We start from the raw sequence: 57,671 nt of genomic DNA on the forward strand, positions 1-57,671 counted from the left end.
TATGAGTTAAGCGAACGACCTGTTTTTAATCAAGTAACTCAAATGCTTAAAAAGGCATTTAAAATAACGAAAGACACCAAAGATTTGATATTACATTCAGATCAAGGATGGCAATATCAAATGAAACAATATCAGGCTTTATTAAATGAAAAAGGAATCATACAAAGTATGAGTAGAAAAGGAAATTGCTTAGATAATGCTATTATCGAGAATTTCTTCGGAATACTGAAATCGGAACTATTTTATTTACAAAAATTTAATTCTATTGAAGAGCTAAAAAAAGAAATAAAACAATACATTTACTATTACAATAACGATAGAATAAAATCGAACTTAAATAAAATGAGCCCGATACAATATCGAACTCATTTTTATAATTATTAATTTTTAATCTGTCCAAACTTTTGGGTGCAGTCTAAAAACCACTGCATTTTTTTTATTCTTATCCTTCGAAGCTTCTTACAGCGTCTAATGTTTTATTAATTTCAGCATCTTTAATTGCATCAGAAATAAACCAAGTTTCGTATCCAGAAGGAGCAATGTAAACTTCGTTCGTTAATAAATGATGGAAAAATTTGTTGAATCTTTCGTGGTTACATTTGGTCACATCTGTAAAGTTTTTAATTTCCGTTTGCTCTGTAAAGAAAACAGACATCATCGACCCTAAACGATTGATATGATTTGGAATTCCTTTTTCTGCAAAGATTTTAGAAATTTCAACATCTAAAGTTTCTGTAGCGTTATCAATTCTATTGAATAATGCTCTATCATTATTGATAATATTCAATGTTGTGATACCCGCACGCATCGCAATTGGATTTCCTGATAATGTTCCCGCTTGATAAACAGAGCCAAGAGGAGCAAGATGATTCATGATTTCGCGACGAGCAGCAAAAGCACCAACAGGGAAACCACCGCCAATTACTTTACCAAATGTTACAATATCTGCATTGATGTTTAAACGTTCTTGAGAACCTCCCATCGCTTGACGGAAACCTGTCATTACTTCATCAAAAATTAATAATGCGCCATTCTCATCACAAATTTGTCTCAATCCTTCTAAGAAACCTTTTTCTGGAACAATACATCCCATGTTTCCTGCAATTGGTTCTACAATAATAGCCGCAATTTCGCCTTTATTTTGTTCGAATAAAGCTTTTACATCTTCCAAATTATTGTATTCTGCCAACAATGTGTCTTTTGCAGTTCCTTGCGTTACACCCGGAGAATTTGGATTTCCGAAAGTTGCAGCACCAGAACCAGCTTTAATCAAAAATGAATCTGAATGTCCATGGTAACAACCTTCAAATTTTACAATTTTATCACGATTTGTATAACCTCTTGCTAAACGAATTGCAGACATACAAGCTTCTGTACCAGAATTCACCATACGAATCATGTCGATGTTTGGCACAACAGAAGTGATTAATTTTGCAATTTCAGTTTCCAATTCAGTTGGTGTACCAAAAGAAAAACCATTTTTCATTTGCTCAACTGTCGCATTCAAAACTCGTGGATCTGTATGTCCAATAATCATCGGTCCCCAAGAGTTGATATAATCTACGTAAGCACGTCCGTCTTCATCATAAATATAAGCTCCTTCAGCTTTTTTGATGAAAATTGGCGTTCCTCCAACAGATTTAAATGCACGAACAGGAGAATTTACACCTCCCGGAATATATTCTTGCGCATCTTTAAATAATGCGCTACTTCTTTGATACAACATAATATTTTACAAAATAGTTGCACAAATTTACTGAATCTTAAATGAATTAAGAAGTGATTTTAATTAGATTGTCAGTTTATGAGTAGATTTATTTTCTAAATAATCAATTAACGTTTTAATGAGTTGATTTTCTTTCAAAATGGTTTGATTTCCAATCAAAAATAATTGCTCTTTTGCACGAGTTAAGGCAACATTTAGTTTTCGATCTACATTTCCTTGATCATTCATATTCACCAATGCATTCAATTGCGAATGATACGTTACAGCAAAACTATACAAAATAATATCGCGCTGACTTCCTTGATAACGTTCAACAGTATCCACCGTAATTTGCTCGTAATCTGGAATATTTGCCAATTCTAATTTTTGTTTTATTAGCGCAATTTGATTACGGAAAGGCGCAATAATTCCGATTGTTTTCTTTGGATCAAATTCTTTTTGATTGATTTCGTATAAATGAATAATTTCTTGCACAAATTTGACAATCAAATCAGCTTCTTGCACATTTGTTGATGGTAAATATGGATTTTCGTCAACATTGATAAACGCAAAACGGTTATTGATTATAAATTGATGTAAGTTATTTGATTCATCATGGTGTTCGAATTGTAAATCTGCACGTTGACGATTTAAACTTTGCTTAATCTCATCATTCAAATTTGGAATATCAAAAGCAACATTTAGTTTTCCTTCATAAAAATAATTGTTCGGAAAATCAGCAATTTCTGCGTGCATTCGACCTTGAAAGGTTAGTTGATCAAACGCATTTTCGTAATTGTTTCGTTCACAAAACTCATATAATCGTTCAAAAATGGAGTTTTTACGATTGATTAAGCCAATATTTTCCAACAACTCGTTATTCGTCATTGCTAATTCAGGATTTTGTAAAACGATTGCTGGTAATTGTTTGTGATCGCCAATCATAATAAAACGCTCTGTTTTTGGGAGAATTCCAACAATTTGAGGTTCTAAAATCTGTGAAGCTTCATCAATGATAATCGTGTCAAATTTCTTTAACTTCAGTAGTTCGGTTTTACTTGAAATTGAAGCAACAGTCGAAACGAAAATACGTTGTTTTTGAACGATATCTTGAATTGTTTTTCTCGAAAATTTTTCTCCTTTTTGTTCTAATTCAGTATCTTTTTGCTCGATAATTTTATTCAATAAATTTGGATGAAATTCTGGCGAAGTAGATAGTTCATTCCCTATTCGAATAAACTTTTGTTCAATTTGATCAGAAATAGCCGAATTGATCGATTCGCATAATTCATCAACTGCACGATTGGTGTATGCCAAAAGCAAAATATTACAATTTTGGTTGTCATAGATTTCTTTTACCAATTCTTTGATGATAATCGATGTTTTTCCTGTTCCTGGAGGTCCGTTCAACAAGAAATAATCTTTTGCAGAAAGTGCTTTTTTCAGAATTCGATTTTGTTCATCCGAAAGATTTGCATTAAAATAATCATAATCCATATTATTTCTTGGAACAGATTGTGTTAAAATTAAATCTTTTTTAACTTTAGAAGAATGAATTAATCCATATAAATTTCGATACATCGAAACAAAAGAAGAGTCCATAAAATCTCTCTCTAAAGCCCATTTTCCTGAAGAATCAAACGAATCAAAAAAGTGTGTATTGGGTTGCTGATAGCGGAAACGTAACACAATAAATTCGCGCGAAATACTTTTGATTGTACATTTAAAAACCTGATTTGTTAAAACAGAATCTTTCGATTCATTTCTTGGATAAAGAATACAGATATCACCTTCGCGAATCGAAATAAAATCGTTTGCTGGATTTGTTCGTTTTAATTTAATTTCTCGTTTTGGATCAGAAATATAATTCTCAACGATTTCTAAATCATAAATAATTTCAAAATTATTGTTTTTTTCTTCGAAAGAATTTAACCACAAACTCGCCAAACCGTTGTTAGAAGTTGATTGTCCTAAGCCAAGTTTTGCCATGTATTGCTCTTTTGCAATAAAGTTGGTAAACGAATAAAAATACGCTTTTTCTAACGACGAACTATTTTTTATGGAATAGAGAAATTTATCCAATTGTTCTTCTAAAATTTCTTTGAAACGAGGATGAATTTTTCGTTTGATGAAATTAGCAGGTTTAATTGAATAGACAATTGATTCTATTTCTGTTAACGTATGATTTGCTAATCGGTTTTCGTTGATGATGATTCTATTTCGTAAATCAAAAATTCGTTGAACCCGTGCTAAAGTCGGCACATCAAAGCGTAAATTTCCTTGATAAACTTTTGAATAGAATATATAACCTTCAGTATTTTTCGTGACATCTTTAAACTCTAAATCATACAAAACACCAATGATCTGATAATACAAAAACAACTGCGTTGCATGATTTGGTTTGACACTTTTTCCATCATCCGGAAAAGGCGCACCACCAGATTTTAGTTCTATAATCTTATTTTTTCCTTCAGGATTAATATCCAACAAATCCAAACGCCCTTGAATACCATATTGTTCGCACAAAAAAGAAGGTTCTATTAAGGCGCGATCTAATGAAATATCATAAGTAGGAAAATCTTCTGCCAATACTTTTTGAATACGATTAAAATGACCTTTCGCTTCGTCGTAATATTCTTTGAGATGATCAGGATTTGTTAAATCACTACAAGCGGTATATTCCAACGGATAATTCTTAAAATCATTTTTAAAAATCTCATTGAAATCAGTTTTTTCCATATTCTCAGTCGAAAAATGATCGACTACTGCATTGGCAAAATTTCCTAATCGTATATGTTTGCTATTAGGTGCTTCTTCGTATTTCTTCTGAATATAATGCAACTCTGATGTTCCGTAATCTTGAAAACACTCGGCAATTGCGGAAATATCAACCAAATAATCTGGTTCGAGAATGATAAAGCGTGGGTGATAAATTCCTTCTTCATCAATTGTCGAATTCACTAAATTTAATTGTGCACCAACCCAAAAATTTTCAACAGAAGTAAAGTGTTCATTTACGCCATCTTCATCAATTTGAACCGTAATATTTTCTTCAGTTTCATTATCTTCATGATCACAAATCAAACAATCGCGTTTTATTTCTATGATTTGAACACGTAGTTTTTTAATTCTATTTCGTGTCAGAATCTTATTGGTATAAAATTCTTTTTCAGGAAAATAATAGATAATTTCCGAAGGAATCATTACTTCATATATCGCAGAAATGAATTCTGCAACATATTTATAATGTGTGAAATATTCGTGTTCAGTCGGTTCGTATTTCTCGCTCAAAATTCGTTGAGCTGTTTTTCGGAACGAATGAATTTTAGTAGAAACTTGGAATTGATTACAGATAAACGAAAGTTTTGAGAAAAAGTTAGAAAACTGTAAAGCTTCATTTTTAGTTAATTCAAAGGCAAGATTTTCAACCAAACGCTTTAAATCTAAATATTTAGAATTGATTGGTTTATTGGCAAGCTGAATATTTAAAATTTCATTTAAAAGTTGATTTCCTATTTCTTCTCGATTCATGGCGATTAATTTGAAGCAAATTTAAAGATAATTATATCATTTTTTTGATTTGAAATAGTTCTACAAATCTATTATGATTGTAAGTAAAATATCTGTTTAATATCGTGTATTTGAATTATATTTCTATTAATTCTTACATTAACTTAATAAATTAAAATAAACAATATGATATATTTCGCCATAACTATCCAATTTATGCGTTAGGTATTGAGTATATTTGTAGATATTGTTTAAAATTAAATGATGAGTCATCAAGAACATACCAGTAAGATTAGACGAGAAATTACTGCATCTTATCGAGAACTAAAAGAGGATTATCCAATACTTAAAAAACAGAATACCATCGGATTACTAATATTTACATTCGCTGTTGTTGTTAGTCTTTTTATGGGATATTTATGGTATATTAATGTTATTCCAGCATGGGTTTTAATTCTTGTGAATGCATTCGTATTTGGTGTTTTACACGAATTAGAGCATGATTTGATTCATTTTATGTATTTCAAAAACAATAAATTTGTACATAATTTTATGTTAGCATGGATTTGGATTTTGAGACCTTTAACACTTAATCCATGGTTTCGTAGAACCTTACATTTTCATCACCATAGATTTTCAGGAACATTACACGATGTGGAAGAAAGAGGGGTGACGAATGGTGAAAAATGGTCTTTAAAACGTTTATTGTTTACACCTGATTTAGTTTTAGGAAATCTTTTTCGTGTTAAAGTTTTATTTTCTGATATAAAATCTGAAGTTGACAAAGGAAACCTAAAATTTGAAACGGCTAATAAATTAAAATTATATGGAATTTTTGGATTAATTCCGCTGACTATACTATCTCATGTTATTTTATATTTCTTTTCGATTGATTTAGTTTTAGATTTTCTTGCTACTAAGTTTAATACAAATTTTGTATTTCCTGAAGTGATAAAATCAACGTTGAATTGGTTAAATCCATTTATTTATATTGTTTTATTACCTAATTTATTACGCCAATTTTGTTTGCATTTTATAACTTCAAACCTTCATTATTTTGGTGATGTAGAAAAAGGGAATGTAATTGAACAAACACAAATTTTAAATGTTTGGTGGACATATCCTTTCCAAGTGTTTTGTTTTTTCTTTGGCTGGACACATGCTATTCATCATTTTGTTGTGAATGAAACTTTTTATGTTCGACATATTACTCGAAAAAGAGCACATAAAATAATGAAAGAAAATGGTGTTCGTTTCAATGATTTAGGAACGTTTAAAAGAGCGAATCGTTTTCATTATTAAATATTATAACTTACAAAAACTAAAAAAATCCGTCATGTTGACGGATTTTTTTTAGTTTAATAAACTTCTTCTTTTTTGAAGAAAACGGTATCATTTCCTTTCCTAAATTTTAGTTCGGAATAACGAATCGTATAATTATCAATCATTCCGTACGTTTCTAAAATATAATTATCCTTGAAACGATAATTTCTATTTGTTTTATTTCTTGCATTGGCACCTAACTCTTCTTTAAGGCTTAATATTTTTGGAGAAATCTCAAAACGTGGGTCAGTTTCTATTCGATTGATAATGATATTTATATCCGTTGAGTCCATAATTAGAATAGTTTGTTGTTTCATCTTTTTGATTCCAGAAATATCTGTTGAAACAATCTTTGGTTCTCCTTTGAATCCAATTCCAGCCTGATGTAGATCATTTATTAAATCATCATTTGAATACATTTGACTTCTGTAACCATATTTTACCATTGGAATGACAACTGTAAAAAATAGAGCCAACGAAACAATCATTGCTGCTTTATTGTAGCCAGCCATTCTTAGTCCATAGTAAATAAATGGAACCAAAATTAATAATACAATACCAAAAATAATAACAGCAATTAATCCAGATTCCATTAGCTTTTTATCATGGTTAAAAATTCATCTTCTGTCAAGACCACTACAGTTCCAATTTCCTCAGCTTTTTTTAATTTACTACCTGCTTTATCTCCAGCAACTAAGAAATTTAAATTTTTAGAAACAGCCGAAATATTTTTTCCTCCATGGTCTTCTACCATTTTCTGTGCTTCGTTTCGTGTAAATTTGGTTAAACTTCCCGTAAACAAAAATGTTTTCCCTTCTAATGAATTGGATAATGGTTTTGCTTCTTCACCAATTTCAAAATTTAATCCATAATCACGTAAACGTTGAATTAGATTTTGATGTTGTTCTTCTTTAAAATATTCTTTGATTGAAAAAGCAATTTTTTCTCCAACATCTGGTACAGCAACCAATTCTTCCATAGTAGCTTGCATTAGTCGGTCAATATTCTGAAAGTGTTTGACTAATTTCTTCGCAACCGTTTCACCAACATGACGAATTCCGATGGCATATAATACTTTTTCGAAAGGTTGTTCTTTCGATTTTTCAACAGATGTAATAATATTCTGAGCCGATTTTTCGGCCATTCTATCCAAAGGTAAAATAGCTTCTTTTTGTAAGGTATAAAAATCAGCAATATTGTTGAGTAAATTTGCGTTGTGTAATAAAACTGCAGTTTCAGCACCAATGCTTTCAATATCCATTGCTTTTCTCGAAACAAAATGCTCTAATTTTCCAATAATCTGTGGTTCACAACCATTTTCGTTTGGACAATAATGTTGTGCTTCGCCTTCGTTTCGAATTAGTTCTGTTCCACAAGAAGGACATTCTTTAATAAACTCTATTTCTTCCGTTCCAGGTTGACGTACGTCTGTATTGACACCTACTATTTTTGGAATAATTTCTCCACCTTTTTCAACATAAACTATATCGCCAATGCGGATATCCAATTTTTTGATGATGTCTTCATTATGAACAGATGCACGTTTTACAATTGTACCAGCCAACGAAACAGGTGAAAGATTAGCTACTGGCGTAATTGCTCCTGTGCGTCCAACTTGATAATCAATACTTAATAATTCAGTCTCAGCAGCTTCTGCTTTAAATTTATAGGCCATCGCCCAGCGTGGTGATTTTGCAGTATAACCTAATTCATCTTGTTGTGAAAAAGAATTGACTTTAATTACAATTCCATCCGTTTCATAGGGCAAATTTTTACGTTCGATATCCCAATAGTCAACAAAAGCTAAAACTTCTTCCAAGGAAGTACATAATTTAGATGTATGCGGAATTTTAAATCCTAACTCATCCGCGGCTTGTAGCATTTCCCATTGCGTAGAATACGGCAAATTATTTCCAATAAAATAATACGGAAAGCATTGCAAACCACGTTTAGCAACTTCGGTATTATCTTGTAATTTCAATGAACCTGAGGCGGTATTACGAGGATTTGCATACAATTCTAATCCATTTTGAGCGCGTTCTTCGTTAATAGCTGCAAATTTATTTAGCGGTATAGTAATCTCTCCACGCATAAAAAAACGTTCGGGATAATTACCTTTCAATTTTAAAGGAACAGATTGTATGGTACGAATATTATTCGTGATTTCATCACCTTGTGTTCCATCTCCACGTGTTACAGCCTGAGTTAACTCACCATTTTCGTATAAAATAGAAATTGAAGCACCATCGTATTTCAATTCACAAACGAATTCTACAGCTTCGTCAAGCGTCTTTTCAATTCTTTTTTCCCAGTCTTGTAAATCTTCTACTGAGTACGAGTTATCCAACGAATACATTCTAAATTCGTGTGCAATGGTTGGAAAGTTTTTTGTCACCATGCCTCCAACTCGTTGAGTAGGGGAATTAATATCAAAAAACAAAGGATTCTCGTCTTCTAAACGTTTTAATTCTTTTAATTTCAAATCAAATTCGAAATCAGAAATCGTCGGTTTATCTAAAACGTAATAATTATAATTATGCTGAGTAAGCTCTTCTCTTAAAGCTAAAATTTTATCTTGAATTTCCATTCTAAAAATGTTACAGAACAAAGATAAACACTTGAATTTAGACGAACAATTTTTAAAATAATTTGGAATGATTTATATTTAGGAATATTTATTGAAGGGTATATTGAAAATAATTAAGTATGAATAATTTATTAGAAGTTTTAGATACTAAATCAAAGGAATTTGAAAACACAGTTTCTATTGTCACAACTGGAGCTGCAGCAGGAATTGCGATTTCGAAAGCAATTAATAAAGATCAAAAAATTGGTGCAATTGTAGGTATTGGAGTAGGCTTATTGGCTTATGCTATGTTTAGCCCTAAGAATAAATTGAAAAAAGAAAATTTGAAACTTGAAAAACAAATCCATAAAATTGAAAGCAAATTTGAAAAATAATCTATTTTTATACGCAAGTATCTTTTCCTATTTAGGGAGTTTAATCTTGCCTGTACATTTTGTGTTTGAAGATGCAGAAGGTTATTTTGGTTATGTTTATGCTTATTTAGGTTGGATGACATTTCCGTATGTAGATTTTTATTGTTGGTTAGGTAATTTCACCTTATTGTTTTCTTGGATTTTTTATCGAAAAAAAGCAAGTTTATATACAAGTTTTTTAACACCGATATTAATGTCATTTTATGGAATAAATCATTTCACAGAATTGAATATGTTGGAAGTTCACGAGTACAATTATCCACTTTTTGGATATTGGGTTTGGTTACTTTCATCTATTTTTATGGTCATTTATCATTATAAACGAAATGTTTTAAAAAGTCAAACTATTTAAGTTTGACTTTTTCTGTATTATGAATATGATAATTTGTTCTCGATAACGATTAGATACAATTTAAAAATATATTCTTATAATTTATATATAATTAATTTAATTGAGATATTTAGCGTATTTCATTAAAAAAGTCGGTTAAAAGTGCTTTAAAAATACCTATTTTGGAAGGTTTTTACATTTTATTCCGAATATGATAATTATTCCTCGATACACATTAGGTAATATACAATATTTTCTCTATATATTTATTGAATAATCACAGAAATAACTCTATCAAATAAATGGAGTAATATTTTTTTATTTATAAAAATTTATTAAATTTGATAAAATATTAATCTCTATTAAAACTATGGAGATTATAAAAATAGCCACTTAAAATACTATAAAAACGAATCTATTTATATTAGTAGATTTCATGTGTTAATTTAATTTCAATAACTCAACTTAAGATTTAGGTTGAGTTTTTTGTTTATTTTTACCTTTCATTCTTTTATATGGAAATAGAACAAATTCTGACTCAAATTTCACCAATATCATCAATTTCGCTTCATCAACTAATTGATAAAATTGAATTAATAAATTTCCCTAAAAACTATTCTTTTTTAAATGCTGATAAAATAGAAAAGAAAGTTTATTTCATTAAAAAAGGAATTGTTAGAGCCTATACGATTGATGATGGGAAAGAATTGACATTTTGGTTTGGAAAAGAAGGTGATTCTATTTTGTCTATGAGAAGTTATGTGGAAAATAAAACGAGTTACGAGACGATAGAAACGATAGAAGATTGTGAATTGTACGAAATAAAAATTGCAGATTTACAAGAGTTTTATTTAACCAATTTGGAAATAGCTAATTGGGGACGAAAATTAGCCGAAAACGAATTAATCAAAACAGAAGAACGATTTATTTCGAGACAAGTTGGAACAGCTACAGACCGTTACAGAAAGTTATTAATTGAAACTCCAAGTTTAATTAACCGTGTTCAGTTGGGATATATTGCATCGTATTTAGGTATTTCTCAAGTGACTTTAAGCCGTATTCGTGCCGAAATATAACTGAATAATTTTTTAACATTTGTAAAAAAATAGTTTAATTTTCTGATTCATCTTTGCGAAAAATATAAACAAAATGAATTGGATTTTATTGATTTTAGGTGGATTGTTCGAAGTTGGTTTCACTTCATCTTTAGGAAAAGCGAAAGAAACCACTGGTTCTGAAATGTATATGTGGTATGGCATATTTGGAGTCTGTTTAGTTGCTAGTATGTTTTTGCTGATTAAGGCGACACAGACTTTACCTTTAGGTACAGCTTATGCAGTTTGGACTGGAATTGGAGCGGTTGGAACTGTGTTAGTTGGAATATTTGTATTTAAAGAACCCGCAAATTTTTGGCGAATATTTTTTATTTTCACTTTAATTAGTTCAATTGTTGGGCTGAAATTTGTATCAAATTAAAATGTTTTATACGTGTGTTTGTCTGCCAATATGGCTGAATATTACAAGGTTTTTTCATTAAAATGAAGTGGTATTGTTTTTGAATTAATACCTTCAAAATATACATATGAACAATAATAGAGATTATAGTTTCGAAGAAATTCCTGATAGCTTTCACAATGAGCAAGATTTTTATGCAAAATTTAGAGAAAGATTAGATGATGTTCAGAAATTTCCAGCAGATTATTTATTCAAATTCATTTACCCTTCAAACGAAGAAACAATGAAAAAAATAAAAGATGTTTATGCAGGAACAAATGCAGAATACGAATACAAAGCTTCGAAAAACAGAAAATATACGTCAATTTCGATTAAACTTTATGTTATTGATTCAGAAACTGTGATCAATTATTACAAAGAGATTGCTAAAATAGAAGGCGTAATCATGCTATAATAAAAGGTTGCAGATGCAACCTTTTATGTTTTTTGGAAAGAGTAGGGGAGTTACAATAATTTAGAAAAATCTTTTGATTCTAATAATTCTTTGAAAAATTCATTCGTAAAATCTGTCACTTTTTGATGAACTTTATTTCCACTCGAAATGCGATGAACACCTAATTCGCTAATTATCTTATATGAACTTAATTTTGGTGTAATAAAGATATTTAACGGTAATTCAATTTGATTAATTACATTTTCGATATCAGATTTTTCTTCAATCAAAGGAACAAAAATTCCGTCCGCACCAGCTTCTTTGTATAATTTGGCTCTTTTTAAAGTTTCTTCTAAAGGATTTTCAACTTTTGTTGTATAAGTATCAATTCTGGCATTAATGAAAATATCTTTATTTTTTGAATTTAAATATTCCTTAATAGATTTAATCTTTTTTTCGAGCACAATTTGATTGGATAATTTTCGATTATCATCATCTGTATTTCCATCCTCTAAATTGATTCCGACAACACCAGCATCAACTAATTTTTCGATATAATCATTCAACGTTTCTAAATCCTCAGTAAAACCACTTTCGATATCTGCTGAAACTAAAAGTGATGTAGATTTTGAAATCCGTTCGATTATATACAACATTTCATAAAACGAAATATTTTGACCATCTTCATAACCTAACATATTGGCAATGGCATGACTCGAAGTGCCTACAGCTAAAAAACCGGCTTCTTCGGCAGCTTTTGCACTTATAATATCCCACACATTTGCAATAACAAGTGGGTAATTTTGGTTATGCAATTTCTTGAAATTTTCTAAAGACATAATACTATTTTTTGTGTTTCAAAGAATACATCAATAATCGTTCATTTATTCAATTACAAACACTTGTAAATGTTTGCAAATATTTGTAATTGAATAAAGTGTTGAATATCCGTATTATAATATTAATATATTAAACAGTGTAAATGTATTTAAATTGAAAATTACTTTAGTAAATATAATTGTGCGCAAACTTTTGCATCGGATAATGCTTCATGATGATTCAGTTGTAAATTAAATTTTCTAGCACAATCTGATAGTTTAGTTGGTTTGATTCCTTTCAATTTAAAAATTCTATAAGTACATTCCCAACGATCAGAAAGATTAAGTTGTGAATAGTTTAAACCATAGAATTCCATTGTATGTTTTAGAACAGAACGATCAAAAGCTTCATTATGCGCAACTACAATTTGATTTTGTAAACGGTGTTTAATTTCAAAATAGATATCGTCAAATGTTGGTGCATCAATTGTATCTTCTGGGCGAATACCATGTACCAAAATATTGTGGTAATTATATTGATTAAGAGGTGGTTGAATTAGCGTGTAGTACTCGTCTGTAACCACATTATCAGTTACAGTAACGATTCCAACTGCACAAGCTGAATTGCGATAATTATTAGCAGTTTCGAAATCAATTGCAACAAAATTTTCCATAGATTATAAATTTGATGTGATAAAATTGATTATTTTTTCGGTTTCAAAAGGAGAAAACCAATTAACTTTTTCATCTTTTTTAAACCATGTCATTTGACGTTTTGCAAATCGTCTTGTATTCTTTTTGATTTCATCTATTGCAAAATCTAATGTTATTTTTTCATCAAAAGAATCAAATAATTCTCGGTAACCAACAGTTTGTAAAGCATTTAATTCTTTCAAATGAAACAACAATTTAGCTTCATTCAACAAACCTTCGTTCATCATAATGTCAACGCGACGATTAATGCGATCGTACATTTCTTCGCGAGGAAGTTCTAAACCAATTTTTATTATGTTAAATGGACGTTTGCCTAAATTATTATTTCTGAATTGTGAGAAAGGTTGTCCAGAAGATCGGTAAATTTCTAAGGCTCGTGTAACGCGTTGTTTATTGAAAATATCGACTTCGTTAAAGTATTTAGGATCTACCTGTTCTAATTCTTTTTGTAACTTTTCGATTCCAAACTCTTCTAATTCATCATTCAATTTTTCTCGAATAGCAGGATCTACCTCTGGAAAAGTATCAAAACCAACTGTAATGGCTTTTTCATATAAACCAGATCCACCAACCATCACACAAATATCATTTGTTTTGAAGTAGTTATCTAAAAATAACAATCCATCTCGTTCAAAATCACCAACTGAATATTTTTCGTAAATAGAAATATTTTGAATAAAATGATGTTTTACTTGAGCCAATTCTTCGTTTGAGGGAACAGCTGTTCCTATTTTCATTTCTTTGAAAAATTGTCGGCTATCACACGAAATAATTTCGGACTGAAAATGTTTTGCAACCGCTATAGCCAAATTCGTTTTACCAATTGCAGTTGGACCAACAACAGAAATTAACGTTTTATTTTTTTGAATATTTTGCATGCTTTACTATATCAAGCGCAAGATACTTCGATATTTTATGAAAAGAAAAAGCTTCTATTAGAAAATAGAAGCTTTGTGTATGATATAAAAAATTAGTTGTTGAAGTGATATAGAAAAACTACATCTGCTGTATAAGCAGGTTTTGGATTGTCTTTAATTTCGAAGTTAGCTTCAATTACGACTTTTGCAATTCCTCTTAAGTCAGTTATCTTTTTTAATTTAGCTGTTAATCTTACTTCGCTATCTACTAAAACAGCTTGTCCAAATTTTAAATTCTCAATCCCGTAATTGATTAACATTTTGATATTTCGAACTTCTGCAATTTGATCCCATAAATGAGGAATCAAAGAAAGTGTTAAATAACCATGAGCAATTGTTTTTTTGAAAGGACCTTCATTAGCAGCTTTTTCTGGATCTGTATGAATCCATTGATGATCTAAAGTTGCATCAGCAAAGCGATTGATTTGTTCTTGTGTTATAATGTGCCAATCTGATTTTCCGATTTCTTTTCCTTCGAAAGCTTTGTACTCATCGAAATTATTAATAATTACCATTATTCAGGTTTTTTTGTTTTTAGTATTCTAATTGTTCAAATCTAATGAATAATCGGCAGAAAAATAAATATTCATCTAACAATAATTATGCATGAATAATAAGTATAAAAAATCCGATTCTTAAATTTAAGAATCGGATTGATTTTGATTTATTTAATAGTTTTAATCTACAATCTCTGCATCTTCTACATTTGCATAAACTTGCTGTGTTGATTTCCAAGATAAATATTTTAAGACTTCTTTATTGAAATATTTCATTCCAAAAAGTAAAATCCCAAGGTCATCTATTAAACCAAAAGGTCCTAAAAGTGCTTCTGGAATAAAATCAATTGGAGAAATTATATATAAAGTTGCCAATAAACCTAAAACAATATTTTTCATGTCAGGTTTGTAGTTACCTTTTCTGAAATCGCTTAGCATTGCAAAAAATGCTTTCACTTTTTCGAAGAAAGATTTGTCATTTTGAGCTGCCATTGCAGCACCACTAGCGACTTTAAAGAATTTTGATTTTTTCATTTTACAAAATATGTTTTAAAAACGTATTATGTATTACAAAGTACATGCCAATATTTAGTTGTAAACTATTTTTGTAAATCTTGTTCAATTGAAAAAATCCATTCAAATTTCTGGTTTTCAAACTTTTCTTCAGCCAATAAATACAATGTTTTTTCGGTTTCTTCATACTTTACTTTATCCATTGTTGCTGGATTAAATGGAGGTAACTGTTCTATAGCAACCGTAATTTTTTTTGTATTTCCTTTATAATTGATTTCTTTCGAAATTTCTAGTTTATTCATGATCATTTTCTTTGCGGCGTAAATTTACAAAATAAAGGTTTTCTAAGGAGTTCTTAAGAGATAATATTATCTTTGTTTGTATAATACAGAATATAAATGAACGATTTACACGACCAATTAAAAAATTTATTTCCTGATCATATCGCAGAACCAGAAGAAAATCAAGAGGTTGAAAATGAATTATGGATGCAAGATGATCCATTGATATGTAAATACGAAAAACGTAAAGGAAAACCTACCACTGTAATAGAAGGGTACACGGGAGCGGACGAAGATTTTAAACAATTGGCCAAAGAAATAAAGGTCTTTTTGGGGGTTGGAGGCAGTTTCAAAGACGATTCGATCATTATACAAGGAGATTATCGCGATAAAATAATGTCTTACTTGAAGGATAAAGGATTTAAAGTGAAAAGGGTAGGTGGTTAATAAATTCTTTACCATTATTACAGATAAAGATTGTATATTGTATCCTTATTTTTAATTTTAAAATCATGAGTAAAGCAGCATCAGAATTAGTTTTAAATGCAGACGGAAGCATTTACCATTGTAATATAAAACCAGAACATTTAGCTGATACAATTATAACAGTTGGTGATCCAAATCGAGTTGAAAAAGTGTCAAGACATTTTGACACCATAGAGCATATCACTTCTAAAAGGGAGATTGTTACACATACAGGAATGTTGAACGGGAAACGTTTAACGGTTATTTCGACAGGAATGGGAACAGATAATATTGATATTGTTTTCTCTGAATTAGATGCGTTGGCAAATATTGATTTGGAAACTGGAGAGATTAAAAAAGATTTCAGAAAATTATCATTTGTTCGTTTAGGTACTTCAGGAGCTTTGCAAGAAGATATTCCTGTAGATAGTTTTGTAATTGGTTCTCACGGATTAGGTTTAGATGGTCTTTTGCATTATTATGTTGGAAGTGAAGCTGTGATGAATAAAGAGATTGAAGATGCTTTTATCAAACATGTAGATTGGTCACCAAATAAAGCACGACCTTATTTAGTTGGAGGATCTGAAACTTTACTAAATAAATTAGCATCAGAAAAAACAATTCAAGGAATAACAGCTACAGCATGTGGATTTTATGGACCTCAAGGTCGCTTTTTGAGATTGCAACCTAACCCTGCTGATATCAACGAACGTTTGACTTCTTTTAACCTTAATGGATTAAGAATTTCTAATTTTGAAATGGAAACTTCTGCAATTTATGGGTTAGCAGCGATGATGGGACATGAAGCTTTATCGGTGAATGCAATTGTAGCGAACAGAATTTTAGGTGAATTTAGTACAGATTCTTACAAAACGGTCGATGCAATGATCGAGTATTCTTTGGAAAGATTAACAAAGTAATAAATAACAATAATAGAATAGAAAAGCTCGAGAATAGTCTCGAGCTTTTATTGTAGAAGATAATTATATTTTAATTTAAATTCATTAATTCTTTTGCTTGATTGATCGCGGCTTCTGTTAATTCTGATCCAGAAATCATTTGAGCAATTTCTTCTAAGCGCTGTTGCTGAGATAGTTCAATCACATTTGTTTGTGTCGTTTCTTCAACCACTTCTTTGTAAACTTTTAATTGATAATTTCCTTTAGAAGCAACTTGTGGTAAATGTGTAATCACTAAAAGTTGCATATTATCAGCCATCGACTGCATTACTTTTCCTGTTTCGTTTGCAACTTTACCTGAAATTCCAGTATCAATTTCATCTAAAATTAATGTTGGTAAATGTTGATGCGTGGCCAATAATTTTTTGATTGCTAACATCAATCTCGAACGTTCACCACCTGATACAGATTTTTCGAAAATACGTGGTTCCATTCCTTTATTTGCAGAAAATAAAAACAACACTTCATCTTTTCCAGTTACTGTAAAATCTAAAGTTTCGTTGAGTTGAATCGTTAATTGCGAATTTTCCATTCCCAATTGTGATAAAGTATTCAAAATGTTTTTTCGAATAATTTCAATTGATGAGAATCTATTTTTTCTAATTTTTAAAGCTTGTTTATCTAACTTTTCTGAAATCGCATTTAATTCTTTCGTTAAGTGAATAATTAAATCACTTAAATTATCAAAACCAGAAGTTTGACTTTCTAATTCATCTCGTTTAATAATTAATTCTTCAATGGTGATTACATTGTGTTTGCGTAATAATTTATGAATCAAATCGAAACGATCTGTGATTTCTTGTAAACGTTCTGGATTAATTTCTGTAGATTCGATCAAATGACTCATTTCTCCAGAAATATCTTGTAATTCAATTTTAGAAGAAATTAATCGCTCATAAATCGAATTGTATTGAGAATTATAATCCGAAATTTTATTTAACTTATTACTTGCTTCGTTCAATTGAGAAATAATTCCCATTTCGGGATGTTCTAAAAATTGATAAGTTTCATTTAACGTCGAAATGATTTCTTCAACATTTGTTAATGATTTTATTTCGAATTCTAAATGTTCTAACTCATCATGTTTAAGAGATGCATTGTTTAATTCTTCCCATAAATGCAATTTGTATTCTAAATCCTGTGATTGATTTTCGAGTGAATTCTGCGCATCTTTTATTTTTTTCTTGGTCGAAATATATTGATTGAATACTTTTTTATACTCTTTTAACAATTCTTTATTTTCTCCGTAAATATCCAACATCGATAATTGAAAATCAGCTTCGAAAATTTTTGGTGTATTAAATTGAGAATGTATATCGATCAATAATTCAGATAATTCTTGTAAAATAGAGACTTTTACAGGGGTGTCATTGATAAAAGCACGTGATTTTCCTGAAGGTAACAATTCTCTTCGAAGAATAGATTCGTCTTCATAATCTAAATCATATTCTTCAAAAAAATCATTCAATTCAAGATCTTTAATATTAAAAATTGCTTCAATAATACATTTTTCATCCGCATTTTTCAATGCTTTTAAGTCAGCACGTTCACCTAAAACCAATTTCAAAGCACCTAAAAGAATAGATTTACCAGCACCGGTTTCACCAGTGATTGTTGTCATTCCTTGATGAAAATCAATCTCTAATTGATCGATAATTGCAAAATTATTAACGCGAAGTGTTCTTAACATTTACTTTTTCATTTTATTCCAATACGTATCGTTGTACTTTGGAGCGATAGAATTTAAAATTTCTTTTAATTTTTCGATATTCACTGATGACGTTTGTCCACCTGTAAATACCTGACTAATTTCGCTATTTTTTGCTGTTAAGAAAAGTTCTAAAGGATAAAATTGAGAATAATTTCCTCTTTGGTAAAATTCTAATTGTAACAAGGTATTTCCGATCGCGTTTTTACCTCTCAACTCATTTTCTGCCATAATATCCAATCCATTTCTGTGGTATTGATAAGTGATGTTACGTAAAGTTGAGTTGTCGGATTTTAGAATATTGTTAATTAATGATGTACGAGATTTTAAACCGTCCATTTCGCTCCAACCAGAAAAATTATTATTCGTTTGACCAAAGTCAGCAATTTTCTTCGCCATTTTGAAATATTCAGTACCACCTTCTTTTGTAAAAGTATCTGCATCATAACCTAATACTAAATACACATAATATGTTATCACATCTGTTAAATTTTTACCACTGAATTTACGATCATTGAATATTAATTCTTCGAATTCTTGGTATTGGAATGTGAAATTATCATCTGATAAATTAAGAACAGGTGTATAATAAGTAGAGTTGAAAACTGGACGACGAGATTGAACCAAAATAGATCCTTTTAGTCGATTTCCTTCTCTTTCTTTAATGTTTATAACGAAACTAGCTTCAATTCTTTCGTATGTTTTTAGTCGATCATTTGTCCATTTAGTAGAATTAATAAAGGTTGTCAGTGATTTTTCTAAGGTTTGATACATTTGTGTATTTGAACCCTGAACCATTGAATAATCAACTTTAACATCAGCAATAAGATTCTGGGAAAAAGCAGAAACAGCTAAACATGTTGAAAAGAAAATTGAGGCTAATTTCTTCATTATATTGTTATAATTTATTTAAAATAACAGTCAAAATATCTTTTGCGACTTCAGTTTTTGATTTTGCATCAAATTGTTGCATCGATAAATCTTTGTCAATAATTGTAATTTTATTTGTATTCTTCTGAAAACCGGCTTCTTTATCTTGCATCGAATTTAGAACAATAAAATCAAGATTTTTTTTGGTTAATTTTCTTTTTGCATATTCTTCTTCATTATTCGTTTCTAAAGCAAAACCAACCAATAATTGATGTGTTTTGATTTCACCTAATGATTTCAAAATATCTGGATTCTTAACCAGTTCTATGGTTAAATTATCATCGTTTTCTTTCTTAATTTTTTGTTCAGCCATTTCTTTTGGACGATAATCTGCAACAGCTGCCGACATTACAACAACATCTGCATCAGCAAAATTATCGTGCATCGCTTTGTACATATCACGAGCAGAAACAACATTTATTCGTTCGATAGGATAACCAATGACAGATTCATGACTAGGCCCACTAACCAACGTGACATTTGCACCAAGATTAGTAGCAGCCTTCGCAATCTCAAAACCCATTTTTCCTGAAGAATAATTACCTATAAAACGTACAGGATCTATGTTTTCGTATGTTGGTCCAGCAGAAACAACCACTTTTTTTCCGTAGAGTGGAAGAGTAGCTGCAATAGAACTTTCTAAAAATGAAATAATATTCTCGGGTTCAGCCATTCTGCCTTCACCTAACAATCCACTTGCCAGTTCACCAGCTTCTGCAGGAATGCAACTATTACCAAAAGATTCTAATTTTGAAATATTTTCTAATGTAGACGGATGTTTGTACATATCCAAATCCATCGCTGGAGCAAAATAAACTGGACATTTTGCAGAAAGATAAGTTGCTAAAACCAAATTATTACAGGTTCCATCTGCCATATGGGAAAGCGTATTTGCAGTGCAAGGGGCAATTATCATATAATCAGCCCAAAGTGCATATTCTACATGATTGTTCCAGTCTCCTTTATCACCGAAAAACTCCCATTCAACTGGGTGTTTGGACAACGTTGAAAGTGTAAGTGGAGTGACAAAATTTTGTGCATCAGGTGTCATAATAACTTTTACTTCTGCACCTTTTTTGATAAGCCCTCTAACAAGAAAAGCGGCTTTATAGGCCGCTATTCCGGCAGTAACTGCCAAAAGAATTTTTTTACTATGTAAAACAGACATTATTTATCCTCATTTGGATTTCTGTAATATACGTCATTGTCTAACCATTCCTTAACCGCAATAGATGTCGGTTTTGGTAATCTTTCGTAGAATTTTGAAACTTCGATTTGCTCTCTGTTTTCAAAAACTTCTTCTAAAGAATCTGTATGTGCAGCAAACTCATCTAATTTCTGAATTAATTCAGTTTTCATTTCTTGGTTAATTTGTTCTGCTCTTTTTCCCATAATTACAATCGACTCGTATAAGTTTCCTGTTTTCTCATCGATTTTATTACGATCATAAGTTTGTGTTGTTGGTGCTGCACCGATATCCTTGAAATTCATAATGAAAGAATTTTTATATATTTTACTATTTATTATTATTTTGCTCTTTGCTTAATTCAGCTTGTTCAGCTTCAATTTTTTTTCTCGACTCTTCTAATTCAGCGAGAATTTTTTTAGTTTCAATTATATCTTTATCAACTTTTTCCATCAATTTATTTGCTTCAGACTTGAATTTAGTTTCTGGATAATATCTTGTTAACAATAGATATTGTGTTCTAGCATCTTGTAAACGTAATTCTTTGTTTTCTAAACGAGAAAAGTTTAACGCTAATTCTGCTTTAGCACGCAAAGAGTACATCATGGCTTCTTCTCTAAATTTAGAATCTGGGTACTCATCAATCATATTATCGAATGACACACCAGCAGCCTTATATTTCATCGTTTTATAATAAACTTTTGAAATTTCGAAAGACTTTAACTCTAATTTCTGTCTAAGCTCTGTAATGTAATTATTCGCATCATTTACATGATTTGATTCTGGGTACGAGTTAATGAAACCTTGTAATTCACTAATCGCTGTATAAGTACTTGTTTGGTCTAAATCATACTTCGGTGAATCTTTGTAATAAGAAAAAGCTGATTTAAATAATGCTTCTTCTGCACGACTATCCATTGGGTAAGATCCTGCAAAACTCTTAAATTGATGACCTGCCAAACGAAAACTTTTTTCGTTAAAGTTCGCTTGCGCCATATTATATGCAATATCAGCTGCTTTTTCCGTTCCTACAAAAGACGTTGAAATTTTTTCGTATAATTCGTTTGCCAAGTCGTATTTACCATCTTGGTATAACTGCGTAGCTAATGTAAAGATTTCGTCTTTATCTGTACTTTTCATCGCTTTGTTGTAGGTCTTGTTACAAGACACTAATGAAGCGCCAATTAAAACTAGTAAGCTTAGTTTTTTAAACATTCTGCAAATTTAATAAAAATTGAGGACTAAAGTATAAAAAATTATTTTCTTATCCTCTTAATAAAATCTCAAAGTTTTGAATTATTACGCTGTTGTGTCTGCGCTTAATGTAACTACATCACGATCAAATAGATATAACCCGCCTTTGTCAGAGCCAATCATTTCTAATTTATCTAAAATATTTCGAGCTAATTTTTCTTCTTCGATTTGTTCAGACACATACCATTGTAAGAAATTGTGTGTAGAATAATCTTTTTCTTCTAATGTTAACCCAACAATTTCGTTAATGGATTCAGAAACAAAACATTCGTGTTTTAATATTGCTGTAAAAACTTCTTTTAACGTAGTAAAATCTTGTTTTGGTTCTTCAATTTGTGGTACAAATGCTTTGCCACCTCTTTCGTTGATGAATTTTATTAATTTTAACATATGCATGCGTTCTTCATCAGCGTGAGCGTATAAGAAATTAGCTGTCCCTTCTAATCCTTTTACTTCTGCCCATGAAGCCATAGCTAAGTATAATTGAGAAGAATCACCTTCTAATTTTATTTGTTTATTTAACGCATTTAATACTGAGTCTTTTATCATGATTTTATTTTTTAGATGTTAGATAATAATTGGTTAATTTTTGTTGTTAAATTATCCGATGCAGGAACTAAAGGTAAACGTGTATAGGGTTTACAAACACCTTTGTTGTCTAAAACAGCTTTAATCCCACAAGGGTTTCCTTCTTCGAAAATAGCACGTGTTATTTCAACAACTTTGTAATGTGCATTATAAGCTGCATCAACTTCTTTGTTTAATGCTTTGCGAATCATCTCTGTAAAGATTGTAGGAATACCTTGACCAATAACAGAAATAACCCCAGAACCGCCTGCTAATGTCATAGGTAAAGCAAATTCGTCGTCACCAGAGATAATGTTAAAATCTTCGCGAGTATTTTTACGAATAATATCTGTAGATTGTAAGAAATCTGGAGAAGCTTCTTTAATTGCAACGATATTTTTAAATTCATTTGCTAAACGAATTGTTGTATCCGCTGTAATATTAGATCCTGTTCTACCTGGTACATTGTACAAAATAATATTTGCATTTGTACTTTCAGCAATTGCTTTATAATGTTGGTAAATACCTTCTTGATTCGGTTTGTTGTAATAAGGTGAAACAGTAAGAATTGCACTATAATCGCTCAAATCTGTTTCCTGATATTCTTTAATAACTTCTGCAGTATTGTTTCCTCCAATACCTAAAACCATCGGAACACGATTAGCATTCGCTTTCTTTATTGTTTCGATTACCTTTAGCTTTTCATCTTTTGTAAGCGTTGCAGCTTCAGCTGTAGTTCCTAAAATAACTAAATATTCAACACCACCATCGATACTGTAGTTTACTAATTTTTCTAATGCAGTATAATCTACCGTACCATCTTGTTGAAAAGGCGTAACCAAAGCAACTCCTGTCCCAATTAATTGTTTCATCTTCTATTAAATGTATTAAATCTATTACTAAGTAAATTTCGGAATTATATTTTGAATAGACAAACTATAGCGATTATCTATAATTGGTCTTAGATAAAATCCAAAATCTTCCAAAAATAACAATTAATTTATAGGTTTAAAATTAAATTAATCGAAGATTGTATGATTTTACTTATAAAAAAAGCCACTCGATTGAGTGACTTTACTATACTTTTTGACTTTAAATTAGTTAAATGTATATTTAAATCCTAAAGAAAAACGACCAGCTTCAAAATCTGAATCATTTGATAATCTCCAATCAGGCTTCCAATCAAAATGTAAAGCCAAAGGAGCAGATGGAATTTTATATTCTAAACCTGCTTGTGGACGAATACCAAATATTGTTTTATCTTCATAATATCCTTTATCTACAAATTTTAATTGAGGTCCAACCCCTACATACCATCCTAATCCGTTTGTACCAGAAAAAGATTGATTATATGTATAATCAGCACCTAAAACAGTAACATGATCACCAAACATTACTTGTACATTACCAGCGTTTTTACCATCAAAAGAGTGTTTAAATTGTGGACCTACAAGTGTTTCTCCGTCTCCTAAATCTACAACAACACCTAAAGCATTTTTATAGTTTTGAGCATTTACTTGAGAAATTCCTAATGCCATTACAGCAACTAATAATACTTTTTTCATTTTATAAATTTTTTAGTTCTTTTTTTGTTATGCCAATAGTTAAACAAAAAGCATGCAAATGTTACTTTAATGTTAAATATTAACATTATAAAAACCGATTAGCAAATCCTATAGTACTTTAATTCAATAGTATATTCACTTAATTTAAAATCATTCTAAAATTAGATAAATTACATTCATCTCTATTAAACAGCTAATTTTGTACAAACAAAACAACAATGATAAAAACAGTAATTTTCGATATGGATGGTGTAATTGTCGATACAGAACCTGTACACAAATACGCTTATTTCGAACATTATAAAGAATTGAATATTCCAGTAACAGAAGAATTATTTGCAACTTTTACCGGTCAATCGACAAAAAATGTGTATCAAATTTTAAAAGATAAGTTTGATTTGAAAGAAGAAGTAAATGATTTAGTTTTGAGGAAACGAGCGATTTTTAATGAAGCTTTTGATACAAAACCTGATTTGTATTTAATAGATGGAGTAGAAGAGTTGATTAAAGATTTGTATGCTAATAAAATTGAATTAATCTTAGCTTCGTCTGCATCAAAAAGTACGATTGATCGTGTGTTTAGTCGTTTTCAATTGGATCAATATTTTTCACATAAAATATCGGGTGAAAACTTTCCTAAATCAAAACCTGATCCAGCTATTTTTTTACATGCGGCTGAAATAGCCAAATCAGAACATGACGAGTGCATTGTTATCGAAGATTCTACAAACGGAATTGAAGCTGCATTTTGCGCAAACCTCTATTGTTTAGGTTATAAAAGCGTCAATTCTAAAAATCAAAATTTAGAAAAAGCAAATTCGATAGTTGATGATTTTAAACAAATAAATGCAGCCTATATTATTGATTTGAAATAGATTTATGTTAATCAATAATTTTATATTGTTTCATTAAGAAAATGGCATTCATCATTTTGGTAGTGCCTTTTCTTAATTTGTAATCCGAAAAATAATTGTTATCAATGTTTTTCAATTCAAAACAATAATTGATAATATGAGCAGGATTATCGTTTTCCATTTTCGTTAATTCTAAATCGTGTGTTGCGATAAAACCTATTAATTTCGTTGGAGATTGAATAAGCTTTTCCAAAAATTTTTGCGAACCAATCAATTTATCTTCTGAATTGGTCCCTTTCAAAATCTCATCCAGAATAATAATTTGCGGTTGATTATCCTCCAATCGATCAATTAAAATTTTCAATTTATTGATTTCATTTTTAAAATAAGAATCACCTGAAGCCAAATTATCTGCTGTACGGATACTTGTAAATAAATCCATTGGGTAAAATGACATTTTATTTGCACTTACTTTTAAACCGTTCATAGCCAGTACTAAATTTGTTCCAATTGTACGAAGAAACGTACTTTTTCCAGCCATATTTGCTCCCGTTATAATTGCAATATTATTTGGACGATTTGTCTCAAAATCATTTTTAACAACAGTTTCTTCATTCAATAATGGATGAAAACCATTATATATTTTTAATTCATAAGGTTCATCTGCAACAGTTGGAAAAGTAAAAAATTTAAACTTATCATTAAATAAAGCAAACGAAACAAAAGCCTCCAGTTTAGCCAATTCATCTAACCAAGGTTTGATTTGATGAACAGTTTTTTGAACTTCATTTTCAAATTTTATTGAATAATTTAATCGCCACAAGAAAAAAGTATTTAATACAAAACCAACAATTGGAAAATTAGCTGCATCTAAGGTTTCTTTGGTCGAAGAAATGGTTTTAATTAATGAAGATGATTTAGTTGGATTTTTAAACGTTGCTTGTATTTCTGAGTTTAGTTTCGATTGAAAAATTTCATCCTCTATATGTTTACAAACTTCATATAAATTATCCAATTCATCTGCTTTCATTGTGGTGTATGCAGCCACTCGTTTTAGTTGTTTTTTGTAGACAAACGTAATTGCACTCGAAACGAATACAGCGGTTAATATCCAATAAAAAACTATTACTTTTGGAAAACCAATGAAAGCCAAATAGACAAAACAAAGCATATTGATGGCAGAAACAACACTTGGAATAACTTTCAAAAACTGATTGTTAAATACACGATTTTCAAAAACAAAAATAGAAGATTGATTCATTTTTAATCGTTTCATAAATGTCAAAAATGTCACAATCCAATCTCTTTTTTTAGCTAATTCTGTAAAAGCGTTTTGACGTTCTATAATTTTGGTTTTGTCTAAAATTAAATTCGATAAATAATATTTCAATTGTAAACTACCGATTCGCGTTTGTGTTTTATTGATTCGATTAAAGATTGAATTACCTTCTAAAATATCTAAATCTTTGTTGTAAACATTATTGAATTTAGAATTATCTTCAACAAATTGATCGATAGAATCATCAGTTTTTAGTTGTGAAATTATTTCTAAAGCTTGTGTAAAATAGGTAAGTTGAGTAGAAATCCTGGAAGTAATTACCACCAAAATGATGAAAACCACAAATAATATTGTAGAAATAATTAAATATAAATCATTACTTGAAGTAACATAAAGCGAGAAAAACACAAGTGAACTAATAAACGACAGAAGCCTTACATTGCTTATTTTATTCTTTTTCGATTTTAAAGTGATGAAATCTTGGTTTATTTTTTCTTCTATTTTTAGATATTCTTCCATTCTTAATTTTATTTCTGATTAAAGGTAGTGGTATAAATAATAAAAGAGCGAAATTTCGCTCTTTTATTATTTTTTAACTTCTTGAAATTGTTTTTCTGTAATTATTCCTTTTTCAACCATTTTAGAAAGCCAATCAATAATTTCCTGCTTTTCTTTAGATTTTAATTGTGAAAGGTTAATTGTTGAATAATTTCCAATATTATTTTCAATTCCATGTTTTTCAGTTACTGCATCCAAATAATCTATATAAGCTTTTTCAAAGTGATATTTTTCTGCCATTATTTTTGAATAAATCATTAAAGAATCTGTTCTACCTTCAAAATTTGAATCTTTTAAATGATAAAATAATTCAGAATAAGCATCTTCATCACCAAGTTTCTTCACTTTTGTAGTAATCGAATCGTAATTGTCAGAAATTGAATTCATTGTTATTACATTCTCATGAATTACAGGTGCAACAATATTGTTTTCTTTTTTACAAGAAAACAATAAAAATATAATAATAAATGAAAATATATTTTTCATTTTAATGATTATAAAACTTTTATTTCAAATACTTTTTCATCATTCAAAAAACCTTCTAACATGTCTTTTGAATTAATTTTAGATACACCAGCTGGCGTTCCAGTAAAAATTAAATCGCCTTTTTTCAACGTGAAATATTTAGAACATTCTGCGATTAATGTATTGATGTGGAAAATCATATCTTTAGAATTTCCCGTTTGTACATTTTCACCATTTCGATCTAATTTGAATGCTAAATTCTCTAAATCAAAATTTTCTTTCGGAAAAAAATCTGAAGCAAAGGCAGAACCATCAAAGGCTTTTGCTATTTCCCAAGGAAACCTTTTTTCTTTCAACTCTTGTTGTACATCGCGTGCTGTAAAGTCAATTCCTAAACCAATTTCAGAATAATAACGATCTGCAAATTGCGGTTGAATCATTTTACCAACACGATCTATTTTAATCACAATTTCTGTTTCGAAATGAACTTCTTTTGTGAAACTTGGAATCACAAATGGAAAACCTTTTCTCAAAATTGCAGAATCGGGTTTCATGAAAAACATAGGCGATTCTGGAATAGGATTATTTAATTCCTTTGCATGTTCGACGTAATTTCGTCCGACACAAATAATTTTCATTGTTTAAAAACCGTTTTGTAATTTGATTCGAGTAAAAACTTTCTTTGTGTACAAAGGGAAATCTGCATTCTGAATCCATGAATAATAACCAGGATCTTTTGCAAAAACATCCGTTACAACTTGTCCTTTATATTTACCAAACGAAATAATTTCTTGGTCTTTATCGTTGTATTGTATAAAGCCTGCTAAGTCAGCTGTTTTGCGTTGAGAAGAAAATTCACTCAAAAATTTATTGTCATTCTCAAGTTCATCATATCTTTCTATTTGAGCCATTAATACTTCGTAAGTTGCTATAGTATCCGCTTCAGCTGAATGTGCATCGATTAACTCTTTATCACAATAATATTTATATGCAGCACTCAGATTACGAGGTTCCATTTTATGATAAATCACTTGTACGTCAATTGTGCGATGTTTTGATACGTCAAAATCAAAACCATTGCGCAATAATTCTTCTGCTAAAAGTGGAATATCAAAACGATTCGAATTATATCCAGCCAAGTCAGAATCTTTGATCATTTCCATAATTTCTGGCGCTAATTCTTTAAAAGAAGGAGCGTCTGCAACGTCTTCGTCAGAAATACCGTGAATCAAAGTTGTTTCTGGTGGAATAGGAATTCCTGGATTAACTTTCCATGTTTTTACTTCTTTTGTTCCATCTGTAAAAGCTTTCACAATAGAGATTTCAACGATTCGGTCTTTCGAAACATTTGTTCCTGTCGTTTCTAAATCAAAGAAACAGATATTTTTAGTTAATTTCATTTTGTAATTTCTTTTCTAAAAATGATTGAGATGATGATATATAATAGGATAATTAATGGAATAGCAGCCACTTGCAACCAAGCTACTAAACCAATTGTAATGATTAAGAAAATGTATTTATAATAATTTTCTGCCCAACTCAATCCTTTAAATTTTAAGGCAAATAATGGTAAATCGATAATTAATAAGATACTAAAAACAATAGACACAGCGATTAATAAATACGTATCAATTTCTGGATTGATAATTTGTCCTTTGTTGTAATAAATTGAAAATAATGAAAAAATAAATAAGGTATTAGATGGAGTTGCTAATCCTTTGAAATAAGTACTTTGATCTTCATCTAAATTAAATTTTGCTAATCGTAAAGCAGAAAAAGCTGGTACTAAAAATGCAAATAATGAAAGAGCTGAAATTTTTAAGTTTTCATTTTCATAAATAAAATCAGTTGACAAATGATTAAAAATCGAAAATAACATCAATCCAGGAACTACACCAAACGAAATACAATCTGCTAAAGAATCTAACTCTTTTCCGATAGGACTACCAATATTCATTAAGCGAGCAACCATTCCGTCTAAGAAATCGGCAACTAAAGAAATTATCATCAAAACCATGACAATTGTAACTGTTGTAGTTGTAATTTGAGCATTACTCGATATCATAAAAATGGCTGATAATACACCACACGAAAGGTTAAGTAGTGTTAGAAAGTTTGGAATTGTAAATAATTTCATAAATGAATTTTTCAGGACAAAAATACAAACAAATATTAATCTGAATCCTTTTTAAACACAATAAAACCACTAATTTTGAGTTTTTATATACGTAATTTATCAATTTTGAAAAAAATATTCCTTTTATTATCTGTTCTTGCAAGTCAATTTGCTTTTTCTCAAACTGCACGCAAATACTCGAACGAGTTTTTAAACATTGGTGCAGACGCTCGCTCTTTTGCAATGGGAAATGCGGTTGTGGCAAATATTGGAAATGCCAATGCAAGTTATTGGAATCCGGCTGGTTTAACAGAAATTACGTACGATTGGGAAGCTTCTGCAATGCACGCTGAATATTTTCAATCTATTGCAAAATTTGACTACGCAGCAGTTGCTATTCCGTTGAGAGAAAGTAATTCTACCATAGCTTTTTCGTTGATGCGTTTTGGTGTGGATGATATTCTAAATACAACAGAACTAATCGATAATCAAGGGAATATTAATTACGATAAGATTTCTAAATTTTCTACCGCAGATTATGCTTTGACAATGTCGTATGCGGGAAATGTCTTCAATAATAAAGATATTCAGTTTGGAGCTAATGCTAAAATAGTTTATCGACATATAGGAAAATTTGCAAAAGGATTTGGTTTTGGAATCGACCTTGGATTGCAATATCGTACTGATAATCAAATGTATTTTGGTGTGATGGCACGTGATATTACAACAACTTTTAACGCTTGGAGTATTAATAAAGACAAAGTAAAAGAAATTTCTATTGATGAACCAAACAATGAAGGTGAACCAACAATTCTGAACGATTTGCCAGGTGAAAATATCGAGTTAACAATGCCAAAATTACAATTTGGTGTAGGAAAAAAATTCGATTTTAATGACCGTTGGTCCTTGTTAGGTGAAGTGGATATGAGTGTTGAATTTCAACAAACTAATGCAGCAATTTCTGGAAAAGGGTTTTCTATTTCACCACAAGCCGGTATCGAGTTAGCTTATGATGACATGGTTTTTGTTCGCGGAGGATTGAATAATTTACAAAAAATTGAACAATTTGATGGAAAACAAAAAACTCAAATTCAACCAAATGTTGGAGTAGGGTTCAAATACAAAGGAATTTCAATTGATTATGCTTTAACTAATTTTGGTGATAGCGGAATAGGTTTATACTCTAATATTTTTTCTGTTCGTTTCGAAATGGATAAGTGGAGATAGATTAATCAATTTTATTAATTCTATAGACAGTTAAAGAACTATAACCAAAATTTCGATCGTACCATTTTAATGGTTTAGATTTTAAAATTTTTCTTTCGTATTCGTACGGAGAAATATAGAATTCTATAGAATCGCCATCTTTTAATTTCTTTAAACGAATTGAATCATCTTCAAATGAAAAATCAAATTCTTTGTATTTATTTAAATCAATAGTAGCAGTTGCACTTCTTCCTTTAAAACGAATTTCTTTAATTTGATCTTTTAATTCAATCAAACCTTTTTCATTAACAGAAGCATTCATTAATTGATCTTGATCATTCTTTAAAACTGCACCAGAAATAATTGTCAATAAAAAAGGAGAAAAACAAAGTATATGATAGAAATAATATTTCCATGATCGTTTATAAAAAATATTTTTTTTACATTTTGATTCAAAGTATTCTGAAATAGTCAGATTTGATGATGCTCCAAATTCAAATAATTTATCACCTAAATGTATCGTTAAGTATTCTGCATCTTTTTTGTAATTATAATCATACGTAATTTCTGATAAAGCAGTTTTCTTCCAATTTCTGTCAAAAAATCCTTTTGTTAAAACATAATCTTCATGCAATTCGAAATATTCAACAGATAAAGTTTTTTTATAAATATAATAACCTGATATAAACCAGTGAATTATGAAGAAAATAGCAAATTCAAATATGATTTCTTTTATTAGTATATATAATATGATTAGAAATATTAATGAATTTAGTATATAGAACGAATTTTTTAAAATATTGTTTATTTTAAAATCTGAATCATCGTAATTTTTATAAATTAACATAAGGTTATCTCTCAATCGGTAAATTTTCATCAGCGCCCCATTCAGACCAAGAACCATCATAGACTTTTATATTTTCGTAACCTGCAATTGTAGAAGCTAATGCAAGAATAGAAGCTGTAATTCCGGAACCACATGTGAAAATATTTTCTTTAGACGAATCAGTTAATTTTTCAAAAATAGATTTTAATTCAGCTGAAGATTTATAGTTTTCACCATTTAAAACATTTTCGAAATATAAATTCTTTGAATTTGGAATATGTCCACTTCTCAAACCTTGTCTTGGCTCGGGAGAAACACCTTCGAAACGGCCTTGTGATCGTGCATCTACAATGATTTTTGAATTGTCATTTATCGCATTTAACATAACTTGTGTATCAGCAAACCAATGTTCCTGCAAGTGAGCAACAAAATCACCTTTTTCACGAGGTTGTAAATGTGAAGAAACAGTTTCAAAATTATTTTTTTTCCATTCAGGTAAACCACCATCCAAAACATATACTTCTTTGTGTCCCATCGTTTTGAACATCCACCAAACGCGTGGACTTGAATAAACACCCCATCGATCATAACAAACGATGATAGAATTATCATTAATACCAAGTTGTTGAGATTCTGTTGTAAAAGTATTTTCATCAACCAAAGTATGAGGAAGTTGAATAGAATGATCAGAAAATTTTCCTTCCAAATCAAAGAACACAGAATTTGTAATTAACTCTAATTTTTCGTTTTGCAGGGTTTGACCAATTTTATCAATCGTACAATCTAAAATAATCAAATTATCAAGATGTATGTTTTCTTTTAATTCGATTGCAGTTATTATTGGAGTATCAAATTTCATAGACTAAATAGTATGTTATAAATATAAAAAAACGCAACCATTTTGATTACGTTTTTGAATTATGCCTTTATTTATTATATTCCAACAAAAGTAAATGGCTTTGCCTGATGAAAGAGTAGAGAAGTTTCTCCAGCATAAGTTTCATTTTTACTAACGCTTAATCGTTTTGTTGAAGCATTTTTATTAAAATCAATCTTCTTCAAATCAACCCAAAAAGTATTTGGTGTTTTTGTAGTTTCGAAATAATAAACTAAGTTTTTATGATCCGCAACTGATCTCCAACGAGTAGAGGAAATATTCGGTTCGGATTCTGACGAAATTCCTAAAGGAACTGAAACATTTCTGATGACACTAAAAACACTCGCAATTGAAATACGTGTATCTGCAGTTTGTGGAATAGCATTGATATAATAAGATGCACGTACGTAACGATCAGGAGCTCTATTAGTTCCAGGAAGCATTATCGTTCCAGGAATTCCTTTCCAATATTGATTAATGGCTAATTGTTCTTCAAAAATAGGCGAATTAGTCATGACCGTGTAAGATGAATCGTGATGTATTTTTAATTTACCATTTACATATTCAAAAATAGCGTTATCACCTTTAGCATCAGAAATTGAAAGATGTAAAGTTGTAAATTTCTGCGTTCCTGGAATGTAATCAGAAACTACTACAAACTTTTCTTTTCTCAAATCTTCCACTGCTTCATTCACAGTTGCATAGTTATCCAATACATATTGTGCCCATGCAGCAATTGTGACTCCAGGTTTAGATCCTTTTGGATCAAATTTAGGGTATTGACTTTCAACTAACCATAATACATTTGCAACTAATCCTTTTTCATTTATACCATCAGTTGTCGCTATATCCCAAGCACTTGTAATTACACTACCATATTTTGAAGTCCATTTTTCTGATGCATTCCCAACATTTCCGGTGCGATCTAGTCCTCTTGGAAAAATCCAAATGTTGGCATCAATCTCATCTTTCCAATCCATAGAACGAGCAGTAATTACTGTATTTTCTGGACCTTTGTAAACAACTCTTGTACAAGCATCAAGTTTTGGAGCTAATAAAAATAGTAAGTTGGTAGAGAATAATGTTAAAGTAAGTTTGTTGTAAAAATTCTTTTTCATTATGAGGTGATATTTGTGTATCTAAATTTAAGAATTATAATTCTTATATCAGTTATACATGATTGATTTAATATCATAATTACATAAAAAAACGCAACCATGAATGATTGCGTTTGAATTAAATGCTATGTGAAAGATTATTTTTGATTAATCACCTCAACCACTGGTTTACCAATGTTCCCATTTGGCTCTTCAATGTGTAACAAAGCAGACAAAGTAGGAGCGATGTCAGTCATATAAACTCGGTTATTATTTTTACCTTGTTTAATTCCCCATCCCATTAAAACAAATGGAATATGAGCATCGTAAGATCCCCAAGTTCCGTGAGTAGTTCCGCCAGCGTTTAGTTTTCCTCCGTACCATTGTGGATCTAAAATATAGGTAATTGCACCACTTCGTTTACGATTGAAACCGTTGATCATACGTTCTTTAATTTCAGAAGGAATTGATGCATTTCCGATTTTGTCCATATCTGCAACAAAAGAAACACCATCAACTTTTTGCATGAATTTCACAATTTCATCTTTGATATCTTCTTCATCTAAATCATTAGTTTCAATGAGCTGATTATTCAAATGGACTTGGTAATTTGATAAAGAGCGTACAATATCAGCAGTTTTAAATTCAGCTTGTAATTTAGCATTTAAAGCATTTTTTACTTCTGAAGTTTGAAAATATCCAGCGTTTCCTTTTTTATCTTGGAAATATTTTGGATTATGTGCTCCACCATGATCAGCCGTTAAGAAAACTAAATATTCGCCTTTTCCAACTTTTTGATCCAAATGATTGAATAATTGTTCCAAATCTTTATCTAAACGTAAATAAGTATCTTCCATTTCGATAGTATTTGGTGAAAATTGGTGACCAACATAATCTGTAGAAGAGAAGCTAACCGCTAAGAAATCGGTAATTCCTTTATCGTTTTGACCTAATTTTTCGTTATCAATAATTTCAATTGCGATATCTTTTGTCAACGAGTTTCCGAATGGAGTAGAACGAATTAATCCCAAACCATTTTCTTTTTTTAATTTTTTCAAATCATAAGGAAATTGCATTTTATCTAATCCTTTATACTTCTGACGATACGGATTTCCATCTTTTTCACTTTGTACATACGTATCAATTGGATAAAGTGTATTCCATTTATCTAAATATTTTTCAGTTACTCTTTTATCATTGAATTTTTGTAACCATTTTGGCAATTCGTTCATATAAAATGTACTCGAAACCCAGTTTCCAGATTCTCCATCAAACCAAAAAGCAGCATCAGCAAAATGGCCTGCTGGTAAAATTCCTCCACGATCTTTTAATGAAACACCAAATACTTTTGAGCGAAAATTAGTTGCTAATTTCAATTGATCAGGAACCGTAGAAGTCAACAAGTTTTTAGGAGACATTTTCCCTGCTTTAGAAGAAGTACCAACTCCATTAACAGTATCATCTTGTGTACAATACATCTCTTGTCCAGTTGCTTGAATGATAAAATCATTTCCCGCAATTCCATGAATAGCTGGGACAGAACCTGTATAAATCGTACTATGACCAATCGCCGTATAAGTAGGAATATATGGAATATAAGTGTTTTCGTTGCTATAACCTTCGTTTAATAAACGATTGAAACCACCCTGAGAATAACGATCTTGATAACGGTACAAATAATCCCAACGCATCTGATCTACGACAACTCCAACCACTAATTTAGGACGGTTTACTTCTTGTTGTGCATATAAAGAAAGCCCTGCAAAAAGTCCTAAAACACTTAAAAAAGTTTTATTAAATTTCATTTTTAAAATTTTACAAAGACAAATGTAACAATTTAATTTTGGCCGAAATTTAAATAATAATTAAATAATTAGTAAATTAAACAAAAACATAAAAAAATAGATTATGAGTGCTAAACCCGTTGTAGTCGTTGAGATTTTTGACACGTCAATAGATAAAGTATGGGATGCTTTAACGACAAAAGCTGCTTTTGATAAATGGTATTTTGATATTGATGAATTTGTTCTAGAAGAAGGATTTGAATTCGAATTTTACGGAGGTTCGTATTTACATCATTGTAAAATAGTAGATTTTGCTCCACAATCTAAATTAGTGTATACATGGAAATATCCAGTTTACGAAGGAAATTCTGTTGTTACCTTTTTATTAGAAGTGATAGAAAATGAATTTGTTCCACAAACTAAACTGACGTTAATTCACGAAGGAATTGAGTCATTTCCGCCAGAAGACAAGAATTTTTCTCGTGAAAGTTTTGAAGCTGGATGGTCAGAGATTATCCGAATTAGTTTGAAGAGTTATTTAGAAGGTAATGTAGATGATGATTTGAAAGTTGAATAGAATAAAAAAAGAGACTTCGTCAAGTCTCTTTTTAATTTTTTTTACAGCCGATTATTTTTTGAATAATACTGTGATTCCTTCTTGATTTGGTAAAATCGGACGAGGATCTTCCGCTGTTACTATTCCTGCTTTTTCTTTTCTTAAATTCGCAACCCAAAATGGAATCCAAGAGATAGCTATCGTTGAAAAGAAGATGATACCCCAAAATCCGCATAAAGCGATTACTAAGAATAATAAGAAACCTAAAAATTGAATCATGATTTTATTTTTATGTGATACAAACTTAGTAAATAAAATTTATAGAAATACTAACATTAATCACTTTTCTTTCATCAAACGATTTCTTAAATTTGTGAGATAAGTAAATATAATAAAAATAAAAAATGGAATACAGAATTGAGAAAGACACCATGGGGGAAGTAAAAGTTCCTGCTGACAAATATTGGGGCGCTCAAACAGAACGTTCAAGAAATAACTTTAAAATTGGTCCAGCTGCTTCAATGCCAAAAGAAATCGTTGAAGGTTTTGCTTATCTTAAGAAAGCTGCAGCTTATGCAAATGCTGAGTTAGGTGTATTACCAGTTGAAAAAAGAGATGCTATTGCAGCTGTTTGTGATGAAATCTTAGCAGGTAAATTAGATGATCAATTTCCATTAGTTATTTGGCAAACAGGTTCGGGAACACAATCTAACATGAATGTGAACGAAGTTGTTGCTAATCGTGCTCAAGTATTAGCAGGAGGTAAAATTGGAGAAGGAGAACCTGTTTTGAAAGCGAACGATGACGTGAACAAATCTCAATCTTCTAACGATACTTACCCAACAGGTATGCATATTGCCGCTTACAAAGCTGTTGTTGAAGTAACAATTCCAGGTGTTGAACAATTACGTGATACTTTAGCTAAGAAAGCAGAAGAATTTAAAAGCGTTGTAAAAATTGGTCGTACACACTTAATGGATGCTACTCCATTAACATTAGGACAAGAAATTTCAGGATATGTAGCACAATTAAACCACGGTTTAAGAGCATTAAGAAATACATTAGCGCATTTATCTGAATTAGCATTAGGAGGAACTGCTGTAGGTACAGGACTTAACACTCCAGAAGGATACGATGTAGTAGTCGCTAAATACATTGCTGAGTTTACAGGTCATCCATTTGTTACTGCAGAAAATAAATTTGAAGCGTTAGCTGCTCACGATGCCATCGTAGAAACTCACGGAGCGTTGAAACAATTAGCTGTTTCATTAAACAAAATTGCAAATGATGTTCGTATGTTAGCTTCAGGACCTCGTTCAGGTATTGGTGAAATCATTATTCCAGAAAATGAGCCAGGGTCTTCTATCATGCCAGGTAAAGTAAATCCTACACAATGTGAAGCTTTAACTATGGTTGCTGCTCAAGTTATGGGTAATGATGTTGCAATTACGATTGGTGGAACTCAAGGTCACTATGAATTAAATGTTTTCAAACCATTAATGGCTGCAAATTTCTTACAATCTGCACGTTTATTAGGGGATGCTTGTGTTTCTTTTGACGAACATTGTGCACAAGGTATCGAACCAAATTATGCTCGTATCAAAGAATTAGTAGATAATTCATTAATGTTAGTAACTGCGCTTAATACAAAAATTGGTTATTACAAAGCTGCAGAGATTGCGCAAACTGCACACAAAAATAACTCTACGTTAAAAGAAACTGCAATTGCATTAGGATATGTAACTGCTGAACAATTTGACGAATGGGTAAAACCAGAAGATATGGTTGGTTCTTTAAAATAAGAAAATATAAATCATTATAGTAAAAGAGGTTGCTTTTGTAACCTCTTTTTTTGTACGTATTAAAATAATTGAGAAAAAATTCCTTTATTAAGAGGAAAAATTGTATCTTTAGTAAAAGTTTAAAATTATGGCAACAATAAAACTAAAAAGTTACAAGCAAATCATTGATGAAATTCCTGAAGTAAGAGATTTCACTAATGTCTATTTCTATGTAAATAGTTATAATATCGATCAAAAATACATCAAATATCTAGACGAATTATCTGGTTTAAAAGATGATATTATTTCGAATTGGTTAAATATTACAACGCGTACATATAGAAATTATAAAACAAAAGACGTTTCATTAAAAGACAATACGAAAGAGCATGTTGTTCTTTTAATTTCTTTGTATAAACATGGTTTAGAGGTTTTTAACACAAAAGATGATTTCGAAAAATGGTTAACAACTCCAAACGTTTTATTGGATAAAAAAGCACCAATGGATTTCTTGGATACAGTATCTGGTTTAAAATTCATTGACAATCGTTTAACAGCTATTGAGTACGGAGAAAACGTTTAAGAATGTTAGTTTACAATATACGTAAAGCTAAATATGCAAAATCATTACAAGCTTCTGGTGTTGCCAACAGATGGAACAAAAATGATGAATTTGTAATTTATTCGGGAAGTACACGCGCATTATCAACCTTAGAATTAGTGGTTCACCGCAGTTCAATTACGATTGACAATTCGTACAAATTATTAGTGATTGAAATTGATTGTACAGAAGATGAAATTTACAATGTAAAGGATTCTAAATTACCCAAAAATTGGCAATCTGTAGAGTCTTATCCGAAACTTCAAGAAATTGGATCTGCTTGGTATCAAGATTTTAAATATTTGGTGATGAAAGTTCCTTCGTCAATCATTCCGAAAGAATACAATTATTTAATTAATACAAAACATCCCGATTTTTCTTCGAAAGTAAAAATCAAAGAAATAGAAGATTACAATTGGGATGATCGTTTATTATAAAGCATAAAAAAATCGCCTAAATCTTTAGGCGATTTATTGATTTATGAAGGTTTTAAATCTTTTTATATTTCAATAATAAACTGTTTGTTACAACACTTACACTGCTCATAGCCATTGCAGCTCCTGCAATCATTGGGTCTAATAAAAATCCGTTGATTGGATAAAGAACACCTGCCGCAATTGGAATACCGATTACATTATAAATAAATGCCCAGAATAAATTTTGATGAATAGTCTTAACTGTTTGTGTTGAAAGATTAATCGCATGATTAATTTTTGTTAAATCGCCACCGATTAACGTTACTTCGGCAACATCAATTGCAATATCAGAACCATTTCCCATTGCAATCGAAACATCTGCTTGTGCCAAAGCTGCACTGTCATTAATTCCATCACCAACCATCGCAACAATTCTTCCTTTATTTTGTAAATCTTTGATGATATTCATTTTATCATGAGGTAAAGCATTCGCTACAACTTGGTCAATTCCAACTTGTTTAGCAATTGCATTCGCAGAAAATTCATTGTCACCAGTCACCATCCAAACCTCAATTCCTTTTTCATGAAATGCTTTTATAGCTTCAATAGAAGTTGCTTTTATTTCATCTGAAATTCCAATCAAACCTAAAACATTTTCATTATCACCAAAGAAAGAAGTGGTATAATTTTTAGTTGAAAAATCTTGAATTGTTTGTTTAACATTCTCCTCAATTTGAATGTTCAATTCGTTCATCCAACTTATTTTCCCAACATAATATTCTTTGTTCAAACGAGTTGCTTTTAATCCTTTTCCAGAAACATCTTCAACTTTCAAATCCGATAAATTTTCTTGTTTACCAATATGTGCAGTAATAGCTTTGGCTAAGGGATGTTGCGAATTATTCTCGATGGTATAAAGTATATTTTTAGCAGAATCATCAAACCAAATTAATTCTTGTACTTTAGGTTTTCCTTCTGTAATTGTTCCTGTTTTATCTAAGATAATCGTATCAATTTTCTTTGCCAATTCTAAACTTTCTGCATTTTTAATCAAAATTCCTTGTTCAGCTCCTTTTCCCATTCCAACCATAATTGCAGTAGGTGTAGCCAAACCAAGTGCGCAAGGACAAGCGATAACCAATACAGTTATCATGGATAAAAGTGCCATGGTAAACGCATTTTCTTGACCTAAAACTAACCATGTAATAAAAGTTAAAATTGCTATGATAATTACAATCGGAACAAAAATTCCTGCTATTTTATCCACCAATTGTTGAACTGGCGCCTTACTACCTTGTGCATTCTTCACAGACTGAATGATTTGAGCTAAGAGCGTATCATTACCAACTTTTAAGGCTTTATATTGAATAGGAGAATTTTGGTTCAACGTTCCTGAAAAAACAGTAGCATCAACTCCTTTTTCGACAGGAAGAGGTTCACCAGTTAAAGAACTTTCATCGATAAAAGTTTCTCCAGAAATAATTATTCCATCAACGGCAATTTTATCTCCAGGTTTAGATAAAATCAAGTCTCCAATTTGCACATCTTCAATTTTTACTTCAACTTGATTTCCATTTTTTAAAACAGAAACCGTATTGGGTTGCAGACCTATTAATTTTTTGATTGCTTCAGATGTATTTCCCTTCGCACGTTCTTCCATCAATTTACCAATCAAAATAAAAACGATAATCAAACCAGCTGCTTCAAAATAAGGATGAGCGTGTAAACCTTTGCTGTGCCAATATTCTGGAAATAATGTATTGAAAACACTGAATATATAAGCTACACCAGTACTCAAAGCTACTAAAGTATCCATATTAGCTGTCTTATTTTTCAATTGTTTCCACGCACCAACAAAAAATTGTTGACCGAAAATAAAGAGAATAGGAGTAGAAAGCGCCCACATGATATAATTACCATAAGGCATATTCATAAAAAACATTCCTATAATGAACAAAGGAATACCAAAAACAAGCGCCCATATCACGTTCTTTTTTAGTGATAGGTATTTATCTTCATGAAGTTGTTCTATTTCTTCGTCTTGATTTTTTGATTCATCAATCACTAAATCAAATCCAACCTCAACTAATGCATTTTTTAAATTTTCGGGAGAAGTTAAAGAAGGAATATATTCTATTTTTCCCATTCCATTTCCATAATTCACTTCAGCATTTACAACACCTGGTTGACGTTTTAAATTTGCCTGCGAGCTACTTGCGCATGAAGCACAAGTCATGTTAAGTACGGGGTAATTTATTTCGACAGAATCGATTTTGAAATTATTTTGTTTTAGGATTTGAAAAACTTTAGCTGTTACTTTAGGCATTTTTTTTGCCGTCAGCGAAACACTTTTATTTGATAAATCAATAAAAAAACTATCCAGATTTTCAACTTCAGATATCATTTGGTTCAATTTAGAAACTTGTTCTTGCGTTTCTAAATTAAGAAGCGGTATAATAAGGGTTTGCGTATTCATAATAGTTATTTTATACTACAAATTTCAAGTAATTTTTAAGAAATTATGTTATACAATTGTAGAATAAATTTATAAAATAAGATTATCGTCTTCATAAGGTAAGTCTTGCGGATCAACATTTATAAAATCAGGTTCAGGAAGTTTTTTTAATTGATAAGCATGAATTGAAATATAATCATTTAAATATGCTTTCACGACGCGATGCATGCCATCCATTATTTTACCTTCTGGACATAAAATAATAGGATACGAAAGATCAGCATTATTCACCAAAATCATATGTTCGGCAATCGATTTACATGTAGGAACATCTCCTTCATTACTGTACCAATAAGACTCGTTTAATTCGCTGATAGCACTTAAAGGAATTTTTTTTGGCAGAATATTTTGTGTTAAGCTAATCAATCGATCAACATCCCAAATATAAAATTGTTGATTGATTCGACGAAAATGATATTGCTTTCTCAACTTAAATGTTTAATAATGAATTTAAATATAAACGAATTATATCAAAAAAAGCCTCAATTTTGAGGCTTTTTGTGTTATAATTTTATTTTGGTAAATGCGGTGGGCGCATTTTGTATTGATTCTGTTTCAGACTCATTAAAAAGGATTCTAATGCATCTAATTCGGAAGTTGTTAAATTAAGTTTTTTCACCAAATCAGATGTTTTAGGAAATAATGAATCATTTTTCTGTTTTTCATTTGGTTGAAAGTGAAACATTCCAGCATTGTACATATTTAAGACACCACGAATAGTAGGAAACAATCCGTTGTGCATATAAGGTGCATTTTGAGGAACTTCACGCAAAGAAGGTGTTTTAAATTCACCAACATTTTTTGCTAATTTAGTTGTATTGTATAAACCTAAATCTTCGTATTCTCGTCCATAATACGTTAATCCAATATTATGGAATTTATTATCCGAAAAATAAGCCGAATTGTGACAGTTGATACATCTTGCTTTTGTACGGAAAAGATGTAAACCTTCGATTTCTTGATCTGTTAATTCATCTGATTTTCCAGCAATAAATTTATCAAAACGATTTTTTGGAGCTAAAATTGTTCGTTCAAAAGTAGCAATTGCTTTCGTTATGCGATCATTTGATACGTTTTCGTCTCCAAAAGCTTGTTTGAACAAATCTTTGTAACCAGCAATTTGAGCAATTCTTTTTGTTGCAAAATCGATGTGATGATTCATTTCTTTTTTATCACGAATTGGGAATTCAGCTTGTTCTTCCAACGTTTTTGCTCGACCATCCCAGAACATTACTTTAGCATAAGCCACATTCATTAAACTTGGTGAATTACGTGCACCCAATTGACGGTCTTCTCCATAAGGAACACGTCGACCATCACCCCAATTTAATTCAGGATCATGGCAATTTGCACAAGAAATTTGATTAGAATTGGATAAACGAGGATCAAAAAATAACGTTTTCCCTAATTCAGCTTTTTCTTTTGTATATGGATTATCTTTGGGAAAAGGAACTTCTCCTAATGTTCCAATATCCTCAAATCCATCATTCAAAACACTTTCGTCAACAGTTGGAGTAGGCCATTTAGACTGATCTCCACTACTATACAATGCTCGTAAATCGGTAATTGTATAACCTTGGTCGATTATTTTATTACTGTTAAATGCATAAAATAGAGTAGTAGCTCCTATTGCAAATAATGGAAGTATTTTTTTCATAATCATTTTAATAATTTAATTGAATTCCGAAGTTCATCCAATAGGTATTGTCTGTATTAATTCGGGTAAAATTACTTTTATTTGTTGCAAATATACCTTTTAACTGTGTATATAGCTCGATTGTCTTATTATTTTTAATCGGTAAAATGAAGCGTATAGAGGTGGATGCATCAAGATGATCTGTTGTATTATAAGCATAATCATAAGCGGCTACATTGTTATAAAATGTATCTTCATTAATACCTGTCATTTTCGTATAATCAAAATAGGAATCAAGTAGCGCATAATAATTAAAAGCTAAACCTATATTTATTTTTGATTTATTATTCAATATAACATCTTTATTCCCATAAACACCAACATCCAACGATTTAATTTTCATGGTATAAATTGCTAATGCATCGTAATATTTATTTTGATTATAACTTGATTTGAAACCAATGAAATAATTCATTTTTGATTGATCACGATTCGCCAAATTAACATCTAAATTCACATTTTGTAAACGATTTTGATAGTTCATTCCACCAATTGAAACATCATAATTTTCACCATCTTTTCTCGAGAAATCTAAACGAGCATTCATCGTATTGTTATCAAACGTTGTCATGAAATTGGCATAAACAAATTGCTCATTGATATCCCAAACGTAAATAAAGAATTTATCTTCCTTCGTTTTGCTATCATACATACGTTGTTGATTTTCTTGGTAATTATAACCTAAAATCAGACTTGTATTGTCAGAACTAAATTGATAACCACCACCAATTTTTGAACTAATATTTCGAGTAAAATGTTGATAAAGTGATTTTTCATTATCAATTTTATTTCTCAACGGGTTATTAATCACACGACCATATCCTGCCATATAACGTAAATAGGTTTCTGGATAAGCTTCAACATCCAAATTTCTATTTTTATAAACGATACTAAAATCTTTGTCTTTTCGCCCATAAGCTCCTAAAACAAAAAGTTGATGACCGTCCATAATTTCGTAAGTAGCCTGAATTTCACCGACTAATTGATTGTTTTTAATTTCAGGTCGAGGATCTAATTTACGAGCCATTTTATTGACATTTAATTCAGCTTTTGCAGCTAATGTCATTTTTCCGAAATTTTTAGAAACTCCTCCACGAATCAAATAGCGCTGATTATCCCAATCAGCAGCACGTGGCACGTAAAAATACTGTGGCGACAATACTTGTTGTTCATCTGTACGTTCGTCAGAAAGATTCCAACTAAGATTTTTTTCTGTAAACTTTTCAAGGTTTATCGTTCCAAAAATTTTGTAACCATTTTCTGTCGTGTATAAACCTTCGCTTAGAAATCCATAACGATTTGTTTCTTCTGCTGTTTGTTTACGAGTAAATTGATTGTTTTTATGATTGAAATAAATTCCGGTATGTGTATAATCTTTTATTGGTAAAGAATGCGTTGCAATAGGCAATTCCCAATTCAAATCTTTGATAAATTGCTCTGCTTCGTTAGAAGTCACTTTTATCGAATCATTTTCTTGCGCGAACAATTGACTTGCAAAAAATAAACAAGTAAAAGAAGCGATTCTCAAAAATTTATTGTCGTATGTTGTTAAATCAATTGATTTCATGTTCTATATTTCTATTGCGCAAAAATTTTCGGTTCAGCTTTAATATTCACAAAATCGTTTGTAGAATTATTGGTATCCTTCAAGATAATACGACCATTTATTGTTTTCTGTGTTTTACGAATAATAGATGTTGATGAATAAGGTCCTGCTGTTAAATATGAATATCCTGCATCTTGTTTATTTTGTAATTTTTTTGGAACCAATTTACTTCCCATATCTTGAGTGGTTTCTACGCCATCCACAATCTTTTCATTCGGTAATTGAAGATATTCGTATGAAGTCTTATTATTTGGATTTTTCACCTTTCCAAACCCATTAATTTCTTCGTTAGAAGCTCTAAATAAGATAAATGCTTGACGACCTAAATTGTCTAAAATTAAATCTCTACCTGAAACCCACCACACAATATCCATATCAGGAACAGCAGGATTTTGAATATCATACGAATATTGAGATCCTAAATATTCTGTCATATTCACTTCAAAATCAGCATTGGATAAATCGACTGTTAATTCTGGTTTTAGAATCTCGATTAATTTACCATTGGCATCATAATAATTTCCTTTGTGATTGATTGCTGTTTGTGCAATTGTGATACTTTCACCTGGCTGAACAGCATAAGTTGTACCATCCCCAGGAATACGAATCGCGTGAGATACATACACAAAATCGGTATTTGCACTTGCACCTACTTTATTTCCTTCGCCTTTCGACCAATCTAACTGACCATTTGGTTGAGAATAAGGTTGATTTTCTACCGTATTAGCACCAAATAATTGACCAAATATTAACCCATCTGCATAAAGAACTTCACTTGAATTGTTATAAATCTCAATAAATTGATCTCTAAACATTGCACCTTCTTTGATGTGTGAACCACCGTAATAAATTTGTTTCAAGATTAATCCACCAATTGTTTTCGTAGAAGTTAACTCGATTTCTAAAGATACATTTGATGAGTTAATGGTAATATTTTGTGCAGCACCACTAAACTCAACATTATCTTCTGAATCTGTAGGATAACCAAATAAATCCTCGAATTGAGCTGGAGTAATAGAAAAACTCACATTTGCTGAATATATTCCTGGTGTTAAATTAGGAAAAATAGCTTCACCATTATCATTCGTTAAAGCTTCATACGTAATGCCAGTTTGTGTATTTTTCAGAACTGTTTTGGCATGAATAGGTTTTTTGGTATGATCAAAATCAGCATCAAATTTTACATACGTTGTAAAATTAATTGTTTGAACAGCATTTGCTCCAAAATCATCATCAGAACAAGAATTGAATAATAATGTTATTACAAATGGAGTGAATAGTATTAATTTTTTAAACATAATAATCTTTTTAAATGGTTTAGAATTAGAACGTGTACTCAATTTTACCTCCTAATGAAAATTTAGCAATATTAGATTCTCTTCTTTCTCCAGAATCGTTGATATAAGTAGGTTTCAGACCAAAAACATTGGTTGTATAAACCGAAACTTTAAATCCATTCAAGAAATCTTTCGAAATGCGTAAATGGAAATTGTGCAATGATTTTTGTAATTCACCTAACGTTTTTTGAGGTGCTTTGATCAAATGCCCATACAAATCTATATTTGCTTGGTCTTCGACTGGTATTTCATGAAAAACAGAATTTCCATCCAAATAACCTATTGGATTTCTATTGTTGAATTTATCGTGATTCTGAATAAATATATGTTCGGTTCGAAGTGATAAAATTAATCCCACATTTTTTAGATGATAATTAAAATTAGTTCCAAACATTAATTGTTCATCGTTTGATTTCGGATTATAATACACGCCATATTTCTCTTTTGCTAAAACATTTGTAGAAGCGTCGTACGTATAAACAGGTTTATTGTTCGTGGTTTTTGTATAAGATCCATTTACAGATATATCTAAATTGAGCGGTCGAATGCGATTAAAATTCATAAACATTTCGATTCCTTTATCTGTAGATTCTAAATTATTTTCTAAAGTTGAATATTCAATTTGATAAGCATCCTTTCCAACAACAGAGTAGGATGGAGTAGAAGAGGACGTATCAACCGCAATTTTAGAACCTTCTAAAGTTGTAATTTGAGCAAAAGACGAAATACCATCTTTCAATTGATTGTAATATCCCGTAACGTTTAACGATCCAAAAGGTAAATTAAGATCAAAACCAATTTCCGAATTATAGGATTTACTTGGTTTTAAGTTTAGATTATTTCCTTCTAAAAGGAACGTTTCAATCCAACCGTATTGTTTATTGTTGATATAATATATTCCGTCACCTAAAAGTCGATCATAAATACGATCACCTGTAAAAAGTTGATTTAAAGAAGGTGCTTTAGACGAAATTCCATATCCACCACGAACTCTTAACACTTTATTGAAAGCGTATGAAGTATTTACACGCGGTTGATACGAATTATAACCATATTGGTTGTCGTATCTAAAACCTAAATCTAATTTGAAAACATTGTCATTGTTTCCATATTTCACAATTCTATCTTCTGCATAAACAGATAATTGCCATTGCGTTTTGGTATTTTTGAAATTATAATCTCGGTAACCTAAACTACCTTTAGCACCGCTTAAAGTGAAAAAATTAGGTGTTGAATTTTCGTCTGTATATGTTCCACGACCTTTGTTTTCACTAGATCGGGAAGATAGTCCAACAGAAAAAGTATGATTCCATTTGTTTTTAGATTCATAATTTTTCACACCTTCTACATTCAGAAAAGTAGACATTGGAATTCCTTCTACATTTTTGACTAACGTATATTGATTAGGTAAAAAGATAGCTTCAGAAATACCGTTTACAGTAGAAGTCGTCACAGCTGCAGTTGCAACATTTACCCAACGTTCTTCTTTAGAATTTTGCTTTTCGTAATTAATGTTTGCATCAACATTTAAAGCATCAATCCATTCTTTTTTCAAATTCCATTTCAAATTATTTGATAATCGAATAGAGAACTTATCATTTTTTATTTTAGGATCCGAAATATCATCCGGATCATATTTTATTTTATCAGTGTTAGTCGCAAAATTTCCATCTAACGTATTAACCAATGTATTTGTTTTGTTAGATGATTTCCAAGCAGCGCTAGTCGATATACGATTATATGACTTCAAATTATCGCGCACATCTGCATTAGAAGACAAATAATTGCCTGATATACTAAAGAAGTTTCTGTCATTTATCTTGAAACCCTTCAAAATATTATATTCAGTTGTTGCATCTAACATCGAAACCGAAGCGCGTAGGGGAGCTTGCCCAACTTTTGAATTGATGATAATTAATCCTGATGTTAAGTCACCATATTTGGCAGGAGCAATCCCTTGAATAATTTTTACTTCATCAATATTTGCAGTTGTTATTTGGCGCAAATCTACACCATAACTTGGATTATTAAAATCGTTGAAATTCCCATTAGAAACTGAAGAAAAAGATTGCATATTTTCGTTATTCGAAACTGGAATATCATTGACAACGATGGAAGTACCAAACGCTTTATTCTGAAAATAATCTTTTCTGTCATTAATAGTCGACGTACTTGAGCTACCAGATAAACCTAAATTATTATTTGAACTGGCAGTTCTAAATACAATATTCTTAAACTCATTGTTGTTAAAATCTAATGTTACTTGTCCTGGTAATTGTTGCAAAACCTCGTTTAATGAAAAAGCCTGTACATTTTCGATTGCTTCTTTTCCAAGTGTAATTTCAGAATATTCTTTTTTCTTTTTAGGTGAAATATCAACTTGCTCTAATCGGAGTGTTTGATTATAAAGAACGATGGATACATTAGTTTCATCAGAATTAACAATGATTTCTTGCGTTTCTTTCCCTTTTTGCGAAAAAGATAAATTAGTATTCTCATTCGATAATTGGATTGTAAAAAAACCATTCGAATTTGTTTGAGTCCATCTTTTAGTTTGCGGATCCTGAACTTGAACATTTGATAAATTGTTTCCATTTTCATCTGTTACAGTTCCCGATAAAATCCGTTGAGCATTTACAAAACCGAATGTTCCTAATAGAGAGAGCGCTAATAAACCTTTTTTCATTTCGAAGAAATTGAAATACAAATTTATTTTAAATTAATCTAAATAGCAATAGAACTTAAGTCATATTTTAATAAAAAGAAAAATATTGATTCATTAATAAAACAATAATGACTTTATTTAAAATAACCGTGATTCAAGTATAATATGGAAATATATAAGTATTTATTTGATGTATTTAATCCTACTTAACATAATAAAGATTATTAACAATAAAATTTCAAAGAAATATTATTGTTATAATATATATTATGTTAAATTGAAATATGAATTCATACCTATTGTATGAATTCATTATTATAATAACATAATTTGCTAAGATTCATCTAAACGAATATTTAGAACATACTATTCTAATCAGCATCGTAGATTAAAACTCGTTTGGCTAATTTATTTGGACCATTCAAAAACTCGATATGTTGTGGATGTTTTTGATACGTTTCGAATTGTTCCATCGTTTCAAAAGCTGCAAATAAAGAAAATGAATAAGAAGCATCAATCACATCTCGCTCTATATTTGCTGGCGTACCAACATGAAAAAAAGCTGAAGGTGCAATCGGTTCTAAATCTTTCAATGCTTGATGAAATGTATTCACTTCATCTTCAGTTGCATCATCTTTTAACCAAAATAATACGTGGTGTGCTAACATAAAAAACTATTTTTAGTATGCAATTTGCATTTTTACTTTTTTATTTTTTATTTTTTGACCATTTAATTTCTTTAAAATTTCAGGTACTTTTTTACGATTTATGGCTACATACGAAGTTGTGTCTTTAACTTCAATAATTCCGACATCATTCTTTTCTAATTCCCCTTTTTTGAATAAAAACCCTACAATATCTACTTTATTGACTTTGTCTTTTTTACCTGCCGAAATATAAATTGTTTGATAAGGCGTTCTTTCAGGAATTTTATATGTTCCGCTTAAATTTTCTACAGGTAAATTTTCATTTACAAATGGAAAATGCTCCTCGTTACTGATGATTAAATACACAAAACCTTTTGCATTCATACGGGCTGTACGTCCATTTCGGTGAATAAACGCTGCTTCTTTTGCAGGCAATTGATAATGTATAATCGAATCAACTTCCGGAATATCTAATCCACGCGCAGCTAAATCTGTTGTAATTAATACACGAACCGAATCGTTACGGAATTTTAACAACGCACGTTCGCGTTCGTCTTGTTCCATTCCTCCATGAAAACTTTCTCGTGCAATTCCTTTCTCGTGCAAAAGATGACTAATTCTATCCACAGCATCGCGGTGATTACAGAAAATCAACATGCGTTTGCTACCTATTTTACAAATCAAATCGAACAAAGTATCCAATTTTTCTTCTGAAATGGTGTTTACCACTTTCATATGTAAATCTGGTTTTACTTCGATTTGTTTTAAGTAACTCACAATTTTTTCGTCATTCAACCCAACAAATTCTGGAATATTTTCCATTTCGGTAGCTGATGTTAGAATACGTTGTTTTAAACCTGATAACTGTTCTACTATAAAGCTCATATCTTCTTGGAATCCTAATTCTAAAGCTTTGTCGAACTCATCTAAAATCAAAGTTTGAACAGTTGACGGATCAAAGTTTTCGTTACGTAAATGATACGCAATACGTCCAGGCGTTCCGATTAATACAGCGGGAGCTTCTAGCAATGTATTTTGTTCAATTTTTGTATTGTGCCCACCATAACAACATGTTACTTTATAATCAGATTTCATCGATTTGAAAACTGTTTCGATTTGTAAAGCTAACTCACGCGCAGGAACTAAAATTAAGGTTTGTACATCTTTTGCTTCAGGCTTTAAATCTCTTAAAACTGGAAATAAAAAAGCCAATGTTTTTCCAGAACCTGTTGGTGATAATAGAATTAAATCTCGTTGATTTTCGGACATTTTGAATGCTGAGCGTTGCATCGCATTCATTTCTTTAATGCCTAAATTTTTATAAAGTAAATCGATTTGCATCTTGCAAAATTAACGTATTCTTTCGAATTAATCATTTTTTGAAGTTGTAGAAATCTTATAATCTTCCATAAACTCATCAAAAAGGTTCATAATTTCAAAATGATTCTTATCTAATGTATTGGCATCAAATGAAACTACAGCTCCATACATTTTTTGCCAAAACGTCATTCGTGTTTGTAGAAATTTTTGAGTTTCGTTATGAATAAAAATATCAGCCTCCATTACTTTTATATTTATTACGCGTTGACGTGGTAATTTCAGTTCTTCGATTTCTAGTATTTTTCCCCATTCAATATAATTCAAATGATCCGTAGGCTTGTAAACGATTCCTTTTTTATCAATCAATAAAATCAATTGTTTTTTCATCAACTTCTTGATCGAAACTATGATTAATAGAAGGCTTGGAACAAATAAAATTCCACTTATATTTTTTGCAGTTTGTGGAGAATTAACTTGATTGGCGTTTAGAAATAAATATATTGAGCAAGAAAAGAATAAAAGACTACCGAATAATAATCCCCAATTACTTGTTTGTTTTGCGTAAACTTTGACTGAATTCAACTGATTTTGTTTTTACAAAAATATAGAATTTAATCTTAATTAAAGGTTATAATAAAAGAGTCCCAAAAGCGAGACTCTTTTTAATTATCCAAAAATTTCTTGGTATTGTTTTTTATATTTTTCTAAAATAATTTTACGTTTAAATTTTAGCGTTGGAGTTAATTCACCTCCTTCCACAGTCATTTCATTTGGAATAACCGCAATCTTTTTAATTTGCTCCCAATGACCAAAATGATTATTCAGTTGATTGATTTCATCTTCTAATTTCTTTTTGATAAAATCGTTTTTCTGAAATTCATCATGAGGAAGATTTACAATTTCAGGAGCATTTGACTGCGCCCATTTTTTGAGATTTGTATAACTCGGAACTACAAAAGCACCAGGAAACTTCTCTCCTTCTCCAACAACCATCAATTGCTCTATGAATGGCGATTCTACCATTTTCATTTCAATTTGTTGAGGAACTATATATTTACCTCCAGAAGTTTTATACATTTCCTTTTTTCGATCAACTATTTTCAAAAATTTATGTTCTACCCATTCTCCAATATCACCTGTATACAACCATCCTTCTTTAATTTCCTCTGCAGTTTTATCTGGTAAATTATGATATCCCATCATCACAATATCACCTCGAACCAAAATCTCACCATCATCGGCCAATTTTACTTCAACACCTTTCAACGGTGGTCCAACAGTGCCTATCTTTTTTCCTCGACGAAAACAATTCACCGCAATTACTGGCGAAGCTTCTGTCAATCCATAACCTTCATAAATTGGAATTTCGGCTGCTAAAAATACGCGAACAATTCGTTGTTGAATCGCTGCACTTCCAGTAACAATTGCCTTTAATTCTCCACCAAGACCATCGTACCATTTGTGTAAAACTAATTTTCTTGCAATAGCTAATTTCAAATTATAAATTGCAGAACGTTGATTTTCCTCTAGCACAAATTCTTCAGCGACCTTTACAGCCCAATTAAAAATTTTATGTTTAATTCCAGGTAATTGTGCACCAGTTTGCATAATTTTTTCATAAACTTTTTCAATCACACGAGGAACAGCCGTTATCATATGTGGTTTTATTTCCTTTAAATTATCACCTATTTTATCCATAGATTCAGCAAAATAAATTGAAATCCCCATATAAACATATAAATATTGAATTGTTCGTTCATACGCATGGCAAGCAGGCAAAAACGTCAAAGCACGATCATATGGATCAAGTGGTGTTGAATATTCGCAAGCAATAACATCTGCAAGAATATTTTTGTGCGACAACATCACGCCTTTCGGATTTCCCGTTGTTCCTGATGTATAGATTAAAAAAGCTAAATCTTCGTGCTTTACATTTACTGCACATTTTTCTATTTCATCTTGTTGGATTGTTTTACCTTTTTCAATCAACACATTCCAACTTTCTGTATTTTGAAATTCATCAATCGAGTATAATTGCTCTAATGAAGGTAATTTTATTTTGAGTTGATTGATACGTGTATATAGATCAAGATTACTTGTAAAGCATACTTTTATAGCGGAATCGCTAAAAATATATTCATAATCATTGTCCGAAATATTAGGATAAATTGCTACGACAACAGCTCCGATTTGTTGTATTGCATAATCTATCATATTCCATTCGACACGATTTTCTGAGATTAATCCAACTTTTTCACCTGGCTGAACTCCACATGCTATTAATCCTTTAGAGATTGCATCTACTTGTTCTAAAAAAGTTTTGGTTTTCATCGGTTTCCATTCTCCATTTTGCTTGGATACAAACATGGATAAGTCAGGAAACTTTTCCAGCTGACGTTTTGGTAAATCAAAAATTCTGGTTGCTTCCATAGCGCATTTATAGTTTTGTAATTTTGAAAAGAATTCGTCGAAAATAGCGTAAAATGATGAATTTTTCAAAAAAATTGTTTTCAACTTAAAAAGAATTATTTTCGTAATAAATATTATAATTATGAAATATCTAATTTTATTTATATTATTATTCTACTCTTGTAATTCAAATTTTAAAAAATCTTATAAAATTGGAGAAATTAAATTATATGAATTACAATGTTCCAACCAATATTATTTAAGTTTAGAAAATTGTGATTGTAAAGATTTACCAAAAAATTATTTTATTCCAGTAGGTGAAAAAGATTCATTTTTTGAAATATTCATAAAAGAAAATAAAGGAAAACTTCAAGTTAATTCACTTTATAATAAATTTATAACTTTCGGAAATATCGAAGAAAAAATAGATTTTATTATACATACTGATAACGCTTCTTTTATGGATAGTATTGAAAAAGTAAATTATACTGTGATTCGTGGTTATATTAATGGAAGAATGAATCCATAAAAAAATCCCTCAACTCATCATGAATTGAGGGATTTTTTTATTTATAAATTTCATTATATTCTTTCTGATATTTATTAAGAATCACTTTACGTTTTAGTTTTAGCGTTGGAGTTAATTCTTCATTTTCGATCGTAAATTCGTGTATTAAAATTGCTGGTTTTTTAATTTGTTCCCAATTTCCAAAAAACTGATTTGCTTTTCGTACCTCTTGGTTTATTTTCTTACGAACTTCTTCATTATCAATAAATTCTTCACGAGAAAGGTTTACTATTTCTGGTGCGTTTTCTTTTGCCCACTCTTTTAGGTTGACATAATTAGGTACTATAAACGCTGAAGCAAACTTTTGTCCATCACCGATAACCATTGCTTGTTCTATAAAATTTGACTCTACAAGTTTTGTTTCGATAGGTTGAGGAACAACGTATTTACCACCAGAAACTTTAAACATTTCTTTTTTACGATCAATAATTTTCAAGAAATGCCCTTCTCCTTCTTCCCAAACTCCAATATCACCTGTATGCATCCATCCATCAATGATTACTTCATCTGTCGCTTTTTGATTCTTATAATAGCCCATCATTACATTTGGACCTTGAACCAATATCTCCCCGTCTTCTGCTAGTTTAACCTTTACATCTTTTATAGGAGAACCTACGGTTCCGATTCTGACTCCTAATTTGTGCGGATTATTAACTGTGATCAAAGGTGATGTTTCTGTCATTCCGTAACCTTCAAAAAAAGGTAATCCGGCAGCCATAAAGATACGTGCAATTTTTCCTTGCAACGAAGCGCTACCAGAAATAATATATTTAAAATTTCCTCCTAATGCTTCATAAAACTTATTTAAAACCAATTTTCGAGCTAAAGTTAATTTGATATTATAAAACAATGATCGTTTAGAAGAATCTGGCTCATATTCTGAAGCAATTTCTATCGCCCAATCAAATACTTTTCGTTTTTTTCCAGTTAATGCACTACCTGTTTTTAAAATTTTCTCGTACACTTTTTCCATAATACGAGGCACAGCTGTCATAATATCTGGTTTAACTTCGTTGATATTATCACCAATTTTTTCAAATCCTTCTGCAAAATAAACTATCACACCAATATACAAATAAGTGTAAATAACAGTTCTTTCGTAAGTATGACAAGGAGGTAAAAAAGTTAAACCACGAGCGCCTTGTTCTAAAACAACAATTTCTTTTGCAGCGATAAAATTTGAAACTAAATTGTTATGCGACAACATTACACCTTTTGGTTTTCCTGTTGTTCCTGATGTATAAATAAGCGTCGCTAAATCTGAACTTCGAACCGTAGAACTTAAATTATTAACGTATTCATCAGTAATTTCATTTCCAATTTCTTTTAATTCAGACCAATTTCTCGAATCTTGAAATTCATTAATCGCAAAAACATATTCTAAACTATAAATAGTTCCAAACATTTTATTGATACAATCATATAAGTTTTTAGTACTTACAATACATAATTGTATTTCTGCATCATTAAAGATAAATTGATATTCAAAATCTGTAATATTTGGATAAATAGCCACTACAACCGCACCAATTTGCTGAATAGCAAAATCAATCACATGCCATTCATAGCGGCTTTCGCATACAAGTCCTACTCGATCTCCTGGTTTTACTCCAAGAGCCAACAACCCTTTCGAAATTTCTCTCGTTTGAGCTATAAATTCAGCTGGTTTAGTAAATTGCCATTCACCATCAACTTTCGTTGAGAACATATTATGATCTGGATATAGTTCTTGTTGACGATAGGCTAAGTCAAAAATTCTTGTAGGATTATTCATCGTTATCAAACTTTGTAAAAAAGAGTGCAAATTTGGTGCAAAATTTTCGAAAATCAGATTTATTTAAACAAAAAAGCAAGATTCAATTAAAAATCTTGCTTGATTATCTTCTAAAAAATTGATTGATTTAAAGATAAATATTATCAATTTCTTTTTTATATTTTTCTAAAATTACTTTTCGTTTCATTTTAAGCGTTGGTGTTAATTCACCTGCTTCAATCGTAAATTCGTAGGGAAGTAAATGAAATTTTTTGATTTTTTCCCAATTACCAAAATTGACATTTAATTTATTGATTTCGTTTGCAAGCAATTCCTGAATTTTAGGATGTTTTATAAATTCATCTCGTGATAAATTTAGAATAGAAGGTTCATTTTGTTTAGCCCATTCTAAACAATTCTCGTACAACGGAACAATTAAAGCTGAAGGAAATTTTCGTCCTTCTCCAACCACCATTATTTGTTCAATAAAAATAGATTCTGACAATAATTTCTCGATTTGTTGCGGTACAATATATTTTCCACCAGAAGTCTTGAACATTTCTTTTTTGCGATCAATGATTTTCAAAAACTTTCCATCAACCCATTCACCAATATCTCCTGTATACAACCATCCATCTTTTAGTACTTCTGCCGTTGCTTCAGGATTCTTATAATAACCTTGCATGATATTTTTTCCTTTTGCAAGAATTTCTCCATCTTCGGCTAATTTAATTTCAATATCAATCAAAGGCAAACCAACTGTACCGATTCTCATTCCACGTTTTATACAGTTTACAGACAAACATGGTCCAGCCTCAGTTAATCCATATCCTTCGTAAATTGGAATACCAGCTGCTAAGTACAATTTTAATAAACGCGTTTGCAAGGTTGCGCTTCCTGTTGCAACACCTTTTATGTTTCCTCCAAGTGCTGCTTTCCATTTTGAAAAAATTAATTTGCGCGCAATTTTTAATTGAAATTTGTACAAAGAAGAAAGTTTTGATTCGTCTAAATCATATTTTTCTCCTAATGAAATAGCCCAGAAAAACAGTTTTCGTTTTACACCCGTTAACTCTTCTCCTTTTGACATAATTCTATCATATACCTTCTCTAAAACTCTTGGAACTGCCGAGAAAATATGAGGTTGAACTTCTTTCAAATCTTGACCAATAGTATCCATTGATTGTGCAAAATAAATTGACAATCCCATTTTGATATACACGTACTGAAATACACGTTCGTACGCATGACAAGCAGGCAAAAAAGACAACGCTTTATCATAAGCTTGTACTGGAAAAGAATATTCAGAACTGTTTACATCAGCTAATAAATTTTCGTGAGAAAGCATCACACCTTTTGGGTTTCCCGTTGTACCAGATGTGTAAATTAAAGTTGCTAAATCTGTTGTTTTTACTTTATCCATAGAGGTTTGAAGGGTTTCATCAGAAACTGAAATTCCTTTCGAAACTAATTCGATCCAATTTGGTGTATGCGGATAGGTATTAAATGTATAAACTTGTTCAAGATTTGGTACTCTATCTTTTAAACCTAATAATCGTTGGTACAAAAGATCATTGCTAACAATACAAAGTTTTATTTCTGCATCATTCAAAATAAACTCGTAATCGTTGTCCGAAATATTTGGGTAAATAGCGACAACTACTGCTCCTATTTGTTGAATTGCAAAATCGACTAAATTCCACTCCAAACGATTTTCACTTATCAAAGCTACTTTATCATTAGGCTGAACACCATTTGCAATAAGACCTTTTGAGATATTATTTACGCGATTAATAAAATCGGTCGTTGAAATACCCTTCCATTCATCTTTTTCTTTGTAATTAAAAATAGTAATGTTTGGTGTATTTTTCTCTTGAAATCGTGGTAAATCGAATACTCTTTGTGGTTGTTTCATTCTCTTGAAATAAGAATACAAAGTTCGACTATTTCTCGGTTTTTGAAAAGAAAAAGAATTTTCTTTCATAAAATTTCAGAATTTTTAATGGTTGTAAATAATCGTAAGAATTGTAAATTAGTCAAAATTTATATTCAAATGGAGCTTGATCATTACAGAGACGAAGAAGGTTTTAAATTATTTTGTTTAGAAAGTGTAGACGATATAGAGGAGCAAAACGATTCTCAATTGTTAGATTTTTTAGAACATTTAGCACGAGAATTTCACATTACAAACGTGTACAAGACGACTGATAGTTTTGAAGGTTTAGAAGAAAGTCTCAATAATTTACTTTATCATGACAACTATTTCAGAGAATATAAACTCATTTATTTAGTAGTTGAAGGAGAGGGAAATCAAATCCTGATAGACGATTATTACTACAGTTTAGAAGAAATAGCTGAACTATTTCAAGGAAAATTATCAAATAAAATTGTTCATTTTGCCAATACAATGAATATGGATTTGGAAGATGAAAGTTTTCAATATTTTATCGATGTTACAGGTGCAAAAGCGTTGTCGGGATATGTAAATTCATTTCCAATTCTCAGTACAATTTTGGATCAATATTATTTTTGTTTAGCCAAAGAAATTGATGACGAAGAAGAATTGGTGCATGCTTTGTTTGATAAACATTCTACTTTAGCCCTTAAA

At 30.5% G+C, this 57,671-nt stretch carries 57 protein-coding genes (1 of these 57 running past the window's edge); 17 read left to right on the forward strand and 40 right to left on the reverse strand.

What is annotated here, in order from left to right; translation table 11 throughout:
* Positions 1 to 384: IS3 family transposase (locus HX088_RS01390; RefSeq protein ID WP_286483040.1), on the forward strand; the 384-nt coding region annotated here is incomplete at its 5' end.
* Between the two features lie 58 nt (positions 385 to 442).
* Here the strand turns inward: HX088_RS01390 and hemL are convergent.
* Both hemL and HX088_RS01400 read right to left on the reverse strand, forming a co-directional pair.
* Positions 443 to 1,726 carry a glutamate-1-semialdehyde 2,1-aminomutase gene (gene hemL, locus HX088_RS01395; protein ID WP_260543155.1) on the reverse strand — a complete coding sequence of 428 codons (1,284 nt, stop codon included), beginning with the start codon at positions 1,724 to 1,726 and terminating at the stop codon, positions 443 to 445.
* A 63-nt stretch (positions 1,727 to 1,789) separates the two neighbouring features.
* Positions 1,790 to 5,236: an AAA domain-containing protein gene (locus tag HX088_RS01400; protein WP_286483045.1), complete on the reverse strand. Its 3,447-nt coding sequence runs from the start codon at positions 5,234 to 5,236 to the stop codon at positions 1,790 to 1,792.
* A gap of 243 nt (positions 5,237 to 5,479) precedes the next feature.
* Between HX088_RS01400 and HX088_RS01405 the strand changes: the two genes are divergently transcribed.
* Positions 5,480 to 6,517 carry a fatty acid desaturase gene (locus HX088_RS01405; protein ID WP_286483047.1) on the forward strand — a complete coding sequence of 346 codons (1,038 nt, stop codon included), beginning with the start codon at positions 5,480 to 5,482 and terminating at the stop codon, positions 6,515 to 6,517.
* 56 nt (positions 6,518 to 6,573) lie between these two features.
* On the opposite strand, the gene HX088_RS01410 is transcribed toward HX088_RS01405, so the two are convergent.
* Both HX088_RS01410 and ligA read right to left on the reverse strand, forming a co-directional pair.
* Entirely contained in the window at positions 6,574 to 7,131 is a 558-nt protein-coding gene (locus HX088_RS01410) for a hypothetical protein (RefSeq protein WP_225542006.1), read from the reverse strand.
* Positions 7,131 to 9,125: an NAD-dependent DNA ligase LigA gene (gene ligA / locus HX088_RS01415; protein WP_171622103.1), complete on the reverse strand. Its 1,995-nt coding sequence runs from the start codon at positions 9,123 to 9,125 to the stop codon at positions 7,131 to 7,133. The genes HX088_RS01410 and ligA overlap by 1 nt, the downstream gene beginning before the upstream one ends.
* A gap of 119 nt (positions 9,126 to 9,244) precedes the next feature.
* On the opposite strand from ligA, the gene HX088_RS01420 reads away from it, so the two are divergent.
* The 5 genes from HX088_RS01420 (at position 9,245) to HX088_RS01440 (ending at position 11,778) form a co-directional block, all read left to right on the forward strand.
* The gene (locus HX088_RS01420) at positions 9,245 to 9,499 is read left to right on the forward strand and encodes a hypothetical protein (RefSeq protein ID WP_171622104.1); all 255 of its coding nucleotides are present in this window, start codon (positions 9,245 to 9,247) and stop codon (positions 9,497 to 9,499) included.
* Positions 9,489 to 9,890, forward strand: coding sequence for a hypothetical protein (locus HX088_RS01425; RefSeq protein WP_286483057.1), 402 nt, complete (start codon positions 9,489 to 9,491; stop codon positions 9,888 to 9,890). The genes HX088_RS01420 and HX088_RS01425 overlap by 11 nt, the downstream gene beginning before the upstream one ends.
* Positions 9,891 to 10,384: 494 nt before the next feature.
* The gene (locus tag HX088_RS01430) at positions 10,385 to 10,945 is read left to right on the forward strand and encodes a Crp/Fnr family transcriptional regulator (protein WP_171622106.1); all 561 of its coding nucleotides are present in this window, start codon (positions 10,385 to 10,387) and stop codon (positions 10,943 to 10,945) included.
* A gap of 73 nt (positions 10,946 to 11,018) precedes the next feature.
* Positions 11,019 to 11,345 (forward strand): DMT family transporter, encoded by a 327-nt coding sequence (locus HX088_RS01435; RefSeq protein ID WP_171622107.1) that lies wholly within the window; start codon positions 11,019 to 11,021, stop codon positions 11,343 to 11,345.
* Between the two features lie 106 nt (positions 11,346 to 11,451).
* Positions 11,452 to 11,778, forward strand: a complete 327-nt coding sequence (locus HX088_RS01440) for a DUF493 family protein (protein WP_171622108.1) — start codon at positions 11,452 to 11,454, stop codon at positions 11,776 to 11,778.
* A gap of 50 nt (positions 11,779 to 11,828) precedes the next feature.
* On the opposite strand, the gene HX088_RS01445 is transcribed toward HX088_RS01440, so the two are convergent.
* From HX088_RS01445 to HX088_RS01470, 6 genes are all read right to left on the reverse strand, one after another.
* On the reverse strand, positions 11,829 to 12,596 hold the full coding sequence (locus tag HX088_RS01445) for an isocitrate lyase/PEP mutase family protein (protein ID WP_171622109.1): 768 nt from the start codon (positions 12,594 to 12,596) through the stop codon (positions 11,829 to 11,831).
* A 161-nt stretch (positions 12,597 to 12,757) separates the two neighbouring features.
* A complete protein-coding gene (locus HX088_RS01450; RefSeq protein WP_171622110.1) occupies positions 12,758 to 13,249 on the reverse strand; it encodes a 3'-5' exonuclease in 492 nt (163 codons plus the stop codon).
* Positions 13,250 to 13,252: 3 nt separating this feature from the next.
* Positions 13,253 to 14,167 (reverse strand): tRNA (adenosine(37)-N6)-dimethylallyltransferase MiaA, encoded by a 915-nt coding sequence (miaA, locus tag HX088_RS01455; RefSeq protein ID WP_284583681.1) that lies wholly within the window; start codon positions 14,165 to 14,167, stop codon positions 13,253 to 13,255.
* A gap of 92 nt (positions 14,168 to 14,259) precedes the next feature.
* A complete protein-coding gene (locus tag HX088_RS01460) occupies positions 14,260 to 14,721 on the reverse strand; it encodes a MaoC family dehydratase (protein WP_171622112.1) in 462 nt (153 codons plus the stop codon).
* A gap of 162 nt (positions 14,722 to 14,883) precedes the next feature.
* Positions 14,884 to 15,237, reverse strand: coding sequence for a YkvA family protein (locus tag HX088_RS01465; RefSeq protein WP_286483061.1), 354 nt, complete (start codon positions 15,235 to 15,237; stop codon positions 14,884 to 14,886).
* Positions 15,238 to 15,302: 65 nt separating this feature from the next.
* The gene (locus HX088_RS01470; protein ID WP_171622114.1) at positions 15,303 to 15,518 is read right to left on the reverse strand and encodes a hypothetical protein; all 216 of its coding nucleotides are present in this window, start codon (positions 15,516 to 15,518) and stop codon (positions 15,303 to 15,305) included.
* A 96-nt stretch (positions 15,519 to 15,614) separates the two neighbouring features.
* On the opposite strand from HX088_RS01470, the gene HX088_RS01475 reads away from it, so the two are divergent.
* Positions 15,615 to 15,944 (forward strand): translation initiation factor, encoded by a 330-nt coding sequence (locus HX088_RS01475; protein WP_171622115.1) that lies wholly within the window; start codon positions 15,615 to 15,617, stop codon positions 15,942 to 15,944.
* 65 nt (positions 15,945 to 16,009) lie between these two features.
* Complete coding sequence (locus HX088_RS01480) at positions 16,010 to 16,882, forward strand: nucleoside phosphorylase (protein ID WP_260543140.1); 873 nt, start codon at positions 16,010 to 16,012, stop codon at positions 16,880 to 16,882.
* 70 nt (positions 16,883 to 16,952) lie between these two features.
* Here the strand turns inward: HX088_RS01480 and recN are convergent, their stop codons facing one another.
* From recN to HX088_RS01520, 8 genes are all read right to left on the reverse strand, one after another.
* The gene (gene recN, locus HX088_RS01485; protein ID WP_286483067.1) at positions 16,953 to 18,611 is read right to left on the reverse strand and encodes a DNA repair protein RecN; all 1,659 of its coding nucleotides are present in this window, start codon (positions 18,609 to 18,611) and stop codon (positions 16,953 to 16,955) included.
* The gene (gene porD / locus HX088_RS01490; RefSeq protein WP_225540013.1) at positions 18,612 to 19,520 is read right to left on the reverse strand and encodes a type IX secretion system protein PorD; all 909 of its coding nucleotides are present in this window, start codon (positions 19,518 to 19,520) and stop codon (positions 18,612 to 18,614) included. It lies immediately after the preceding gene.
* A 7-nt stretch (positions 19,521 to 19,527) separates the two neighbouring features.
* Positions 19,528 to 20,727 carry a bifunctional phosphopantothenoylcysteine decarboxylase/phosphopantothenate--cysteine ligase CoaBC gene (coaBC, locus tag HX088_RS01495; protein ID WP_286483072.1) on the reverse strand — a complete coding sequence of 400 codons (1,200 nt, stop codon included), beginning with the start codon at positions 20,725 to 20,727 and terminating at the stop codon, positions 19,528 to 19,530.
* Positions 20,727 to 21,050, reverse strand: coding sequence for a DNA-directed RNA polymerase subunit omega (locus tag HX088_RS01500; protein WP_019973784.1), 324 nt, complete (start codon positions 21,048 to 21,050; stop codon positions 20,727 to 20,729). Before HX088_RS01500 ends, coaBC begins: the two co-directional genes overlap by 1 nt.
* A gap of 25 nt (positions 21,051 to 21,075) precedes the next feature.
* Positions 21,076 to 21,960: an outer membrane protein assembly factor BamD gene (locus tag HX088_RS01505; RefSeq protein WP_171622534.1), complete on the reverse strand. Its 885-nt coding sequence runs from the start codon at positions 21,958 to 21,960 to the stop codon at positions 21,076 to 21,078.
* An 84-nt stretch (positions 21,961 to 22,044) separates the two neighbouring features.
* On the reverse strand, positions 22,045 to 22,548 hold the full coding sequence (locus HX088_RS01510; protein ID WP_188320031.1) for a ferritin: 504 nt from the start codon (positions 22,546 to 22,548) through the stop codon (positions 22,045 to 22,047).
* Between the two features lie 11 nt (positions 22,549 to 22,559).
* Positions 22,560 to 23,438 carry a 4-hydroxy-tetrahydrodipicolinate synthase gene (gene dapA, locus HX088_RS01515; protein ID WP_188320032.1) on the reverse strand — a complete coding sequence of 293 codons (879 nt, stop codon included), beginning with the start codon at positions 23,436 to 23,438 and terminating at the stop codon, positions 22,560 to 22,562.
* A gap of 225 nt (positions 23,439 to 23,663) precedes the next feature.
* Positions 23,664 to 24,131 (reverse strand): hypothetical protein, encoded by a 468-nt coding sequence (locus tag HX088_RS01520; RefSeq protein ID WP_286483078.1) that lies wholly within the window; start codon positions 24,129 to 24,131, stop codon positions 23,664 to 23,666.
* A gap of 218 nt (positions 24,132 to 24,349) precedes the next feature.
* On the opposite strand from HX088_RS01520, the gene HX088_RS01525 reads away from it, so the two are divergent.
* Positions 24,350 to 25,006 carry an HAD family hydrolase gene (locus HX088_RS01525; RefSeq protein ID WP_284583675.1) on the forward strand — a complete coding sequence of 219 codons (657 nt, stop codon included), beginning with the start codon at positions 24,350 to 24,352 and terminating at the stop codon, positions 25,004 to 25,006.
* A gap of 7 nt (positions 25,007 to 25,013) precedes the next feature.
* On the opposite strand, the gene HX088_RS01530 is transcribed toward HX088_RS01525, so the two are convergent.
* From HX088_RS01530 to HX088_RS01550, 5 genes are all read right to left on the reverse strand, one after another.
* On the reverse strand, positions 25,014 to 26,783 hold the full coding sequence (locus tag HX088_RS01530; RefSeq protein ID WP_286483080.1) for a MutS-related protein: 1,770 nt from the start codon (positions 26,781 to 26,783) through the stop codon (positions 25,014 to 25,016).
* A 66-nt stretch (positions 26,784 to 26,849) separates the two neighbouring features.
* Positions 26,850 to 27,308 (reverse strand): hypothetical protein, encoded by a 459-nt coding sequence (locus tag HX088_RS01535; protein WP_260543124.1) that lies wholly within the window; start codon positions 27,306 to 27,308, stop codon positions 26,850 to 26,852.
* 8 nt (positions 27,309 to 27,316) lie between these two features.
* On the reverse strand, positions 27,317 to 27,925 hold the full coding sequence (locus HX088_RS01540) for a fumarylacetoacetate hydrolase family protein (RefSeq protein ID WP_260543122.1): 609 nt from the start codon (positions 27,923 to 27,925) through the stop codon (positions 27,317 to 27,319).
* Positions 27,926 to 27,928: 3 nt separating this feature from the next.
* Positions 27,929 to 28,687 (reverse strand): 3'-5' exonuclease, encoded by a 759-nt coding sequence (locus HX088_RS01545; RefSeq protein ID WP_286483083.1) that lies wholly within the window; start codon positions 28,685 to 28,687, stop codon positions 27,929 to 27,931.
* A complete protein-coding gene (locus tag HX088_RS01550; RefSeq protein WP_260543118.1) occupies positions 28,684 to 29,424 on the reverse strand; it encodes a CDP-alcohol phosphatidyltransferase family protein in 741 nt (246 codons plus the stop codon). The genes HX088_RS01545 and HX088_RS01550 overlap by 4 nt, the downstream gene beginning before the upstream one ends.
* Before the next feature lie 105 nt (positions 29,425 to 29,529).
* Between HX088_RS01550 and HX088_RS01555 the strand changes: the two genes are divergently transcribed.
* The gene (locus HX088_RS01555) at positions 29,530 to 30,630 is read left to right on the forward strand and encodes a putative type IX sorting system protein PorV2 (RefSeq protein ID WP_284583670.1); all 1,101 of its coding nucleotides are present in this window, start codon (positions 29,530 to 29,532) and stop codon (positions 30,628 to 30,630) included.
* 1 nt (position 30,631) lies between these two features.
* Here HX088_RS01555 and HX088_RS01560 read toward each other — a convergent pair whose 3' ends face one another.
* The 4 genes from HX088_RS01560 to pafA all read right to left on the reverse strand — a co-directional run bounded on the left by HX088_RS01560 (position 30,632) and on the right by pafA (position 35,214).
* The gene (locus HX088_RS01560) at positions 30,632 to 31,243 is read right to left on the reverse strand and encodes a hypothetical protein (protein WP_225541989.1); all 612 of its coding nucleotides are present in this window, start codon (positions 31,241 to 31,243) and stop codon (positions 30,632 to 30,634) included.
* Positions 31,244 to 31,460: 217 nt separating this feature from the next.
* Positions 31,461 to 32,294, reverse strand: coding sequence for a sulfurtransferase (locus HX088_RS01565; protein WP_286483089.1), 834 nt, complete (start codon positions 32,292 to 32,294; stop codon positions 31,461 to 31,463).
* A gap of 74 nt (positions 32,295 to 32,368) precedes the next feature.
* A complete protein-coding gene (locus tag HX088_RS01570; protein WP_171622522.1) occupies positions 32,369 to 33,430 on the reverse strand; it encodes a linear amide C-N hydrolase in 1,062 nt (353 codons plus the stop codon).
* Positions 33,431 to 33,567: 137 nt separating this feature from the next.
* A complete protein-coding gene (gene pafA / locus HX088_RS01575) occupies positions 33,568 to 35,214 on the reverse strand; it encodes an alkaline phosphatase PafA (protein ID WP_286483091.1) in 1,647 nt (548 codons plus the stop codon).
* A 103-nt stretch (positions 35,215 to 35,317) separates the two neighbouring features.
* On the opposite strand from pafA, the gene HX088_RS01580 reads away from it, so the two are divergent.
* Entirely contained in the window at positions 35,318 to 35,770 is a 453-nt protein-coding gene (locus HX088_RS01580; protein WP_284583666.1) for an SRPBCC family protein, read from the forward strand.
* Between the two features lie 51 nt (positions 35,771 to 35,821).
* Here HX088_RS01580 and HX088_RS01585 read toward each other — a convergent pair whose 3' ends face one another.
* Positions 35,822 to 36,028, reverse strand: coding sequence for a hypothetical protein (locus HX088_RS01585; RefSeq protein WP_225541985.1), 207 nt, complete (start codon positions 36,026 to 36,028; stop codon positions 35,822 to 35,824).
* Between the two features lie 125 nt (positions 36,029 to 36,153).
* On the opposite strand from HX088_RS01585, the gene fumC reads away from it, so the two are divergent.
* The 3 genes from fumC (at position 36,154) to HX088_RS01600 (ending at position 38,568) form a co-directional block, all read left to right on the forward strand.
* Positions 36,154 to 37,551 carry a class II fumarate hydratase gene (gene fumC, locus HX088_RS01590; protein WP_171622519.1) on the forward strand — a complete coding sequence of 466 codons (1,398 nt, stop codon included), beginning with the start codon at positions 36,154 to 36,156 and terminating at the stop codon, positions 37,549 to 37,551.
* A 127-nt stretch (positions 37,552 to 37,678) separates the two neighbouring features.
* Positions 37,679 to 38,113, forward strand: a complete 435-nt coding sequence (locus HX088_RS01595; protein WP_171622518.1) for an Xre family toxin-antitoxin system antitoxin — start codon at positions 37,679 to 37,681, stop codon at positions 38,111 to 38,113.
* 2 nt (positions 38,114 to 38,115) lie between these two features.
* Entirely contained in the window at positions 38,116 to 38,568 is a 453-nt protein-coding gene (locus HX088_RS01600) for an RES family NAD+ phosphorylase (protein ID WP_188320045.1), read from the forward strand.
* A gap of 52 nt (positions 38,569 to 38,620) precedes the next feature.
* On the opposite strand, the gene HX088_RS01605 is transcribed toward HX088_RS01600, so the two are convergent.
* The 10 genes from HX088_RS01605 to HX088_RS01650 all read right to left on the reverse strand — a co-directional run bounded on the left by HX088_RS01605 (position 38,621) and on the right by HX088_RS01650 (position 52,763).
* Positions 38,621 to 41,023: a heavy metal translocating P-type ATPase gene (locus HX088_RS01605; RefSeq protein ID WP_286483093.1), complete on the reverse strand. Its 2,403-nt coding sequence runs from the start codon at positions 41,021 to 41,023 to the stop codon at positions 38,621 to 38,623.
* Positions 41,024 to 41,092: 69 nt separating this feature from the next.
* Positions 41,093 to 41,491 (reverse strand): hypothetical protein, encoded by a 399-nt coding sequence (locus HX088_RS01610; RefSeq protein ID WP_286483095.1) that lies wholly within the window; start codon positions 41,489 to 41,491, stop codon positions 41,093 to 41,095.
* 82 nt (positions 41,492 to 41,573) lie between these two features.
* Complete coding sequence (locus HX088_RS01615) at positions 41,574 to 42,719, reverse strand: cytochrome-c peroxidase (RefSeq protein WP_188320048.1); 1,146 nt, start codon at positions 42,717 to 42,719, stop codon at positions 41,574 to 41,576.
* Positions 42,720 to 42,726: 7 nt separating this feature from the next.
* A complete protein-coding gene (locus HX088_RS01620) occupies positions 42,727 to 44,325 on the reverse strand; it encodes a DUF6850 family outer membrane beta-barrel protein (protein WP_286483098.1) in 1,599 nt (532 codons plus the stop codon).
* A gap of 11 nt (positions 44,326 to 44,336) precedes the next feature.
* Entirely contained in the window at positions 44,337 to 45,662 is a 1,326-nt protein-coding gene (locus HX088_RS01625) for a DUF4876 domain-containing protein (RefSeq protein WP_286483100.1), read from the reverse strand.
* 25 nt (positions 45,663 to 45,687) lie between these two features.
* Positions 45,688 to 48,387, reverse strand: a complete 2,700-nt coding sequence (locus HX088_RS01630; protein ID WP_286483102.1) for a TonB-dependent receptor — start codon at positions 48,385 to 48,387, stop codon at positions 45,688 to 45,690.
* 350 nt (positions 48,388 to 48,737) lie between these two features.
* Positions 48,738 to 49,034, reverse strand: coding sequence for a Dabb family protein (locus HX088_RS01635; protein ID WP_171622505.1), 297 nt, complete (start codon positions 49,032 to 49,034; stop codon positions 48,738 to 48,740).
* 12 nt (positions 49,035 to 49,046) lie between these two features.
* A complete protein-coding gene (locus tag HX088_RS01640; protein ID WP_286483104.1) occupies positions 49,047 to 50,354 on the reverse strand; it encodes a DEAD/DEAH box helicase in 1,308 nt (435 codons plus the stop codon).
* A 27-nt stretch (positions 50,355 to 50,381) separates the two neighbouring features.
* Positions 50,382 to 50,915, reverse strand: a complete 534-nt coding sequence (locus tag HX088_RS01645; RefSeq protein WP_286483106.1) for an STM3941 family protein — start codon at positions 50,913 to 50,915, stop codon at positions 50,382 to 50,384.
* Positions 50,916 to 50,999: 84 nt separating this feature from the next.
* Positions 51,000 to 52,763, reverse strand: a complete 1,764-nt coding sequence (locus HX088_RS01650) for an AMP-dependent synthetase/ligase (protein WP_286483108.1) — start codon at positions 52,761 to 52,763, stop codon at positions 51,000 to 51,002.
* A 121-nt stretch (positions 52,764 to 52,884) separates the two neighbouring features.
* On the opposite strand from HX088_RS01650, the gene HX088_RS01655 reads away from it, so the two are divergent.
* A complete protein-coding gene (locus tag HX088_RS01655) occupies positions 52,885 to 53,271 on the forward strand; it encodes a hypothetical protein (RefSeq protein ID WP_286483110.1) in 387 nt (128 codons plus the stop codon).
* Positions 53,272 to 53,308: 37 nt separating this feature from the next.
* On the opposite strand, the gene HX088_RS01660 is transcribed toward HX088_RS01655, so the two are convergent.
* Both HX088_RS01660 and HX088_RS01665 read right to left on the reverse strand, forming a co-directional pair.
* Positions 53,309 to 55,084, reverse strand: a complete 1,776-nt coding sequence (locus HX088_RS01660; RefSeq protein ID WP_286483111.1) for an AMP-dependent synthetase/ligase — start codon at positions 55,082 to 55,084, stop codon at positions 53,309 to 53,311.
* 127 nt (positions 55,085 to 55,211) lie between these two features.
* Positions 55,212 to 56,978: an AMP-dependent synthetase/ligase gene (locus HX088_RS01665; RefSeq protein WP_286483112.1), complete on the reverse strand. Its 1,767-nt coding sequence runs from the start codon at positions 56,976 to 56,978 to the stop codon at positions 55,212 to 55,214.
* 138 nt (positions 56,979 to 57,116) lie between these two features.
* Here HX088_RS01665 and HX088_RS01670 point away from each other — a divergent pair, with 138 nt between their 5' ends.
* Positions 57,117 to 57,671, forward strand: partial view of a DUF6642 family protein gene (locus tag HX088_RS01670; RefSeq protein WP_284583652.1) — the 5' portion only. Its footprint extends 24 nt past the window's final position; 555 of the gene's 579 nt are visible here — the first part of the coding sequence; the start codon lies at positions 57,117 to 57,119; its stop codon lies beyond the right edge, outside the window.

Source organism: Empedobacter sp. 225-1, assembly GCF_030328185.1.
In the GTDB taxonomy this organism is placed as follows: Bacteria; Bacteroidota; Bacteroidia; order Flavobacteriales; family Weeksellaceae; genus Empedobacter; species Empedobacter stercoris.

Bases quoted from the DNA above. Each gene is read 5' to 3' on its own strand.
- HX088_RS01605 (WP_286483093.1), bottom strand. From the start codon at position 41,023: ATGAATACGCAAACCCTTATTATACCGCTTCTTAATTTAGAAACGCAA.
- HX088_RS01535 (WP_260543124.1), bottom strand. From the start codon at position 27,308: ATGAAAAATATATTTTCATTTATTATTATATTTTTATTGTTTTCTTGT.
- HX088_RS01540 (WP_260543122.1), bottom strand. From the start codon at position 27,925: ATGAAAATTATTTGTGTCGGACGAAATTACGTCGAACATGCAAAGGAA.
- HX088_RS01445 (WP_171622109.1), bottom strand. From the start codon at position 12,596: ATGTCTTTAGAAAATTTCAAGAAATTGCATAACCAAAATTACCCACTT.
- HX088_RS01630 (WP_286483102.1), bottom strand. From the start codon at position 48,387: ATGAAAAAAGGTTTATTAGCGCTCTCTCTATTAGGAACATTCGGTTTT.
- HX088_RS01500 (WP_019973784.1), bottom strand. From the start codon at position 21,050: ATGAATTTCAAGGATATCGGTGCAGCACCAACAACACAAACTTATGAT.
- HX088_RS01620 (WP_286483098.1), bottom strand. From the start codon at position 44,325: ATGAAATCAATTGATTTAACAACATACGACAATAAATTTTTGAGAATC.
- HX088_RS01615 (WP_188320048.1), bottom strand. From the start codon at position 42,719: ATGAAAAAAATACTTCCATTATTTGCAATAGGAGCTACTACTCTATTT.
- HX088_RS01470 (WP_171622114.1), bottom strand. From the start codon at position 15,518: ATGAATAAACTAGAAATTTCGAAAGAAATCAATTATAAAGGAAATACA.
- HX088_RS01465 (WP_286483061.1), bottom strand. From the start codon at position 15,237: ATGAAAAAATCAAAATTCTTTAAAGTCGCTAGTGGTGCTGCAATGGCA.
- hemL (WP_260543155.1), bottom strand. From the start codon at position 1,726: ATGTTGTATCAAAGAAGTAGCGCATTATTTAAAGATGCGCAAGAATAT.
- pafA (WP_286483091.1), bottom strand. From the start codon at position 35,214: ATGAAATTTAATAAAACTTTTTTAAGTGTTTTAGGACTTTTTGCAGGG.
- HX088_RS01420 (WP_171622104.1), top strand. From the start codon at position 9,245: ATGAATAATTTATTAGAAGTTTTAGATACTAAATCAAAGGAATTTGAA.
- HX088_RS01405 (WP_286483047.1), top strand. From the start codon at position 5,480: ATGAGTCATCAAGAACATACCAGTAAGATTAGACGAGAAATTACTGCA.
- HX088_RS01400 (WP_286483045.1), bottom strand. From the start codon at position 5,236: ATGAATCGAGAAGAAATAGGAAATCAACTTTTAAATGAAATTTTAAAT.
- HX088_RS01440 (WP_171622108.1), top strand. From the start codon at position 11,452: ATGAACAATAATAGAGATTATAGTTTCGAAGAAATTCCTGATAGCTTT.
- HX088_RS01480 (WP_260543140.1), top strand. From the start codon at position 16,010: ATGAGTAAAGCAGCATCAGAATTAGTTTTAAATGCAGACGGAAGCATT.
- recN (WP_286483067.1), bottom strand. From the start codon at position 18,611: ATGTTAAGAACACTTCGCGTTAATAATTTTGCAATTATCGATCAATTA.
- HX088_RS01665 (WP_286483112.1), bottom strand. From the start codon at position 56,978: ATGAAACAACCACAAAGAGTATTCGATTTACCACGATTTCAAGAGAAA.
- HX088_RS01505 (WP_171622534.1), bottom strand. From the start codon at position 21,960: ATGTTTAAAAAACTAAGCTTACTAGTTTTAATTGGCGCTTCATTAGTG.
- coaBC (WP_286483072.1), bottom strand. From the start codon at position 20,727: ATGTCTGTTTTACATAGTAAAAAAATTCTTTTGGCAGTTACTGCCGGA.
- dapA (WP_188320032.1), bottom strand. From the start codon at position 23,438: ATGAAACAATTAATTGGGACAGGAGTTGCTTTGGTTACGCCTTTTCAA.
- HX088_RS01525 (WP_284583675.1), top strand. From the start codon at position 24,350: ATGATAAAAACAGTAATTTTCGATATGGATGGTGTAATTGTCGATACA.
- HX088_RS01570 (WP_171622522.1), bottom strand. From the start codon at position 33,430: ATGAAAAAGAATTTTTACAACAAACTTACTTTAACATTATTCTCTACC.
- HX088_RS01430 (WP_171622106.1), top strand. From the start codon at position 10,385: ATGGAAATAGAACAAATTCTGACTCAAATTTCACCAATATCATCAATT.
- HX088_RS01435 (WP_171622107.1), top strand. From the start codon at position 11,019: ATGAATTGGATTTTATTGATTTTAGGTGGATTGTTCGAAGTTGGTTTC.
- HX088_RS01580 (WP_284583666.1), top strand. From the start codon at position 35,318: ATGAGTGCTAAACCCGTTGTAGTCGTTGAGATTTTTGACACGTCAATA.
- porD (WP_225540013.1), bottom strand. From the start codon at position 19,520: ATGAAGAAATTAGCCTCAATTTTCTTTTCAACATGTTTAGCTGTTTCT.
- fumC (WP_171622519.1), top strand. From the start codon at position 36,154: ATGGAATACAGAATTGAGAAAGACACCATGGGGGAAGTAAAAGTTCCT.
- ligA (WP_171622103.1), bottom strand. From the start codon at position 9,125: ATGGAAATTCAAGATAAAATTTTAGCTTTAAGAGAAGAGCTTACTCAG.
- HX088_RS01585 (WP_225541985.1), bottom strand. From the start codon at position 36,028: ATGATTCAATTTTTAGGTTTCTTATTATTCTTAGTAATCGCTTTATGC.
- HX088_RS01475 (WP_171622115.1), top strand. From the start codon at position 15,615: ATGAACGATTTACACGACCAATTAAAAAATTTATTTCCTGATCATATC.
- HX088_RS01660 (WP_286483111.1), bottom strand. From the start codon at position 55,084: ATGAATAATCCTACAAGAATTTTTGACTTAGCCTATCGTCAACAAGAA.
- HX088_RS01640 (WP_286483104.1), bottom strand. From the start codon at position 50,354: ATGCAAATCGATTTACTTTATAAAAATTTAGGCATTAAAGAAATGAAT.
- HX088_RS01600 (WP_188320045.1), top strand. From the start codon at position 38,116: ATGTTAGTTTACAATATACGTAAAGCTAAATATGCAAAATCATTACAA.
- HX088_RS01510 (WP_188320031.1), bottom strand. From the start codon at position 22,548: ATGATAAAAGACTCAGTATTAAATGCGTTAAATAAACAAATAAAATTA.
- HX088_RS01650 (WP_286483108.1), bottom strand. From the start codon at position 52,763: ATGGAAGCAACCAGAATTTTTGATTTACCAAAACGTCAGCTGGAAAAG.
- HX088_RS01550 (WP_260543118.1), bottom strand. From the start codon at position 29,424: ATGAAATTATTTACAATTCCAAACTTTCTAACACTACTTAACCTTTCG.
- HX088_RS01595 (WP_171622518.1), top strand. From the start codon at position 37,679: ATGGCAACAATAAAACTAAAAAGTTACAAGCAAATCATTGATGAAATT.
- HX088_RS01410 (WP_225542006.1), bottom strand. From the start codon at position 7,131: ATGGAATCTGGATTAATTGCTGTTATTATTTTTGGTATTGTATTATTA.
- HX088_RS01460 (WP_171622112.1), bottom strand. From the start codon at position 14,721: ATGGTAATTATTAATAATTTCGATGAGTACAAAGCTTTCGAAGGAAAA.
- HX088_RS01520 (WP_286483078.1), bottom strand. From the start codon at position 24,131: ATGAAAAAAGTATTATTAGTTGCTGTAATGGCATTAGGAATTTCTCAA.
- HX088_RS01565 (WP_286483089.1), bottom strand. From the start codon at position 32,294: ATGAAATTTGATACTCCAATAATAACTGCAATCGAATTAAAAGAAAAC.
- HX088_RS01545 (WP_286483083.1), bottom strand. From the start codon at position 28,687: ATGAAATTAACTAAAAATATCTGTTTCTTTGATTTAGAAACGACAGGA.
- HX088_RS01635 (WP_171622505.1), bottom strand. From the start codon at position 49,034: ATGTTAGCACACCACGTATTATTTTGGTTAAAAGATGATGCAACTGAA.
- HX088_RS01625 (WP_286483100.1), bottom strand. From the start codon at position 45,662: ATGTTTAAAAAATTAATACTATTCACTCCATTTGTAATAACATTATTA.
- miaA (WP_284583681.1), bottom strand. From the start codon at position 14,167: ATGCAAAATATTCAAAAAAATAAAACGTTAATTTCTGTTGTTGGTCCA.
- HX088_RS01655 (WP_286483110.1), top strand. From the start codon at position 52,885: ATGAAATATCTAATTTTATTTATATTATTATTCTACTCTTGTAATTCA.
- HX088_RS01530 (WP_286483080.1), bottom strand. From the start codon at position 26,783: ATGGAAGAATATCTAAAAATAGAAGAAAAAATAAACCAAGATTTCATC.
- HX088_RS01450 (WP_171622110.1), bottom strand. From the start codon at position 13,249: ATGGAAAATTTTGTTGCAATTGATTTCGAAACTGCTAATAATTATCGC.